Here is a 53901-nt window from a genome sequence, read left to right as displayed (position 1 = left end):
GCAACCTGCATCGTTGTGCGAAGTGATTCGCGCCGTCTCCCTCAGCCCTCATCCTGAGGAGCGCTCCGCAGGAGTGCGTCTCGAAGGGTGCTCCAGCCCGCGCCTTCTGGAACATCCTGCGAGACGCCGCTTGCGCGGCTCCTCAGGATGAGGGCTGTGGAATGGACTGCACTGAGAGTTGGTAAGGTATTCCCATGGGCAAGCCTGTCGAGCCGCCGCCGGAGGATGAATCCGAGCGCATCGATCTGAAGACCGCGCTGGAAGAGCGCTATCTCGCCTATGCGCTCTCCACCATCATGCATCGCGCCCTGCCCGATGCCCGCGACGGCCTGAAGCCGGTGCATCGTCGCATCCTGCACGCCATGCGGCTGCTCAGGCTCGACCCCGGCCAGGTCCACAAGAAATGCGCCCGTATCGTCGGCGACGTCATCGGTAAGTTCCATCCGCATGGCGACCAGTCGGTCTATGACGCACTGGTGCGTCTCGCCCAGGATTTCGCCCAGCGTTATCCGCTCGTCGATGGGCAGGGCAATTTCGGCAATATCGACGGCGATAACGCCGCCGCCTATCGCTACACCGAAGCGCGCATGACCGAGGTCGCGCGCCTTCTGCTCGACGGTATCGAGGAGGACGCGGTCGACTTCCGCGAGACTTACAACGGCGAGGACGAGGAGCCCATCGTACTCCCGGCCGCCTTCCCGAACCTGCTCGCCAATGGCTCGCAAGGCATCGCGGTCGGCATGGCGACCTCGATCCCGCCGCACAACGCCGCCGAACTCTGCGACGCCGCGCTCTATCTGATCCAGCACCCGGAAACCTCTTCCGAACAGCTGATGACCTTCGTGCAGGGGCCGGATTTTCCCACTGGCGGCATCATCGTCGAGACCCGGGCCTCGATGGCCGAGACCTACCGCACCGGGCGCGGGGCCTTCCGCACCCGGGCGCGCTGGGTCAAGGAGGATCTGGAGCGTGGCGCCTGGCAGGTCGTCGTCACCGAGATTCCCTATATGGTCCAGAAGGGCCGGTTGATCGAGAAGATCGCCGAGCTGCTCAACGACAAGAAGCTGCCTCTGGTCGCCGACCTGCGCGACGAGTCGGCCGAGGACATCCGCGTCGTCATCGAACCGCGTGCCCGCAATGTCGATCCCAATCTGATGATGGAATCGCTCTTCCGGCTCTCGGAGCTCGAGGCGCGCATCTCGATGAACATGAACGTGCTGACCGGCGGTCTGGTGCCGCGCGTGCTCGGCCTCAACGAGGCTCTGCGTGCCTGGCTCGACCATCGCCGCGAAGTGCTGCTGCGCCGCTCGCGCTTCCGGCTCGGCCAGATCGACAAGCGGCTGGAGATCCTGCGCGGCCTCTTGATCGTCTATCTCGACCTCGATCGCGTCATCAAGATCATCCGCGAGGAGGATGAGCCCAAGGTCGAGTTGATGCGTTTCTTCGAGCTGTCCGAGCTCCAGGCCAACGCGATTCTCGACACCCGGCTGCGTTCGTTGCGCAAGCTGGAGGAGATGCAGCTCAAGACCGAGCTCGACGAATTGACCAAGGAGAAGAGCCAGATCGAGGAGCTGCTGGGATCGGAGCCGATCCAGTGGAAGCTCATCCAGCACGACATCCGCGAGGTGAAGAAGCTCTTCGGCCCCGAGACCGCAATCGGAAAGCGCCGCACCTCCTTCGCCGATATGCCCGACACGACCGATGTCGACCTGACCCAGGCCATGGTCGAACGCGAGCCGGTGACGGTGGTGATCTCGAAGAAGGGCTGGATCCGGGCGCTGAAGGGCCATGTCCAGGATCAGTCGACGCTGACCTTCAAGGGCGATGACGGGCTGAAGACGGCCTTCTTCACGGAGACGACGGCCAAGCTGCTGGTGCTGGCCTCGAACGGCAAGGTCTTCACGCTGGAGGCCTCCAAGCTTCCAGGCGGGCGCGGCTTTGGCGATCCGATCCGCCTGATGATCGAGCTCGAGGAGACCGCCGAGATCGTCTCGGCCTTCCCATATCGGCCGGGGCTGAAGCTCCTGATGGTGACGACGGATGGGCGCGGCTTCGTCGCCTCGACCGACGATGTCGTGGCCAACACCCGCAAGGGTCGGCAGGTGCTGAATGTCGAGGCGCCGGTGCTTGCCCTGCTCGCCGTGCCGGCGGAGGGCGACCATGTCGCGATCATCGGCGAGAACCGCAAGCTCAACTGCTTCCCGCTTTCGGAAGTGGCCGAGATGGCACGCGGCAAGGGCGTGCGCCTGCAGCGCTACAAGGATGGCGGTGTCTCCGACGCCAAGGTCTTCAAGCTGGCGGACGGCTTGACCTGGCGCGACACTTCGGGCCGGACCTGGACGGTGGCGCAGGGCGAGCTGATGGAATGGCTCGGCCACCGCGGTGAATCCGGCCGCCTGCCGCCAAAGGGCTTCGCCAAGAACAACAAGTTCGGGGGGTAAATCCTTCTCCCCTGGCGGGAGAAGGTGGCGCGTAGCGCCGGATGAGGGGGCGTCGTGAGCTCAATCTCTGGCGCGTATAAGCCAAACCGGATAAGGCACGGCGCCCCCTCATCCGTCAGCGCTTCGCGCTGCCACCTTCTCCCGCCAGGGGAGAAGGGAAGAGAGCGTCGCGCCTGCGCGAACCTTCAGGAAAGCCCTAATTTATCAAAATGTTGAAGCCGAACGCTGATTCAAATTACAAGCGGCTTGAATCAGATCGGCAACGCCCTCAGCGAATCGCCTGCCCGACGACGCCGACTTCGAGTCCCAGCGTCAGATTATTCGTCACCGCCCATTCGGCACCGACATAGGCCTCGGGCCTGACCGCGATATCCGAGCGCGAGAACGGGGCCGACCAGGGCGAGCCTCCGAAGCGCAGCGTCTCATTGGCCGCCGACATGCCGACCTTGGTGTAGAGCAGGACGTCGGGGGTCGCGAGCACGCCAGCCTTGATCTGGAAGGCGCCGGCGAAGTCGCGGGTATAGGCGACATTGCCGAAGCTCGGCGTGCCATAGCCGCCGATCGCGGGCATGTATTGCAGCGCGCCGACGATGCCGTAGACGAAGTTGCCTTCGCGACGCATCGTCCCTGCCTCGAGCCCGAAGGTCGGGCCGGCCGAGGTGCCCAGCCGCTTCGAGCTCGTCACCTGGAAACCGCTGGAGATGCGAGCGTAATTGCCCTCCCACTTCACGCCGCCGGGCGCGAGCGTCGGCTCCGACCAGGCGAAGGAGGGCAGGGAGTCGAACGTGCTGAAGGGCAGGAAGACCTGCGCCTGGGCGCTCGCCGCGCTCAAGGCGAGCGCGCATAACGCGCCGGAGAGAAGCGAACATCTCACGTCGAAGGCATCCTCGCGACCAACCGTGCAACATCTAGCAGAAAGGGCGGCGATTGTCGCGGTTTTGTGGCGGGTCACCTGCCGGCCGCGGTTCAGGCCAGTTTCAGCCTGAGCTTGAGGAAGCGCAGCGTGCGCTCTGCCGTCGCCGAATCGAGCTTCATATAGCTCTTCAGATCGTCCTCGGCGGCCTTCCTGGCGAAGATCAGGCGCAGCGCGCGCAGAGTCAGGATCGCCTCGAAAGCGGGTGCGCCGAGATTCAGGGCGCGGCACAGCACTGCGATGCCGCTGACGTCGCGCTGCATCAGGATTCGCAGGGCTTGCTCGATGCTGATGTCGCCAACCTGCGCAAAGACCTGCGCCAGATGATAGGCGCGGTCCTCTTCGGCGAGCATGATGACGACATCGTCGAGCGTGCGTTTGTCGGCGGCGAGATCGACCAGCAGCAATTTCACTTCCAGCCGATGCTGGCGTGCTTGCCGCGCGAGCGTCACGGCCTCGTCATTGGGCTTGGACCAGAGCCCGTTCTCATCGCTGAGCTCCTCGACGATGCGCATCACGCGGCTGGCCCGGTTCGGGCTCAGATTGGAGCGCGTCGAGAGGGCGAGGCCAATTCCCGCGTCGCCGGCGCTCCGTTCGATCAGGCGTTCGAAGCCCTTGTCGGAGAGGTCGGCGCCCTCATTGCTGCTGACGGTCTCGAGCACCACCCGATCGCCGCGTTCGACCAGAATCTCGGTCACGCTCTCCGACAGCCGGCTGCGCTCGGCGATGGCGGCGAGGTGGCGCTGCGACTGGCTGACGGCGATGGCAGCGAGATCGGCGTCGGTCAGCACCGGCGAGAGCTTCAGCACGAGGCGGGCGACCTCGCTGTCGGGGTCGCCCGCCAGCGAGGTCGCGACCTCGCGCGGCAGGCTCTCCATCTCCGCAACCTGCTCGGCATAGTGCTTGCGGCCGTCGCTTTCGAGGCGGGGCAGCGTGTGCAGCGCGATCTGGCCGTAATGCTCCTTGGCGACCTCGGTCGGCTCGTCGTCGAGCAGGAACAGGTCCGTGACGGCGTTCAGCAGCTGCCGACGCGAATCCGACGACATGTCGGCCGGCATCTGGGTCAGGAAACGCAGCATCGGATCCTCGGGACGATTGACGATTTCGCAAAATGCCGCACCAGCACTTGCTTTACTCTTAAGCTGACCGCGCGTTTCGCGAGTATTGCCGTGAGATCGATAAGTTTTCCGTGTGCCGCCGAGCTCTTCTCGCGAGAATAGCGCGAGAAGAGCGATAACACAACTTTAGGTTGCTATTCTTCTCGACAGCAGGCGGTCGAGGAGCAGCATCGCGATCAGCGATGCGCCCACGAGCGGGAAGATCGCGCCGCCGACCGCCAGGATGGCGAAGACGCCGTAGAGCGTTCCCGGCCGAGCTGGCAGTGGCGGCACGCCGAGGCGCCCCGCAGGACGGCGCTTCCACCACATCACGCCGGCCGAAACCGCGAGCAGGATGATCGCGACGCAAGCCGCGAGCATGAGGAGCTGGTTCGCCAGCCCGAATTCCTGGCCCATATGGACATTGATGCCCCATTCCAATGCCTTGCCGAGGGGGCCGTAATCGGCATAGCCCATATCGATCAACGGCTCGCCGCTATACTGGTCGAGATGGACCACGCGCTGGCGCGACAGGTCGTTGGGGTAGACCGAGCCGGTATAGACGCCCTTGGGGCCGGCGGGCAGGTTCACGGCATATCCGGGTGCGAGGTGAAGCGCATCGAAGCGCGCAATGGCAGCGTCGAGCCCGATCGCCTGCCCGGGATTTGCGTTCGATTCCGGCATCTTCGCCTGTTCGAGCGACCAGGCGGTCGGGCCATGCTGATGCAGGTGATCCTCCGACATCGGCACCGCGACGCGCACGCCGGCCGGGTAGCCGAAATTGTTGCCATTGGCCCATTCATTGACTTTGGCGCCCCAGAACACCGACCAGGGCATGCCCGAGATTGCGAGGAAAACGATGAAGACCCCGGCGAAGATGCCGGTGACGGCGTGGAGATCGCGCCAGAATACGCGCTGGCGCGGCTGTCCCCGCACCGTGACCACGCCGCCGCCACCTTTGCGCGGCCACCACAGATAGATGCCGGTCGCGACCAGCAGGATCGACCAGCCGCCGACGATCTCGATCACGCCATTCGCGACCGGCCCGAAATAGGCCAGGCTGTGCAGCTGCCGCACCACCCACATCACCGTCCCCCGGTCACTGAGCATGCCGAGCACGCGGGCGTCGTATGGGTCGACATAGGCGACCTGTCGCGTACCCGTGGCATCGCGGATCGTCACTTCGGCTGAGGCGCGGTCGGTTTCAGGAGGGACATATTTCACCGCTCGCCCTGGGGCCGCTGCGAGCGCGCTGGCGACGATCTCACTCGGTTTGCGCGGCGCGTCCACGCGCCGCTCGACCTGCTTCAGATCGCGATGGATCAGCCTGTCGAGATCCTGGTGGAACAGGTAGAGCCCCCCGGTCACCGCGAGCAGGATGAGGAAGGGGAGCGTCATCAGCCCGGCATAGAAATGCCAGCGCCAGACGGCGCGATAAAAGGATGCGGCGCGGTCGGCGGCGCGCGTGGGCGCGGCCTCCGCCGTGGAAACGGTGGTCATGGAATGGATCCTGAGCTGGAGAAGAACGGGCGGGTTCAGCTCAGGATGGGTGGGGCGCGTGCGCCCAGGGGGTAGAGGAGCGCTGCGCGCAATGGCGTGCTCGGGCGGCGCTCTGCCGTTTCCGCCGCAGCGAAGCGGTTGATGCGTGCGGGCAGGGCGATGGCATCGGGCGCAGGCAGTGCGCCCGCGATCGAGGCGCAACCCATGACGCAGCAATCGGGTGTCGGAGCCGGGTTGCCCGGAATTTCTTGCGTGACCGTCGAGCCGGGCGTGCAGAGAACATGCGTCAGCGTGGTGGCGGGCGAGGCGGCAAGACCCGCCCCGATCGCATAGAGCACGCCTTGCACGATGAGCGCATAGGCCAGGACCAGCGCAACCGCGCTGCGTCCCAGCCTGATCCTGTCGATCATCGCGCCCATAGCCACCGGCTAAGGCGCGTCATCCCTTTGGTCAATCGCCAATCCGGGCAATCGCCTGTTCAGCGAGACAGGCGCTTGAACGAACCTTACGGTCGACGCGGGGCATCGGTTTGAATTTCGATCGTCTTGCTCGTCCCGTCGCCCGAGAGCTTGGCCTTCATGCGGGTGAAGCGCATGCCGCGCTCGGCCGCGGCCGAGTCGATTTGGGCGTAGTGACGCAGGTCATCCTCGATGCGCTTATTGGCGAACATCAATCGCCTCGCGCGCAGTGCCAGGATCGCCGCAAAGGCGGGATAGCCGACATCCAGTGCGCGGCAGGCCAGGGCAATGCCGTTGGTGTCCCGGCGCAACAGGGTTCTAAGCGCATGCTCGACCGCGATCTCCGCCTCCCGAGCGATGACCTGGGCGAGATGATAGGCGCGGTCTTCCTCTGCGAGCATGAGCAGCACGTCGTCCAGCAGGCGCGTCTTCGCCGCCAGATCCGTCAGGAGGCCGGTCACTTCGAGCCGCTGCTGGCGAGCCTGCTGGGCGATGGCGCCAGCCTCGTCCTTCGCATCGGCATTGCCGCCGTCTTCACTGCCGAGCTCCGCGAGAATGCGCATCACGCGCTCGGCGCGCTCCTGCGTAAGGTCCGAGCGGACCGCGACCGTCCGGTTGATCTCCGGCTCCTCGCGGCCGCGCTCCAGCAGCTGGTCGAAGCCGTTGTCGGAGAATTGCGCGCCTTCATTGCCGCCGACCGTCTTCAGCACGCCGTTGTCGCCGCGCTTTACCAGGATATCGGTCACCTTTTCGGACAGGCGCGCGCGTTCTGCTATCGCCGTAAGGTGGTCCTGCGACTGGTTCAGGGCGATGGCTGCGAGGTCGCGATCGGTCAGGACTGGTGAAAGCCGCAGGACGAGGCGCGCGACATCGCTTTCGGGGTCGCCGGCCAGGGCATTGGCGACGCTGCGCGGCAGGTTCGGTTCCGCCGCGACCTCGTCCGCATAGGTCTGGCGTGCGCGCCTGTCGATGTGCCCCAGCGAGGAGAGTGCGATCTCGCCATAATGGTACTTCGACGTCACCGTCGGGTCAGGATCGTAGAAAAACAGCTTCGTGACCAAGTGAAGCAGGCGACGGCGTGATTCCGCCGAGGTCTCGCTAGCAAGTTTGTACAAGGAGTCCAGCATGACGCCCCCAAGCCGTTACCAGAGCATGCCAAGCTTGCGCGAAGCTTGCCTCATTGTGGCTCAAGGCGCCCGCCGCGCAACAATTGCCCCATATTGGCGTGAACAAAACCTGTCGCCGCGGCGCCAGAGCGTTTTCGAGCGAAGTGGTCGCCGGTTCGCGTGAAGAAAACGCGTTAAAATAAAAGGCCGGAGCAATGTCCGATCCAGCTGGATGGGACATTGCTCCGGCGGCGAGGGATATGCGCTGTCAGCCGGCCGGCAGGCAAGACGGGCCCAATGGCTCGAAACTCTTATAGGTCAGGATGAATTCCTGATGCCCGAGTTCCTCGGATTTGGTCCGCGCGCCCTGGCCCAATGAGACCACGAGGTCGCGGATTTCCGTGCCGACCTGATCGAGCCCGGCGCGCCCCTCGAGAATGCGGCCGGCATCGACATCCATGTCGTCTTGCATGCGCCGATAGGTCTCGGGATTGGCGCAGATTTTCACGACGGGCGAAATCGCCGAGCCCACGACCGAGCCGCGCCCCGTCACGAACAGCACGCAATGCGCGCCGCAGGCGATCAGCTCCGCGATCTCGGCATTGTCGTTGATGTTGGGGAAGCCGAAACGCACCTCGCCATCGGGCACGACATCGAGCAGATACAAGCCCCCGCGCGGTGGGATGTCGCCGGGCTTGAGCAGGCCGGAAATGGCTGATGCCCCTGATTTGGCGTAGGCGCCCATCGATTTCTCCTCGATGGTCGAGAGCCCACCCTCGGCATTGCCGGCGGCGAAGGAGCCATAGCCCAGCGTGGCGTAATAGCGCGCCGCCTTGGCGACGGACTGCTCCAGGATCCGGCCGAGCTCGGGCGTGATCGCGCGCGCCGCCATGATGTGCTCGCAGCCGATCAATTCGCCGGTCTCTTCAAAAATGCAGGCAGCGCCCTCGGTGATGAGCTGATCGAAGGCACGTCCCGCCGCCGGGTTTCCGGTGATGCCGGAGGTGCCGTCGGAGCCGCCGCAGACCGTGCCGATAATGAGCTCGGAGACCGCCATCGGCACGGTGTCCTGCCGGTCGAGGACGGCGCGCTGCGTCTCGACCCAGGCGCGCCCCTCCTTGATCGAGGCGCGGGTGCCGCCGGTGCCCTGGATGATGATCGTCTTCACCGGTCGGCCCGAAGCCGCGACCACGCGCTCCAGCGCATATTTGTTGAAGCTCTCGCAGCCGAGCGAGACCATCAGCACCGCGCCGACATTGGGGTGGGTGCAGAGCCGCTCCATCATCTTTTCAGCATAGGCATTGGGATAGCAGCCGGGAAAGCCGATGACGTGGACGTCGTTCTCGCGCCAGGGCAGGGCGATCTCACGGGCGACATGGTGGGCGCATTCGACGAGATAGGCGACCGCGACGGTGTTGCGGATGCCCTTGCGCCCGTCTGAGCGCAAATAGCCGGCAAGCTCGGTCATGCGTTCATCCCCGTCTTGTGTTCGTCGTCCTTGCGCTCGTCTTCCAGATGGTAGGTCGGCGTGTAGTCGCTCTTGATGTTCTGGACATGGACATGGCAACCCGCCGCGATCGCGACCGTCGCGACGCCGATCGGCGCGCCATATTTCAGGATTTTCTCGCCAGGCGCGATCGCCCGCCGCGCGATCTTGTGGGCGAGGGGGATGTCGCGGTCGAGGGCTGCCTTGCCGGCGCCGGTCTCGACCGCCTCGCCAGCAGGCAGCCGCATCCGCGCGACGAAGACGTTGTCGCGTGGATCGAGCAGGATCAGGCGTGGATCATGCGTGCTCGCTGGAACTTGCGTGCTCATCAGAATTTGCCGAACTGCAGATAGGCCGCTTGCGGATCGGTGCCGGCCAGGATCGCGGTGCGGACCTTGTTCTCGGTCGAGATCGCGGCTTCGGACTTGTCCAGTACCTCCTCGATCACCTCGATGGGAATCCGCACCACGCCGTCGCGGTCGCCGAGGATGTAGTCGCCCGGCCGGATCCAGACGGCGCCGATCTTGATCGGCTCGTCGATCGTCTTGGGCAGCCAGAATCCGACGATGTCGCGCGGCGTATAGGCCTTGAAATAGGCCTGGAAGCCCATCTCGATCATGAATTCGGTGTCACGCGAGAGGCCGTCGATGACGCAGCCGCGCACGCCCTTGTTCTTCAGCGTCTCGGCCGAGAGCTCGCCCATCAGCGCGACTTCCTCGGTGTTGGGCTGGCAGACCCAGACATGGCCGGGCCTGGCGGCCGAAAGCAGGCCGGTCCAGCCGAGCAGGGTCTCATGCGCATCGAACGCGCCGGTCTTGCCTTCGACGGTGAAGGCGGGCCCAGCCAGCTTGGTTCCCGGCAGGAGCGGGCGCAGTTCCGGCGGCAGAGTGAAATCGGTCAGCCCCATGGCGCGCATCACGTCATGGATGATGCCGGTGTAGCAGCGCTCGAGCCGCTGGGTCAGGTCTTCGCTCATAATTCCTCCACGCTGGTCTCTGCATGCGACGAAGGCGTCGCCCGGACCGGTTGGCGTCAGAGTGCGGGCAGGGCAAGGCTGCCGCAAGCGCGTTTTTTGCGCGGCGTGAATGCGTTTCAATCGGTTTAATTAGGATGGGTCGACGCGTTCCCAGCCCAAGGGAGACAGGCGTTCCTGAGGCAGAAAGCGCGCCTTGTAGGCCATCTTGGGCGAGCCCTCGACCCAATAGCCGAGATAGACATAGGGCAGGCCGAGCTTTCGAGCCCGCTCGATATGGTCGAGCACCATGAAGGTGCCGAGCGAACGCGCCTCCAGATTGGGGTCGAACACCGAATAGACCATCGAGAGCCCGTCGCTCAGCGTGTCGGTCAGCGCCATCGCGAAGAGATCGCCCTGGCCGCGGCCGGTGAAGCCGCTATCGGGACCGCGCCGACGGTATTCGATCAGCGAGGTCTCGACATGGCTGTCCTCGACCATCATCGCGAAATCGAGCGCCGACATCGTCGCCATGCCGCCCTCGGGGTGGCGTTCGTCGAGATAGGAGCGGAACAGGGAATAGTGCTCGGAGCGCGGCTGCGGCGGCAGCACCTGGCCGACCAGGTCACTGTTGCGCGAGGCCACCTTGCGGAAGCTGCGCGACGGACGGAAGTCGTCGACGCAGACCCGCACCGAGACGCAGGCCCGGCAGGTCTCGCAGGCCGGGCGATAGGCGATGCTTTGCGAGCGCCGGAAGCCGCCCTGGCTCAGCACATCGTTGAGGTCGCGCGCACGCGCGCCCACGAGATGCGTGAACACCTTGCGCTCCTCGCGCCCCGGCAAATAGGGGCACGTGGTCGGTGATGTCAGGTAAAATTGCGGGGCATCCCGCAACGGGCGCGTCACGTCTCGAACCTTCGAACCTGCTGCTGATGACCGCGAATGCTAGATCATGTTCCTGCTCGGTGGAAATGGCAACGTCGCGTGAACGGCAATGGTCGGGCTAAGCCTTTTTGGCCAAGTCGCGGGACGCCTCGGCTCAAAGTTTGGGTGGGCCCAGATCCGGCATCTCGAGCGGCGGCGGCATCATCTGTTGGAAGCGCTGCTGGATATCGGCCTCCGAAGCGGTCGGCTGCGCGGCGATAGCCTGGCTGGATCGGCCCGGATGCGTCAGCGCGGGCCAGGCGATGACGGCCGCGACGATCAGCATCTGCGCGATCAGGAAGGGGGCGAGGCTTTTCGCTATTGCGCCGAGCGGCGCGGCGGCGCTGGCGGCGCTGCGCGTCATCATCAGCGCATAGCCGAGCGGCGGCAGCAGAAAGCTCGTCTGCAGCACGAGCAGGGTCAGCACCGCGACCCAGACGGCGTCATCGGCCCGCATCAGCATCGGCGGCATGATGATCGGAATCAGCACGAAGATGATCTCGAAGGCGTCGAGCACGAAGGCGGCGAGTGCGATGAGGCCGAGCCCGAGCAGTACGATTCCGAGCGGCCCACCCGGGGCAGCGCTCATCCAGGACGCGATCAGCTTGTCGCTGCCGAGAATGCGGAAGACGAGGGTGAAGGTCGTGGCGGCGATCAGCAGGGCCAGCAACGCGCCCGTCATTGCGATGGTGTCGTCGAGCGCGCCGCGCAGGCGCGGGCCGTCCAGCCCGCCGCCGAGCCAGCCGGCAAGGCAGAGCCCGACAGCGCCCATGGCCGCGGCCTCGACCGCGTAGAAGGCGCCGCTGGCGACACCAGCGAGCAGCGTCGCGATGAAGCAGAGCGTCGCTCCGGCGGTGATCCAGTCGCGCGGGCTCAGGCGCTCGCGCAGCGTGCTGGTGCCGCGCGTCCGCAGGCCGCGAACCGTTGCGATGACGAGGCAGGCGCCGAGGAAGAGCGCGGCCGGCAGCATGGCGCCGCGAAACACGTCCTGCGTGTTGACGATCCGCGCGATGCGGCCCGTGCTGTTCAGCGCGATGGTGTGCGCGGTCATCATCGCATCGCCGAGCAGGATGAGCACCAGCGAGGGGGGCACCAGCACACCCAGCGTGCTTGCGACCGCGATCAGCGCGATCCGGTCCGCTGGCCGGACATGGCGGCGCGTCAGCGCCGGTTCGACCGAACGGGTGAGCGCGATCGCATTCGCGCTGACCGAACCGTTCATCGGCCCCAGCACGGCGCCGAGCATGAGCGCCGCCGCCGGGGCGCCGGTGGGGCGGCCGCCCGATACGCCCAGGCCCGCGCGAAACAGCGTGTCGGCCAGGGGCAGTCGGTTGAGCAACGCACCCATCGCGGCGAAGAGCGGCAATGCCTGGAGCAGGTCGGATTCGAGCAGGCCGACGACACGGTTGGGCAGGGCAAAGAAGATGCCGGGCTCGATTGCGCCGGTCAGCATGGCCAGGGCCGCACCCAGATTGGCGACGCCGATCAGGATGCCCCAGACGGGCAGGCCGGTTGCGACGGCGCCGAGCGCGACGCCGAGCAGCATGAGCAGGCCGAGGATGGGCGTCACGGCTCTTGTGCCTTGCACGGCTCCTGCGCCCCGCAGGCCGGGGCGTCGCGGCGCAGGATGTCTGCGATGGCCTGAAGCAGGACCAGCAGGGCCAGGAGCGAGGCGCAGGCTTTGACCAGGAAATAGCCGGGATTGCTGGTGTCGGGAAAAGCTTCGAGCTGCGCCAGCGTGCTCAGGAGAGCGGAAAAGCCGGTTACCAGGAGAAAGACGGCCCAGGGCGCCAGGGCGACCAGCCCCAGCACACGGCCAAGGCATGCGCGCGTTCCCGGCGCAAAGTGATGCGCCAGCGTATCGGCGGCGAGATGCCGGCCCGCGCGCGTCGCTGCGGTCACGGCGACCGCGACATAGAGCGCAAACAGGCACTGCCCGAGATCATTGGCCTCGCGCGACCCGGCCTTCACCAGATCGCGCAGCGGCCATTGCAGGAACAGGATCGCGACCAGCGGCAGCGCCAGCCAGCGGGCCGCGTCGACGCTTGCCTGGATGAAGCGATCGATCACCGCGACGAACTGCGCCATTCCGATATGAGCCCCATGCCGAACGACGATACGAGAGCATGCCGGGGAGTGCCCGCGAAGCGATTTTGCCGCCCAGCCTGGGCCATCCACAGCGCGGATGTGCGGCATGCCGGTAGGAGGCTGCTCTGCTCGCGCCGCGGTTGCGTTGTGCCCCGCAGGGGGCCATTTTCGCGACGGGCCCGATTCAGGCCGCCCTGACCGCGAGGGGATCGCGATGACAATCGAGAAAGTCTCGCTGACCGAGGAAAAGGAAACCCTCCTCATCACGCTCTACAGCAAGGCCGGAGAGAGCCTTCTGCCGGATTCCCTGCTGCAGGACCGCTTTGCCGCCGAGGCCGTCAGCAAGATCGACTACGACTTCGCGAAGCTCAGGATCGACCGCGACCTGATGATCGGCGTGGCGATGCGCGCTCATATCCTCGACGGCTGGACCCGCGATTTCATCGCGCACCATCCCGATACGACCGTGCTGCATCTCGGTTGCGGGCTGGACAGCCGGATCTTCCGGATCGATCCGCCGCCGGGCATCGCCTGGTTCGATGTCGATTATCCCGAGGTCGTCGCATTGCGCCGGCGCCTCTATCCGAAGCGCGCAGGCTACAGTCTGATCGGCGCCTCGGTGACGGACCCGGCCTGGCTCGGCGAGGTGCCGACGGACCGCCCGGCGCTTATCCTCGCCGAAGGGCTTCTGCCCTATATCGCCGAGGATGAGGTGCCGCGTCTGCTCCGCAGGCTGACGGAGCATGTCGCGAGCGGCGAACTGGCCTTCGACGGCTATAGCTGGCTTGGCCTCTGGTTCATCGGGAACCAGCCTTCGGTCCGGGCGACCGGAGCGACGCTGCATTGGGCGCTCGACGACCCGCGCGAACTCGAGGCGCAGGTTCCGCGCCTGAAGCTGATGACCGAATTGATGGCCTATGATCCGGACGGCTACGATCCGCGGCAGCTCGCCAGGATGTCATGGCCGGCACGGCTAGCGGCAAGCGTCTTCACCGCGATTGCGCCCCTGGCGAGACTGGGTCGGCTCCTGCGCTACCGTTTCTGACGTTTGCCCACTTCGCTCGAAAACGCGCCGTCATCCCGGAGCTGCGCCGCTGACGCGGCTCGTCCAGGATGACGCTCGGTTCCATGCCAATTGTTGGATCATGCCAAAACGGCATGGTGCCCACCTCGTTCGAAAACGCTGTGCGCTCTCAGCCGCGCACCACGACCAGCCCGGTCAGCAGATCATGCCCGAAGCGTCGGTCGGCGCGCACGAAGCCGCAGCCGATATCGAGCAGCCACAGCGCGACCGTTCCGGCCGCGACATAAAACAGCAGCGCATGCACCGCGGCCGCGACCCCATCGGGCCGCCCGCCATTGGCGGTCTCGACCTTGAGGCCCGCCATGCGCATGCCCCAGGTCGCCTGGCGTGGGCCGCCAATCGTCAGCGCGGCATAGCCGAGCGCGGTCGCGACGGTCGCGATCGGGATCAGCAGCCAGGTCGCGCCGAAGGTGACGATGCCCAGGATGCCGAGCAGCACGATGATCAGCCAGCCCAGGAAGAACAGGATGATGATATCGCCGATCCAGGCGAAGAGCCGCGAGCTCAGCACGCCGCTGACGTCCTGTAACGGGCGCGGGTCGATCGGCGTGATCGGGGATTGGCCGTAGCGCGGGTCGCTCATCGAAAGGGTCGTCCTGCTCCGGGCGCGGGGGGAAACCGAAAAAAGCCGCGCCGTTCCCCACAATGTTTGATCAGCGTCCCGGTTCCGCAAGCCCGCGCGGCAAAACCCGATGCGGCGCGAAGCCGTTGGCGCGCAGCATCGCTTCGATCGCCTGCGAATGCGCGGCTCCGCGCGTCTCCACCGTGACGTCGAGGCTCACGCCCTTGGCGGGCACGTCGAGGAAGAGCCGGCCATGGCTGACCTCCAGGATATTGGCGCCCTGATCGCCGAGCAGGCTTGCGACCTTGCCGAGCAGGCCCGGCCGGTCGCTGGTGGTGAGGCGGAAGGCGACGATGCGGTCCTCGCGCTCCAATTCGCGCACCATGATCGCCGCCAGCAGGCGGGTGTCGATATTGCCGCCGCAGAGCACGAGCCCGACCTTGCGGCCGGCATAGCGCTGCGGTTCCTTCAGCATGGCGGCGAGGCCCGCCGCGCCTGCACCTTCAGCCAGCGTGTGCTGGAGGCAGGCATAGGCGTTGACGGCGCGCTCGATCAGATCCTCGCCGACCAGGACGATGTCGGAAACCAGGCTGGAGACGATCGGCAGCGTCTGCACGCCCACCGTCTTGACCGCAATGCCCTCGGCCAATGTCGCGCCGCCGATCGCCAGATCCTCGGCGTTCACGGCGTTGAAGAAGGAGGGGTAGAGCGCCGCTTCCACGCCGATCAGCTCGATCTCGGGCTTCAGCGCCTTGGCGGCCACTGCATTGCCCGCCATCAGCCCGCCGCCGCCGAGCGGGATGATCAGCACGTCGAGATCGGGGTCGTCGTCGAGCATCTCCTGGGCGATTGTGCCCTGGCCTGCCATCACCGCAGGGTCGTCATAGGGGTGGACGAAGACCAGGCCCTCGGCATTCGCCAGCTCGCGCGCCTTTTGCGCGGATTCGTAGAGCGTCTCGCCGAAGAGCACGACGCGCGCGCCATGCGAGCGTGTGTTCTCGACCTTCACCAGGGGCGTCGTCTCGGGCATCACGATCGTCGCCGGGATGCCGAAGCGGCGGGCATGATAGGCGACCGCCTGGGCGTGGTTGCCGGCCGACATGGCAATGACGCCGCGCGCCGTCTCGTCCTCATCGAGGCTGAGCAGCTTGTTGACCGCGCCGCGCTCCTTGAAGGAGGCCGTCGCCTGCATGTTCTCGTGCTTGACCAGGATGGTTGCGCCGGTGAGCTCGGAAAGGCGCGGCGCCGGCACCAGCGGCGTGCGCAGGACATGCCCTTCGATGCGCCTTGCCGCCGCCTCGATATCCTCGGGCGTGATCGCGAAGGGCTCGTTCGGCTTTGCCTGCAGGGTCATGCGCGTGCTCCGTTCAGACATGTCGTGGCGCCAGCGCGCCGTCGCCGAAAAAGCCGCCGGGACGCAGGATCAGCACGACGGCGAGCAGGGCGTAGACGGCGATGTCGCGTTGTTCGAGTGGCATGGTCGAAGACCAGACCACCTCGAAGATCGCGATGCAAATTCCGCCGACCGCCGCGCCTGCGACGGAGCCGATGCCGCCAAGGATGGCGGCGACCAACGCCTTCAGCCCCAGGGTGAAGCCGCCGGCAAAACCCATGCCGCCATAGACAGCGGTTACGGTCACGCCGGCGATGCCGCAGGCGGCGCAGGCCAGGATCAACGCCTTGTCGTGGATGGCTTGCGCATCGACGCCAAACAGCGCGGCGGTGCGGGGGTCGTCCGAGACCGCCCGCCAGGCCCGGCCATAGGCCGAGAGCCTGATCAGCAGGACGAGGCCAAGCGCGGTCGCCAGGCCGATCACGCCCAGGACGAGGCCCAGCGGCGTCATCGTGACGACGAAGCTGCCCGCTCTGGCCAGCGACCAGGGTTCGTTGAAGACCGGCGGCAGCCAGCGCAGTTCCGGCCCTTGCGCGAGCCGCAGATACTCAGACAGCGCGATGGCAAGGCCGATCGTGGCGATCAGCATCTGCTGGCCCGTGGCGCGCGCGAGCGGGCGCAGGATGAAGCGCCCCATGGCGAAGCCATGAAAGGCGCAGACGGCGATCGCGACCGCAAAGGCGATGGCGAGCCCGGAGGCCGGCGTCGACAATGACAGTGAGAGGATCAGTGCGACGCCGACTACGCTCGCCAAGGCGCCCAGCGCCGCGAATTCGCCGAAGCTCAGGATGATGCGCCCGGTCAGCCCGTAGATCAGCGCATAGGCAGAAGCGAGCAGCGTGTAGATCGCCGCCGAGGGCAGGGCGCTCAGGCCCTGCTGCAGGCCATAGGCCAAAGCGGGTGGGATCTGCGGCAGATCCTCCGTGCGCGGCGCTCCGGGGTCGATCGGCGGCTCGGCTCGGTCCTCGAGATAGAAGCGCCGCAGCAAGTAGAAGCTGGCGTCGCTCATCGGCCGGCCGTCGGAGGCGATGCCGATCAAGGCGCCGCGCTGGAGGCCGGCGCCCTCGCCGGCGAAGAGGCAGTCGATGCTGCGGCGCCGTGCGGCACCGCTCCCGGTCTGAGCCCGGTAGAGGATGCGTAGCGCGTTGGGGCGCGGGCCCGCGGCAGTACCGTCGATCGCGATCTCCGTGCCGGGCGGGTTCAGCGGCGGGATCGCCTCACGGCAGAGGCGCTGCTGGTCGGTGTCGAAGCTCTCGCTGCAGCCTGCGAGGGCCAGGGCGAGCAGAATCGGAGCGAGCAGAATCGGCAGGAGGAAAGGGCGCATGTCGCGCCACGCTAGAGCATAGGCTCGAAAAGTGGGAACCGGTTTTCGGGCCAAGCCGATGCAGAAGCAAAACCCTACAGCATCAGACGGAATACGATATTCGGTCTGACGCTGTAGGGCAGATTCGCCGATGAGCGCAGGCCCTTCCCGTCATTGCGAGCGTAGCGAAGCAATCCAGGAGGGCTCGCTCGACGCCTCCCTGGATTGCTTCGTCGCTGCGCTCCTCGCAATGACGGGGAGGGCCTGCGCCCGCTCAGACGCCGGCCTTCAGGATCTCCGCCACCCGCGGCGCGAAATAGGTCAGCACCCCGTCGGCGCCCGCGCGCTTGAAGGCCGTCAGGCTCTCCAGCATCGCCTTGTCGCCGTCGAGCCAGCCATTCAGGGAGGCGGCCATGATCATCGCGTACTCGCCCGACACCTGGTAGGCGAAGGTCGGCACGCGGAAATGGTCCTTCACCCGCGCGATGATGTCGAGATAGGGCAGACCCGGCTTGATCATCACCATATCGGCGCCTTCTTCGAGATCAAGCGCGACCTCGGCGATCGCCTCGTCGGAATTGGCCGGGTCCATCTGATAGGTGCGCTTGTCGCCGATCAGCGTGGCGTTGGTGCCGATCGCGTCGCGGAACGGCCCGTAATAGGCCGAGGCGTATTTGGCCGCATAGGCCATAATCTGCACCTCCTCATGGCCGGAGGCGTCGAGTGCGGCGCGGATCGCGGCGACGCGTCCGTCCATCATGTCGGAGGGCGCGATCACATCGGCGCCGGCATCGGCCAGGGCCAGCGCCTGCTGCGTCAGGATGTGGACGCTGGCGTCGTTCAGGATCCTCTCGCCATCCATCACGCCGTCATGGCCATGGGAAGTGTAGGGGTCGAGCGCCGCGTCGCAGATGATGCCGATCTCAGGCACCTCGGCCTTGATCGCACGCACGGCGCGGCACATCAGATTGCGCGTGTTCAGCGCCTCGGTCGCGGTCGCGTCGCGCAGGCTCTTCTCGACGAAGGGGAAGGGCGCGATCGCGGGAATGCCGAGGCTTGCCGCGTGAGCGGCCTGGCGCACCGCCTCCTCGATGTTGAGCCGGTCGACACCCGGCATCCAGGCGATCGCGCTGCGCGCCTGCGACGAATCGATCAGGAACAGCGGCCAGATCAGGTCGTTGGTGGTCAGCACGCTCTCGCGCACCAGCCGGCGCGACCAATCCGCCTTGCGATTGCGCCGCATGCGCCGCGTCAGCCCAAGCGAGTCGGCCCTTTGCGCGGACGCCTCGTCCTGCCGCGCCTGCGGGGCGGGAAACGGCTGCACAACCCGAAATGCCATGGAAACTCTCTCCGCCCCGCCGAGCGCGGGATGTTCTATTTCACCCGACTTTAGCACATCGGAACGGTTCCAAAACAGGGTGGTGGTCGCAAGACCCGGATGCGCCGGGCGCGGCTGCGCGTTGACAAGCCCGCCCGGCGCAGCCCAGAACCGCCGCGAAACGCGCAAGGGGTGCGCGCAAGGGATGACTGCCTGATGTCGCAGGACGCCGAGATCATCTGCGAGGTGCGCGGCGCGGCCGGCGTCGTCGTCCTCAATCGCCCCAAGGCGCTGAACGCGCTGAGCCTTGGCATGGTGCGCAAGCTCGCCCGTGCGCTCGATGCCTGGGAGCGCGATCCGCAGGTGACGCGCGTCGTTGTGACGAGCGTCAGCGAGAAGGCCTTTTCCGCTGGCGGCGATATCAGGCATCTGCACGACCTCGGCCGTGAAGGGCGCCATGCCGAGATGCTGACCTTCTGGCGCGAGGAGTACATCCTCAACGCCCGCATCAAGAGCTATCCGAAGCCCTATGTCTCCCTGATCGACGGCATCGTCATGGGCGGCGGTGTCGGCATCTCGCTGCATGGCAGCCACCGCATCGCCGGCGAACGCTATCTCTTCGCCATGCCGGAGGTCGGCATCGGCTTCTTCCCCGATGTCGGGGCAACCTTCGCGCTGCCGCGGCTGCCGGGCGCGAGCGGCATCTATCTGGCGTTGACGGGGGACCGTGTCGGCGCGGCCGATGCGCTGGCATTCGGCCTCGCCACCCACGCCGTGCCGAGCGCAGGGATGGCCGAACTGGCGGATGCGCTGACGAAGCCCGGCGCGCTCGATGAGATCCTCGCCGACTTCGCCGCCGATCCAGGGCCGGCCAAGCTCGCGGCTGACCGGGCGATCATCGCCGATTGCTTCGGCGCCCCGGACCTCGCCGCGATCCGCGCGAAGCTGGCTGCGGCCACTGAGGGCGGCAGCGCCTTCGCCGCCAAGGTCCAGCAGACGCTCGCCACCAAATCGCCGACCAGCATCGCGCTCGCCTTCGAGCAGATGCGGCGCGGGCCCACGCTCGATTTCGCCCAGGCGATGCAGACCGAGTTCCGCATCGTCTCGCGGATCGTGCGCGGCCATGACTTCTATGAAGGCGTGCGCGCGGTTGTGGTCGACAAGGATCATGCGCCGGTCTGGCAGCCGGCTTCGCTGGAGGCGGTCTCGCCATCTGCGATCGAGGCCTATTTCGCGCCGCTCGGCGCGGACGAACTTGTGCTGGAATCCTGAGGATGGGCCTGGGCGGCGATGGCGAGCCGATGCTAGGCGCGCAAGCGACGTCGGCGGCGGGCGTGCGCGCCCGGCCGACGCTCTGGCGCCTCGTGCTCGTCTGGCTCCTGCGCCTGCTCTCGGTGGCCTGGATGGCCAAGGGGTTGCTCGCCTGGGCCGTGATCTTCGGCGTGGGCATCGAGGAGATGCCGTTCGAGGCGAGGCTGCTCAGCTTCCAGGCGATCATCGTCTATTTCGCGGTGATCGATCTCGTTGCCGCCGTCGGCCTCTGGCTGACCAGCACATGGGGCGGCGTGCTCTGGCTGCTGGCGGCGATCAGCCAGCTCCTGCTCGGCTTCTTCTTCCCGCGGCTCTTGCCGATGACGACGCCGATGATCGGCACCTATGTCGCGCTGGTCCTGGCCTATTTCCTGGCGACCTGGCTCGCCGAGAACGAGAACTCCTGACCTCGCTTTGATCCTGCATCGGCTTGCCCCGAAAACCGGTCCCCGCCTTTCGGCCCGATGCCTCGCCAACCGATCGACTCCGTCGAGTCATGGTAACAAACGCTTTAGCTTAAGCGTTTCTGGCTTCACTTTGGATTCACCGAAACGGCTAAATCTCTGATTCATCCTGATATTTAAACTCGTTTTCATTCGCGCCGCCTATGGTGTTCTTCAGAAGCGGACCGGGAGAAAAATCTCGGCCGATAGACAACAGGCGAGATATACCATGAAAGCGAGCGTAAAGACTGCGGCTGTTGCCGTGGCCGGCGATGTTGATCTCAAGGTGAAGCCTCTCTACCTTGAGTCCCTCACCCTAGTGGAGCGGCTGCATCGCCGCCTGCTCGACGTCATCAAGGATGAGTTCGAGCGCCGCAACCGTGATGACGTCAACAGCGTCCAGGCACTGCTGCTCTACAATATCGGCGATGCCGAGCTGAGCGCCAGCGAACTCAGGACGCGCGGCTACTATCTCGGCTCGAACGTCTCCTACAACGTCAAGAAGCTGGTCGAGCTGGGCTATCTGCACCATGCCCGCTCGCGGATCGACCGGCGCTCGGTCCGGATCAGCCTCACAGAGAAGGGCACGGAAGTGCACAATCTCGTGAAGGGCGTCTATGACAAGCATGTGCAGACGGTCGAGCAGATCGGCGGCATCGCCTCGGACGACTTCGAGCGCATGAACAACGCGCTGCTCCGGCTGGAGCGCTTCTGGACCGACCAGATCCGCTACAAGCTCTGAAAAACGCGGCCAACCGGCCCTTCATGGGCCGTTTCCGCGCCTGATCGCTCCGGCCTCCATCGTGCCGGAGCCGCCCCAGCGCAGGCCGATCTGTTGCGCGGGGGACACGGCGCTCGATCCTCTTCGCCGAATACTGGTCATGCATGGCGCTGAATGGGACCATGCCCTAAAAATGCCTCGCTCATCACAAGACGTTAACTGTGGTAAGAGAGCGTAGTTCATAGAACCGGCGCTCGCCAATGGCGGGCGGCTTCTGTGCTGCGCTTGCGCTTCTGTCCAGCGTTGGTCCGGGCCGTGATGAGGATGAGGGATACGATGTCGAATTTGAGCCTGACCCGCCGCGAGACCGTGCTCGCGTTGCTTTCGGGCGCTGCGACGACCGCAGCCTTGCCAGCCTTCGCCCAGCAGGCGGAATGGCGTCAGAGCTATGATTCCGGAGCGCGCAACGCGGTTGCGCGCTCGCATACTCCGATGCTTTCGCCGGAATCGCTGCAGGCGACTGAAGCTGCGATCGTCGCCTATCGCGATCTCGCGTCCCGCGGCGGCTGGCCGATGCTCCAGCTCGGCGACAAGATGAGCGTCGGCTCGAGCGGTCCCGGTGTCGTCGCGCTGCGGCAGCGCCTGGTGATCACCGGCGATCTCGACGCCAATGCCGGCACCAGCAACGTCTATGACTCCTATGTCGAGGCCGGCGTAAGCAACTTCCAGGCTCGGGTCGGCCTGTCCACCACCGGCGCCATCAACCGCGCCACGGTGACCGCGCTCAACGTGCCGATCGACCGGCGCATCCGCCAGCTCGAGACCAATGTGGTCAGGCTGCGCACCTGGTCGGGCAATCTCGGCAACCGCTATGTCGTGGCCAATATCCCGGCCGCGCTGGTCGAGACGGTCGAGAACGGCGTTGTTGCGACCCGCCATGCCGCCGGCGTCGGCAAGATCGACCGGCAGTCGCCGCTGCTGCAGACCAAGATCCCCGAGATCAACTTCAACCCGACCTGGACCGTGCCGGCTTCGATCATCCGCAAGGATCTGATCCCGAAGATGCGCAAGGAGCCGGGCTATCTGGCCGAAAACAAGATCCGCATCATCGGCCCCAATGGCGAGATCCAGCCCTCGCAGGTCAACTGGAACTCCGACGAGGCGACGCGCTACACCTTCCGGCAGGACCCCGGCGGCGACTTCAATTCGCTCGGTGTCGTCCGCATCAATATTCCAAGCCCCTACGGCGTCTATATGCATGACACGCCGGCGAAGGGCATCTTCGGCGACGATTTCCGCTTCGTCTCATCCGGCTGCATGCGCGTCCAGAACGTGCGCGACTATGTCGCCTGGCTGCTCAAGGATACCCCCGGCTGGGATCGCGCCAAGATCGACGCCACGATCGCATCGGGCGAGCGCATCAATGCCCGCATCAGCAATCCGGTGCCGTGCTACTGGGTCTATGTCACCGCCTGGGCGACGCCCGATGGCGGCGTGCAGTTCCGCGACGACATCTACAACAAGGACGGCCTCGGACCGGCCCCGGTGGCGCAGCTTCGCGGCGACCAGGATATCTGAGGCAGCATATCTGAGGTCACAGCGCCTGAGAGATCGCCTTTCTTCCCGATCTGAAAAGCCCCGGACCGAACAGTCCGGGGCTTTTTTTGTCTGTCATTCCGGGGTCGCTGCTGTGTGTGGAGCATCGGAATAACGACGTGTTCCGTGCGTGATCTTAGCGCCCTCTGGAAACTCCAGCCCTCATCCTGAGGAGGCCCGAAAGGGCCGTCTCGAAGGATGCTCCAGATGGTTCGGGAGCCTCCTGGAGCATCCTTCGAGACGCCATTCCCAAGGGAATGGTCCTCAGGATGAGGGCTGAGTGAATCTCAAACGATCGTTTGGCTGGCTGCCTTCCGCCGCCCCGCCAGCTTGAGAATGACGGCCCCCGCCAGCGCCGAGATGACCGATCCGAGCAGCACGCCAATCTTGGTGGCGTCGCCGAGACCGGGGTTGCCGGGGAAGGCCAGCGCCCCGATGAACAGGCTCATGGTGAAGCCGATGCCGCAGAGCAGGGCTACGCCGTAGAGCTGCGCGAAATTCGCCTTGGCCGGCAGCGCCCCGAGCCCGGTCTTCACCGCGGCCCAGGCGAAGCCGAAGACGCCGATCTGCTTGCCGAGGAACAGGCCGAGAGCGATGCCCAGCGGCACCGGGGCCAGCGCGCTCGCTGGCGTCATTCCGGTGAAAGAGACACCGGCATTGGCGAAACCGAAGATCGGCACGATCAGATAGGACACCCAAGGGTGCAGGCCGTGCTCGAGCATGTGCAGTGGCGAATGCTCGGGCTCGTCGCTGTCGGAGCCGTCGCCGATCGGGATGGTGAGCGCCAGGGCGACGCCGGCCAACGTGGCGTGGATGCCCGATTTCAGCACGAAGAACCAGAGCAGGGTGCCGATGGCAAGATAGACCGGCAGGCGCGTCACGTTCAGGCGGTTGAGGACGATGAGCCCGGCGATGCACAGAGCCGCCAGCCCCAGCATCGGCAGCGACAGGTCGCTGGTGTAGAACAGCGCGATGATCGCGACCGCGCCGAGATCGTCGAGGATCGCCAGCGCCGTCAGGAAGACCTTGAGCGAGACCGGCACGCGCGGGCCGAGCAAGGCCAGGACGCCGAGCGCAAAGGCGATGTCGGTCGCGGCGGGAATGGCCCAGCCGCGCATCGCGACCGCATCGCCGCGGGTCAAGGCGAGATAGATCAGCGCCGGGACGACCATGCCGCCCAGCGCTGCGATGCCGGGCAGGGCCCTGCGCGACCAGGAGGAGAGCTGCCCCTCCAGGAACTCGCGCTTGATCTCCAGCCCGACGAGCAGGAAGAACACGGCCATCAGCGCGTCATTGACCCAGTGCAGCACGCTCAGGCCCCCGACATAGGCGGAGAGCACACCGAAATAAGCCGGCGCGGCCGGGGAGTTCGCGACGACGAGGGCAAGCGCCGCCACCCCCATTAGGAGGACACCGCCTGCCGCTTCGCTGGCGAGAAAGGCGCTCAGCGGGGAGCGCCGGGCGGGCGCGGAAGAGCTGTGGGCTGTATCCGGGGTCACGGTCGGGCGGCTCGCATCTAAGAGTGAGAGCAGGATCAATGCGAAAAACCGGTCCCCGCTTCTTCGCATCCTGCTCTGGGCTCGAGTCATCTCCTTTCTGAAGGGAGCGCGCGCGCATGTCACCCCGTAGCGCAGTCGGATCGTGCTTCCGCGACGGCACAGGCTCGGCGGGGGCCGGCCGGTCCTCGACCGCGCTCCTCATGGCAATGATGATCGCGGCGAGACCGACATCCGCTGCGATGTGAGAGCAGACCGCAGGCGCAGCCAGCTCAGCCCTCCTGCCGCTCCGGCCGTGATCGCCATTGCCAGGAGGAGCGAGGCGGCGCCGTGGAACAGCCCGTCAAAGCCGTAGCGTGCGATCAGCGGTGTGCTCAGGAGCGGCGAGCAGAACTGGCCGATGAAGACGGAGGCGGTCAGCAGCCCGCCTGCCAGCCCTCTGCGCCGGAGCGGCGCGAGACCCAGCGCCAGCGCGATGAAGCCAGGCGAAACCAGAGCGTAGCCTGTGCCGATCGCCGCGGTTGCCGCGAAGGTGGAGGCCGTCGTGGCGAAGGGGAGCAGCAGGAAGCCGAGCGCCATCGCGGCGTAGCCGATGGCGAAAATGCCGACATGGCCGATCATGCGCTGGATCCGCGGGTAGAGCAGCGCAAAACTGCCGCCCGACAGCATCAGGACGCCCAGCGCCGCGCCGGTCATGGCGGCGCTGTTATAGCCTCGCTCCTCCAGGAAGAACGACAATTGGGTCGGCATGACGAAGAAGATCATGTTGGTCAGCGCCTGCAGGAGAACCAGCAGGGCGAGGCGCGCGCGCCAGGGCGGATGTCCCGCGGCGCTGTCCGCCGGCTTGGCACTGGGGGATTGCGCCGATCGGGGCGGGTCGATGATCGCGATCCACATCAGCGGCAGGAAGGCGGCGGCGAGGCCATAGATGGCGAAAGGCAGGCGTGGCGACAGCGTTGCGACCCAGCCTGCAAGCGAGATGAAGATAAGGCCGCCGAAATTGCGCGCCGAAATCTGCAGGCCCGTCAGGGCGTTGCGGTCCTTTCCAGTGAAGTAGTCCCCGACCAGGGCGGTTTGCGCGGTCATGATCAGAGCGACGGCGATGCCGAGCACGAGGCGGCTGGTGAAGATCGTTAGGAGATCGGGCAGGACCAGGCCGGCGCATCCGGCGATCACGAACAGGATCGTGCCGGAGAGCAGCATCGCGCGCCGCCCGAGCCGGTCGGCCACCAGCCCGGCAAGCGGTGCGCAAAGGGCGACGCTGAGCGCCGGCGCCGGCACCAGCAGCCGCGTCAGCATCGCGGCGTTCGGATCGCCCGAGAATAGCCGCTCGAGCCCGGGCAGGGCCGGGCTGATCGTGGCATTGGCCATCGTGGTGAGCGATGCCGCCATCAGCAGCGCAACGGTGCGCCGGTCCCGCCAGATCGGGTTCGACGGCGTGGCACGACAATCTTGCGCGGCACGAAGATCTTGCATGGCTTTTTCCTCTTGCTGAAATCCTGCGTTCGGGAGAGCCTACAAGTTCAAGTCAACTTGAGGTCAAGCATGCCGATTCTGGATATCGGGGAGGTGGCCCAACGCTCCGGCGTGCCGGCCTCGACGCTGCGCTATTACGAGGAGATCGGCTTGATCGGTTCGCTCGGACGGCGCGGATTGCGCCGGCAATTCGATGCCGACGTGTTGCTGAGGCTGTCGCTCATCGGCCTCGGCAAGGCGGCGGGCTTCTCGCTGGTCGAGATCGCGGGCATGTTCGGACAGAATGGCCGGCCCGATCTGCCCCGAGCCCGGTTTCATGCAAAAGCAGACGAATTGCAGCGCCAGATCGTCGATCTCGGCGCTCTGCGCGACATGCTGCGCCATATCGCCGATTGCCCGGCGCCGACGCATCTGGAATGCCCGACCTTCCGTGGGCTCCTGAAATCGGCCTCACGGGGGACGCTCGTCTATCACCCTTCCCTTGGGGAGCCGGGGAAAGGGCTGAAGCCGGCGCGGCGGCGCTGACTCCCCGGGGCGCAGCGATTGGCCATCATGTTAGCCGCACCATCTATCGCTTGGACAGATTTCCACCCCATGATACGGGACGCGGCAACGGGACCGGGCCGTGCGCGGCCACCTTTTACAGCAGGAGCCGGATATGACCGAAGCCGCGAGCGACAAGCATTTCTCGAACTCCTTCTTCGCTGCCTCGCTTGCCGATAGCGACCCCGAGATCGCCCGCGCCATCGAGCTCGAGCTCGGTCGCCAGCGCGACGAGATCGAGCTGATCGCCTCGGAGAACATCGTCTCGCGCGCCGTGCTGGAGGCGCAGGGCTCGGTGATGACCAACAAATATGCCGAGGGCTATGTCGGTCGGCGCTATTATGGCGGCTGCCAGTTCGTCGACATCGCCGAGAAGCTCGCGATCGAGCGCGCCTGCCGGCTGTTCGATTGCGGGTTCGCCAATGTCCAGCCCAACTCCGGCAGCCAGGCCAACCAGGCCGTGTTCATGGCGCTGATGCAGCCCGGCGACACCTTCATGGGCCTCGACCTCGCCGCCGGCGGCCACCTCACTCATGGCGCCCCGGTCAACCAGTCCGGCAAGTGGTTCAAGGTCGTGCCCTATGGCGTCTGCGTCGTCGACCAGACCATCGATTACGATGCGATGGAGCGCCTCGCCGTCGAGAACAAGCCGAAGCTGATCGTCGCCGGCGGCTCGGCCTATGCCCGGCACTGGGATTTTGCCCGCTTCCGTGAGATCGCCGACAAGGTCGGCGCCTATTTCATGGTCGATATCGCGCATTTCGCCGGGCTGGTCGCGGGTGGCGCGCATCCCTCGCCATTCCCGCACGCCCATGTCGTCACCACCACCACGCACAAGACCCTGCGCGGCCCGCGCGGCGGCATGGTGCTGACCAATGACGAGGCGATCGCCAAGAAGATCAACTCGGCCGTCTTCCCCGGCATCCAGGGCGGACCCTTGATGCATGTCATCGCCGCCAAGGCGGTCTCCTTCCAGGAGGCGCTGCAGCCCGAGTTCAAGATCTATGCCCGCGCCGTGGTCGAGAACGCCAAGGCGATGGCGGAGACGCTGAAGAGCAAGGGCTTCGACCTCGTCACCGGCGGCACGGACAACCATCTGATGCTGGTCGATCTGCGCTCCAAGAAGGTCACCGGCAAGGCGGCCGAGGCCGCTCTCGGCCGTGCCCACATCACCTGCAACAAGAACGGCATCCCCTTCGATCCGGAGAAGCCGATGGTGACCTCGGGCATTCGCCTGGGCACGCCGGCCGCAACCTCGCGCGGCTTCGGCGTCGCCGAGTTCAAGAAGGTCGGCGAGCTGATCGCCGAGGTTCTGGATGGACTTGCGGCGAATGGCGAGGCCGGCAACGGCGCGGTCGAAGAGGCTGTCAAGGCCAAGGCGCACGAGCTCACGGCGCGCTTCCCGATCTACTGAAGATAGCGTCTCGTCGGGCGGCTTGATCCGACTGCCCTACGGGGTTACATACATGTCGGCAAGGAGGCCGATATGAGCCGTCAGAGCGTGACGATGCGCGAGCTTCAGAAGATGTCGGCAGGGGCTATTCAGGCCTTGCCGCATCCCGTTTCGATCAAGAGTGGCTCGGCTACGGTCGGGCTTCTAGTGCCGGTCAGAAAGCCGGATACGACACGGATCGCCGCTGCGTTGAAGCGCAGCGACGATTATCATGCAGCGCTTTCTCCCGAGACAAGGCTGCGGCTCGAGCGCTTTCTCGGCGAACGTGACGATTGATGCGACCTCGTGGGCCTTCGGAAACGCTCGTCGTTGACGCGAACATCATCTTGAGCGCGGTGCTGGGCTTCCGGTCGCGACCGTTGCTGGAGCATATCAGTGCCAAGCGTGCACTGATCATCTCCTCGGAGGCTTCGTTGGAAGTCAGGCATGTGCTGTCACGCCTCGACCCGGATGCCTCCGTCTTGATCGAGATCGCGGATGAGGTTCTCGAAGCAATCGAGGTGGTCGAGACGGTTCGCTATGGCGATAGTTTGGCACCGGCCGAGCAGAGCCTTCGACACGCCGTCGCCTCGCGCAACGGCAGCGTCAACGATGCCCATGTCCTTGCGCTGGCTTGGACTTACGACGCTGACATCTGGTCGCATGACCGCGATTTCGCCGGTACGGGTTGGCCGTCATGGTCGAGTGCCAATCTCGCCGTAGCCCTGAGCGAAGAGGCGACCGCCTCCGACGCCCGACCGATCTGAAAGCACGCCATGCGCTGTCCCTATTGCGGCTCTCTCGACACGCAGGTGAAGGACTCCCGTCCAACCGACGATCACGCCTCGATTCGTCGTCGTCGCGTCTGCCCCGATTGCGGCGGGCGCTTCACCACCTTCGAACGCGTGCAATTGCGCGAGCTCGTCGTGGTCAAGCGTTCGGGCCGGCGCACTGCCTTCGACCGCGACAAATTGCAGACCTCGATCGAGGTCGCGCTACGCAAGCGCCCGGTCGCACCGGAACGGATCGAGCGCATGGTCAACGGCATCGTGCGCCAGCTCGAAAGCTCCGGCGAGGGCGAGATCCCGAGCTCGACCGTCGGCGAGCTGGTGATGGAAGGGCTGAAATCGCTCGACGACGTCGCCTATGTCCGCTTCGCCTCGGTCTACCGCAATTTCCGCGAAGCCCGCGATTTCGAGGAGATCCTGGGTCAGCTCAGCGCCGATGACGAGGACGGCGCGAGCGCGCCGCCGCCTGCCCGCAACGATGACTGAGCAGGCTGCGATCGACCGCGCCTTCATGCGTCAGGCGCTGGATTTCGGCGCGCGCGGGCAAGGCACGACATCAACCAATCCTTGCGTCGGCGCCATCGTCACGCAGGATACCGCGGATGGTCCCGTGATCGTGGCCCGCGGCCACACCCAGCCCGGTGGCCGGCCGCATGGCGAGGCGAATGCCTTCGACCGCGCCGGGCCGAACGCCGCGGCGGGCGGCACGCTCTATGTCACGCTCGAGCCCTGTTCGCATCGCACCATCCGTGCCGCGACGCCTTGCGTCGAGCGCTCGATCCTGGCCGGCGTGAAGCGTGTCGTGGCGGCCATGGCCGATCCCAATCCGCGGTTTCGCGGGCTCGGCTTCGCATTGCTGCGGACTGCGGGCATCAGCGTCACCACGGGCGTGCTGGAGGCGCAGGCTCAACGGACCCATCGCGGCTACGTGCTGCGGGTGACGCAAGGACGCCCCATGGTGACGTTCAAGGTCGCCCGTACCAGGGATGGCTATGCTGGCGGGGCGGCGGGCACGCGCATCGCCGTATCCTGTCCTGCGGCGTCGGCCTGGGTCCATCTCCAGCGGGCGCATTACGATGCGATCATGCTCGGCATCGGCTCAGTGCTCGTCGACGATCCGCTGCTGACCGTGCGCCTGCCCGGCATGGCCGGACGTTCGCCGATCAGGGTTGTGCTGGATTCGCAGCTTCGGCTGCCGCTGTCGTCCCAACTCGTTATGACGGCGGGCGAAGTGCCGGTCTGGGTCGTGGCGACGGAGGCCGCTCCCATTGAGCGTGAGCGGGCGCTGGTCGCGGCCGGCGTCGAGGTCATGCGCGTCTCGGCCGGTGCCGACGGCCATCTCGACCTGGCTGAGATGCTCCAATTGCTGGGAACGCGCGGTATCAACCGTGTCTTTTCCGAGGGGGGGCCGACCATCGGCGAAAAACTCGCCCTTGCCGGTTTCGCCGATGAGGTCATTGTCTCGACATCACCGAAATCGCTGGGCCACCCCGGCATCGTTGCCGTGCGTCCGGGCCTTGCGGCGATGCTGGCTGATCCCGATCTCTACCGCCTTGCCGATAGCGGCCTGATCGGCCACGACCATTTCGAGAATTTTGTGAGGACAGCCTGATGTTCACCGGCATCGTCACCGCCATCGGCACCGTCGTGGAAGCTGAGGCCAAGGGCCCCAGCCTGAAGCGGCTTGCCATCGCCAGCCCCTATGATGCCGCCGGCATCGAGATCGGTGCTTCGATCGCCTGCGCTGGCGTCTGCCTGACGGTCACGGGCCTGCGGCCGCGCAGCGACGGCGAAGCCGGCTGCATCTTCCAGGTCGAGGCGGCGGCGGAGACGCTCTCCAAGACGCTGGTCGGCGACTGGAAGCCCGGCACGCGGATCAATCTCGAACGCTCGCTCAAGGTCGGCGACGAGCTCGGCGGCCACCTCGTCACTGGCCATGTCGATGGCGTCGCCACGATCCTGCAGATCGACCCGATCGAAGCCAACCCCAACGAACAATGGGGCGCGACGGCGCGTTTCCATATCCGCGCGCCGCAAGGACTCGCCCCCTTCATCGCCACCAAGGGCTCGATCTGCCTCGACGGCACCTCGCTCACCGTCAACAGCGTCGAGGATGATGTCTTCACCGTGCTGCTGATTCCGCACTCCTTCAGCGTCACCACCTGGGGGCAGCGAAAGGCGGGCGATCCGATCCATCTCGAGGTCGATCTGATGGCGCGCTATGCCGCGCGGCTTGCAGAGGCGCGCCCGCAGGGCTAAGAGCCGGTCTCAACACAGCCCTCATCCTGAGGAGCCGCGCAGCGGCGTCTCGAAGGATGCTCCAGAGCGCACTGGACCATCCTTTGAGACGCCATTTCTGACGAAACGGCTCCTCAGGTTGAGGGCTGTGAGTGCTTTGGGCTTTCGTGCCAGGCGCTCTTCGCCTTCAAGAGGATAAAGAACCATGGCCGGACCCCGGCAAATCTCGGCCGACAAGGCCGCAACTCCTGCCGTCTCGCTGGACGGCGCGCGCGTGCTCGTGATCGAGGCGCGCTTCTACGACAAGCTCGCCGACGAATTGCTCGAAGGCGCCCTTGCCGTGCTCGACAAGGCCGATTGCCGCGTCGATGTTGTCACCGTGCCGGGCGCGCTCGAAATTCCGTCCGCCATCATCATCGGCCTGCGCGCTGCTGATGAGGCCGTCGATCCCTATGAGGCGGTCGTGGCGCTGGGCACCGTCATTCGCGGCGAGACCGGCCATTATGACATCGTCGCGGGCGAAAGCTCGCGCGCCTTGATGGACATCTCCGTGGCCTTCGCTCTGCCGCTCGGCAACGGCATCCTGACCGTCGAGAACGAGGCGCAGGCCTGGGCGCGCGCCAATCGCTCCGAAATGGACAAGGGCGGCGGCGCGGCTGAAGCGGCGCTCGCTGTGTTGCGCTACAAGCGCTCCCTGGCGGAGCAATCCAAATGAGCCGTGCCGAGATGCGACGAGGCGCGCGGCTTTCCGTCGTGCAGGCGCTCTACGAGATGGAGATCGGCGGGCGCGGCGTGATCGAGGCCATGGCCGAGTTCGAGGCCTTCTGGATCGGCAAGGAGGTCGAGGAGATCGAATTGCCCAAGGCCGAGCTCGCCTTCTTCCGCGATCTGCTCGGCGGCGTGGTCCGCGAGCAGCGCCTGGTCGATCGCTCGGTCGACGAGGTGCTTGCTACCGGCTGGCCGCTCAAGCGCGTCGAGGCGGTGGTGCGCGCCGTGCTGCGCGCCGGCGCCTATGAGCTCGCCTTCCGCAAGGATGTGCCGGCGCGCGCCGTGATCTCGGAATATGTCGCCGTCGCGCGCGCCTTCTATGAGGGCGAGGAGATCGGCATGATCAACGCCGTGCTCGACAAGATGGCGCGCGACTTCCGCGCCGACGAATTCGACGCGGCGACGGCCTGAGCCCGTCATGGCCGGCGCTCCCGAACGCCCCGGCGAATTCGAGTTGATCGCCCGCTATTTCGCCCCCATCGCGGGAGCGGGCGGGCTCGGTCTCGTCGATGATGCCGGATTGCTCAGGCCGGCACGCGGCTATGAGACGGTGGTGACGACCGACGCGCTGGTCGCCGGCGTGCATTTCTTCGCCGATGATCCCGCGGCCTCGATCGCGCGCAAGGCACTCGCCGTGAATCTCTCCGATCTCGCAGCCAAGGGCGCCAAGCCCGAAGGCTTCGTGCTGAGCCTGGCTTTGCCGCATGGCTGGACCGAAGCCTGGCTGGCGGACTTCGCGCAGGGGCTCGCACAGATCGCGGGAGAGGGGGCTTGCCCCCTTATCGGCGGGGACACCGTCTCGACGCCTGGGCCCTTGATCCTCTCGATCACCGCCTTCGGCAGCGTTCCGGCCGGCCGGATGGTGCCGCGCTCAGGTGCCAGGCCTGGCGACGTCATCCTGGTTTCCGGCACGATCGGTGACGGGGCGCTCGGGCTTCAGGCGCATGGACCGGGCAAGCCGGCTTGGGTCGCCCGCCTCGGCGAGGAGCATCGCCTTTTCCTCGCCGACCGCTATCTGCATCCGCAACCGCGGCTGGCGTTGGCCGCTGCGCTGCAGCTCCATGCTTCGGCGGCGATGGATGTGTCCGATGGGCTCGTTGGCGACCTCGCCAAGCTGCTCAAAGTCTCGAAAGCAGGCGCCGAGATCGATCTCGACACGGTCCCGCTCTCAGTTGCGGCCCGCGCCGCGATCATGGCCGATCCCGCTCTGGCGGAACTGGCGTGGACGGGCGGAGACGATTACGAAATTCTCTGCACTGCATCTGAAAGAGAATATCTTTCCCTGATCGTTGCGGCGGAGGCTGCGGGCGTCGCGCTCGTCGCGATCGGCCGGGTGACGGACGAAGGCGCGGTGAATTATCGCGAAAAGGGCAGGGCGCGGAGCTTCGCGCAGGGCTCCTTCGCTCATTTTTGAAGGCGATCGTCGCAAGCGTCGCCTCGGTTAGGGCGGCGCATCGATGAACCAGCACGTTCCCCTTGGCGACGGCGATGCTCTCGCCAAGCGAAACACCCTCGTGCTTGCCTGCGCGCAGGCGCTCGGTGGCGCCAATCCGGCGATCGTGATCTCGCTGGGCGGCATCGTCGGGGCAAGCCTCGTCGCCGACAAGACCTTCGCCACCGTGCCGGTCAGCCTGCTGCAACTCGGCATCGCCACCGGCGTCATTCCAGCCGCCATGCTGATGCGCCGGCTCGGCCGGCGCGGCGGCTATCTCATCGGCACGCTGATCGGCGCGGCGGGCGGAAGCCTTGCAGCTGCGGGGGCGACCGAGCGCCTGTTCTGGCTGTTCTGCCTCGGGACCTTCACCTGCGGTCTCTACGGCTCCTTCGTCCAGAGCTACCGCTTCGCCGCCGCCGACACGGCAAGCGAGAGCTTCAAGCCGCGCGCAATCTCCTGGGTGATGGTCGGCGGCATCGCGGCGGGCGTCATCGGCCCGCAATCAGTCTATTGGACGCGCGACCTGACGCCATCAGCGCCTTTCGCAGCAAGCTTCCTGGCGCAAGGCTGTCTGGCGCTGCTCGCCATGCTGGTGGTGATGCGGCTGCGCGCGCCGCCGGTCGCTGCCGCCGCCAAGACCGGAGGCCGACCGCTCGGTGAGATCATGCGCCAGCCGCGCTTCATCGCCTCGGTCACGGCCGCGCTGGTCGCCTACGGCCTGATGAGCTTCGTCATGACGGCGGCGCCGCTCGCCATGGTCGCCTGCGGCCACTCGGTCGGTGATGCCGCGCTCGGCATCCAGTGGCATGTGCTCTCGATGTTCGGGCCGAGCTTCTTCACCGGCAGGCTGATCGCCCGTTTCGGCAAGGAAAAGATCACGGCGATCGGGCTCCTGCTGACGGCGCTGGCCGCGATCGTCGGCCTGACCGGCCTGAGCGTCGCGCATTTCTGGGGCGCGCTGATCCTGCTCGGCCTCGGCTGGAATTTCGGCTTCATCGGCGCGACTGCGCTGGTCACCGACTGCTACCGGCCGGAGGAACGGGTGAAGGTCCAGGCTGCCAACGACTTCCTGGTCTTCGGCTCGGTCGCGATCGCCTCCTTCTCGTCGGGCGGCCTGCTCAATGCCGGCGGTTGGGACAGCGTCAACTGGCTCGTCTTCCCGCCCGTCGCGGTTGCGCTGGTGCTGGTCGCCTGGCAGGGCTTGTCGCGGCGGGCCGTGCCGGCCTGAGCCTTGCGGGGCTGAATCTTGCCGGCTTGAATCTTGCCGCGACGCGACGGTTGTCGATCTGGAGAAGAATGATGCGTCCCCACCAGTTTCCCATCGCCGCCGGGCATATTCCTCCCGGTGCGATCGGTCATAATCGCGGCGTGGTCCGCTCGAACTATGCCTTCATGCCGCCCGAGGGCGTGCTGGTCAGCCGCCTGCCGCAATTCGAGCGCACCATCGGCCGCATTCTGACCGCCCCCGTCATGGGCGCGCGCTTCGCGCAATATGTGCTGGAGATCGAGCCCGGCGGCGGCACGCGCCAGCCCTTCCGCGAGGATGGCATCCAGCATTTCTACTATGTCTTGTCCGGGCAGGTACGGTTTGCGGTCGAGAGCGGCCCCGCCCAAGCGCTGACACCAGGCGGCTTCGCCTATGTCCCGGCCGGAGTTGCCTTCTCCCTGCGCAATGACGGGCCTGAGCCGGCGCGGGTGCTGGCCTTGCGCAAGCGCTATGAAGCGATCGACCTGCCGGCGCCGGAGCCGATCATCTCGCATCGCGACGCCGTGCCGGTCACCAACCATACCGGGCTCGAGGGGCGCGGCTTCCAGTTCCTGCTGCCTTATGGCGACATGCGCTTCGACTTCGAGATGAACCTGATGTGGTTCAAGCCGGGCACATGCTTCCCCGATGTCGAAACCCATGTGATGGAGCACGGGCTCTACATGCTGGAGGGGCAGGGCTCTATTTCCTCGGCACGGAGTGGCACGAGATCTGGGCGCAGGATTTCATCTGGATGGGCGGTTACTGCCCGCAGCAATTCTACCCGGCCGGCTTCGGCGACGCCTGCTATCTGCTCTACAAGAACGTCAATCGCGACGTCGCGCTTTGAGGGGAAGGCCATCTGAGTGCGGCCGTTCCCTATCATTGCTTCGCCAAGGTTGAACCTGACCCAAAGTCCTATCGCCGTGTTTGCGATTCTGTTCGAAACTTGGCACAAATTCGGCTGACACTGACGAGGCGCATGCGGGCGCGATTTTCTCGGGCCCGCATTTTCATGAGTCAGGCGTCCAAGAACGTTAAGGGGAGCGCAAAGCCTCTCCGCGGGTCGAGAAGCTCAAGGTCAGGAAACCAATGTCAGCTCTGCTTACAATCATAGTCTTAAGTGCGCTGTCGATCGCATATGGCGTCTGGGCCTATGGCGACGTGATGAAACGCGATGCCGGCAACCAGCGCATGCAGGAGATTTCCGCTGCGGTGGCCGAGGGTGCGCAGGCCTATCTCAAGCGCCAATACATGACGATCGCGCTCGTCGGCGTCGTGCTCTTCGCGGCGCTGGCCTATCTGCTCGGACAATGGGTCGCGATCGGCTTCCTGATCGGCGCGGTGCTTTCGGGCCTCGCCGGCTTCATCGGCATGAACGTCTCCGTCCGGGCCAATGTCCGCACGGCGCAGGCGGCGATGCAGTCGCTGGGCGACGGCCTCGACGTTGCCTTCAAGGCGGGCGCCGTCACCGGCATGCTGGTGGCGGGCCTCGCGCTGCTCGGCGTCGCGGTCTATTACGGCGTCCTGACCTCGTTCCTCGGCTTCACCCCATCGAGCCGCACCGTCATCGACTCGCTCGTCGCGCTCGGCTTCGGCGCCTCGCTGATCTCGATCTTCGCCCGCCTCGGCGGCGGCATCTTCACCAAGGGCGCCGATGTCGGCGCCGACCTCGTCGGCAAGGTCGAGGCCGGAATCCCCGAGGATGATCCGCGCAACCCCGCCACCATTGCCGACAATGTCGGCGACAATGTCGGCGACTGCGCCGGCATGGCGGCAGACCTGTTCGAGACCTATGCGGTGACGCTGGTCGCCACCATGGTTCTCTCCGCCATCTTCTTCGCCGGCCAGGCGACGCTCGGCACCATGATGCTCTATCCGATGGCGATCGGCGCATCCTGCATCGTCACCTCGATCATCGGCACCTTCTTCGTCAAGCTCGGCGCCAACCAGTCGATCATGGGCGCGCTCTACAAGGGCTTCATCGCGGCTGGTGTCCTCTCCGTCGGCGCGATTGCGGCGGTCAACTACCTGATGTTCGGCGGCTTCTCGGCCTCGTTCACCACGGTGCAGGGCGTCACCTTCACCTCGGGCGGCCTCTTCGGCTGCGCGCTGGTCGGCCTGGCGGTGACGCTGCTCATCGTCGTCATCACCGAATACTACACCGGCACCGGCAAGCGCCCGGTCGTCTCGATCGCACAGGCCTCGGTCACCGGCCACGGCACCAACGTCATCCAGGGCCTTGCGGTCTCCTTGGAATCGACCGCGCTGCCGACCATCGTGATCATCGCCGGCATCATCGTCTCCTATGGTTTGGCCGGCTTGTTCGGCATCGCCATCGCCACCACGGCGATGCTGGCCCTGGCGGGCGTGGTCGTGGCGCTCGACGCCTTCGGCCCGGTCACCGACAATGCCGGCGGCATCGCCGAAATGGCGGGCCTGCCCAAGGAGGTGCGCCACTCCACTGACGCGCTCGACGCTGTCGGCAACACCACCAAGGCGATCACCAAGGGCTATGCGATCGGCTCCGCCGGCCTCGGCGCCCTGGTGCTGTTTGCCGCCTACACCTCCGACCTCAACTTCTTCATCGGCGAGGCCAACAAGGCGGGCTCGACGACGTTCCAGTACTTCAAGGGCGTCACCGTCGATTTCTCGCTGTCGAACCCCTATGTCGTCGTCGGCCTGCTGCTTGGCGGCCTGATCCCCTTCCTCTTCGGCGGCATGGCCATGACCGCGGTCGGCCGCGCTGCCGGCTCGGTGGTGGAGGAGGTCAGGCGTCAGTTCAAGGAGAAGCCCGGCATCATGGACGGCACCGAGCGGCCAGATTATGCGCGGGCCGTCGACCTGCTGACCAAGGCCGCGATCAGGGAGATGATCCTGCCCTCGCTGCTGCCGGTGCTGGCACCGATCGTGACCTTCTTCGCGATCAACGCCATTGCCGGAAAGAACCAGGCCTTTGCCGCCGTCGGCGCCATGCTGATGGGCGTCATCGTCACCGGTATTTTTGTGGCCATCTCGATGACCTCGGGCGGCGGCGCCTGGGACAACGCCAAGAAGTCCTTCGAGGATGGCTTCGTCGACAAGGACGGCGTGCGCCACATGAAGGGTTCCGAGGCGCACAAGGCTTCGGTGACCGGCGACACCGTCGGCGACCCCTACAAGGACACGGCGGGCCCCGCCGTGAACCCGGCGATCAAGATCACCAACATCATCGCATTGCTGCTGCTGGCGATCCTGGCGCATTCCTGAGCGGTTGCATGTTGCGCAATGAGATGGACCCCGCGGAGCGATCCGCGGGGTTTTTCATTGTTCGACTGGTCTCAAGGAGAGGAGGCTTGCACGGGCCCGGAGGCAATAATAGATATGGATACGGGTCGGCATCGGAGGATTTCATGGCCGTCAGTGCGGAACTGGGACAGCGCCTAGAGGGTATCGTCGAGACGCTCGTCGCCTCGGGGCGGTACAACTCGAAGAGCGAAGTGCTGCGGGAAGGTGTTCGCCTCGTCGAGGAGCGCGAGAAGCGCCTGATGGCGCTCGATCTGGCGCTCGAAGCCGGCTTGGTTGAGGCGGATGCCGGCCATCTGATCGCGGGCGGCGATGTCTTTGCCGAGTTGCGCGACCGCTACAGCGACGAGAGCGGCAAACCCGAGTGAAGCTTGCGTTCACGCCGACGGCGCGCCGGGACCTTCAGGAGATCGGCGACTACATTGCTCGCGACAGTCGGCGAGAAGCGTTGCGCTTTGTGACAGAGCTTGGGCAATTTTGCGCAAAGCTGGTGTCGCAACCCGAGCGATATCCGCTCTTGCCGCGCCATACCGCCCGCAGCATTCGGCGTGCGCCTCATCGGGATTATCTGATCTTCTATCGGATTGGAGAGACGCATATCGAAATCCTGCGCGTGTTCCATGCCGCTCGGGACCCCGAAAGGATCGATGAGAGCCTTTAGGCAATTTGCGCGCGATAGAAATATATTCGATATATCAAACGCTTGAAATAAAATGCCGAATCAAGATCTCGCCTGCTTGAATCAACCTGCGAAGCTACGGTCCTAACCGTAGCGTTCCTGCAAGTTCTGGGATGTCGCTCGTGACATGGTCCCTCCAACCAAGGAGAGAGCCAATGACGATACGAGCACTGACGACGCAAGCGCTGCCCACCCCTGCTGCCGAGGCGAATCGCGCCACCGAGCTCGCTTTGCTGCTGGTTCTCGCCACGCTCTGGGGCGGCTCCTACAGCTTCATCAAGATCGGCGTGGAGACGATCCCGCCCCTGACCTTGATCGCTGCACGTACGCTGATCGCCGGTGCGATCCTGCTCGCCATCATCCGCTGGCGGGGTGTGAAGCTGCCGCGCGACGTCGCGAGCTGGCGGCGTTTCCTGGTGCAGGCCGGCCTCAACAGCGTCGTGCCCTTCACGCTGATCGCCTGGGCCGAGCGCAGCGTCGATGCCGGCCTCGCCTCGATCCTGAACGGAACCACGCCCGTCTTCGTTTTCCTGATCGGGCTGGCGCTGGCGCCGAGCAAGCGTCCCGATGCGCGCAAGGCGCTGGGCGTGCTGGCCGGCGTGGCCGGGATCAGCCTAATCGTCGGCGTCCAGGCCTTTGCCGGGCTGGGCAGCGCCGTCGTGCCGCAATTGGCGATCGTGCTGGCGACCGTGTGTTACGCCTGCGCTGCGCTGTTTGGCCGGAATTTCGGCGGCATGGACCCGCTCCTGCCGGCGGCCGGCTCGATGCTGATGGGCGCTGCCGTGCTGCTGCCCTTCGCGCTTGTCGTCGACCGGCCCTGGACGCTGGCGCCCTCTCAGGCCTCGCTCATGGCGCTGCTCGCGCTTGCAGTGTTCTCGACGGCGCTCGCTTTCGCGATCTATTTCCGCCTGATCCGTACGCTCGGCGCGGTCGGGACCACGGCCGTGTCCTATCTGCGCGTACCGATCGGGGTCGCCATCGGCATCCTGTTCCTCGGCGAGAGCCTGAGCCCGACGGCCTGGGCGGGGCTCGCTTTGGTCGTGCTCGGCGTTGCCGCGATGACGCTGCCCGAGCGAAAGCCGGCGGTTAGCATCTGAGCACGGCGAGCCCGCTCTCAAAGAAAAACCCGCGGCGAGGGCCGCGGGTTTTGTGTTTCGTCGGGCCGTTTGGACGCTCACGCACCGAATGGCGTGAACTTGGTGACGCCCTTGAAGAGGTTGCGCAGGAAGCTCTGCTCCTCGCCCCCGGTCGGGGTGGTGCGGCTGATAAAGTCGAAGGGCACGCCGTCCTGCAGGCCGTAATTGGCGATGCGCTCGACCTTGAAGGCCTTGTTGAAATAGATCACCAGCACCTTCTGGTCGATCACGCTCAGATCCTGGAATTGGAAGCGCCGGCGCACCGTCTGGCTGATGTAGTAGAAGGTCCGGTTGCCGACCGTGGAGGTCGTCGACGGCGTGCCGAGCGTCGTCAGCACTGCCTGCACGTCCATGCCCGGTTTGATCTGGGCGATGAGCGCGTCATCCATGACGAAGCCGCGCGTGTATTCCTCATTGATGCCCGCAGAGGTCGGGAGCATGAAGCCGCCGGCATCCGGGCCGCAGCCCGCCAATGCCAGGGACGATGTCGCAAGGATGCCGAGCAGGGTCGCGCGGCGATTGGTGAGGGTCATTGGGACTCAAATCCAGGCCGTGGCGTCAAGGGCGAAAGGCCCAAGCCGCTTGTCAAATGGGTAAGGCTTGGCGTAACGCCCGAGCATGGCTTTGGCAAGGCAAGGACCCGCTTGGGACCTTCGCAAGGAGATGGCTGCGTAATGTTCGGCCTATTCGGCAAGCGTGAAGCCCGGCTCGCACCGGTGAACGCCTTGTTCGCGCGCGTCGCGGAGGCGTCGCGGCGGCCGGCTTTCTATATCGAAGGCGGCATTCCCGACACATTCGAGGGGCGCTTCGAATCGCTGACGCTGCACACCTTCCTGGTGCTGCGCCGCTTGCGCGAATTGCCGGCGCCGGCGGCCGAGCTGGCGCAGGATTTCGTCGATGCCTGCTTTGCCTATCTCGAACTCGGTTTCCGCAATGGCGGCATCAGCGATATCGCGGTGCCCAAGCGGATGAAGAAGATCGCCCAGAGCTTCTTCGGCCGGATCAATGCCTACGAGGCTGCGCTTGTCTCGGCAGAGCCGGAGGCGCTGACCGAGGCGCTGCGCCGCAATGCGAGCCCGGGCGAGGGTGCCGCTATTCTGGCGGACTATATGAGGCAGGCGCAGGCAGGGCTGGCGGCCCGCACGCTTGAAGCGATCCTGAACGAGCCCGAGCTATTCCCGGCCCTGGCGCAGCTGGAGCGCAGCCATGTCGCCTGAGCCGGAGAAGATTTTGCCCCTGAGCCATCCCATCCGTGTCGAGGGCATCAAGTTGCGCCCCGGCAACGTCTCCGTCTCCGCTCCGGCAGAGGCGCTGCCTCGCATCGCCGCCGAACTCGGCCTGGCTTCGCTGGAGGCGCTGGAGGCGCATTACACGCTTTCGCGCAATGGCGAGAAGGTCAAGCTCGAGGGGGCGATCCAGGCGAAGGCGCACCAGATCTGCGTGGTTACGCTCGAGCCCTTCCCGGTCGAGATCAAGGTTCCGATGAAGCTCGATTTCGCCCCCCAGGACGAGGCGCGGATCGCGGCAAGGCGCGGCGATGCCGGCGATGAAGACGCTATCGACATCGAGGTCAGGCTGAACGAGGCCGACCCGCCGGAGCCCATCGTCGATGGCGTCATCGATCTGGGCGCGGTCACTCTGGAATTCCTGGCGCTGGCGCTCGATCCCTATCCGCGCAAGCCCGGCGTGAGTTTCGATGCGGCGCCGGCCGAGCCTGGCATCGAATCGCCTTTTGCGGTGCTGGCCAAGCTGAAACGCGAACAATGAAGCGGGCAGGGGCCTTCGCGGCGGCTTGCAGCGGCGGCTCAAGTCGCTATTGTCCGGCCCGCAACGCGCTGCCTCCAGAAGAAGGGCGGCCGCTCCCAGGATCCACCATCACCTCATGACACGTCCGGTTACAATCGCGCTCGATGCGATGGGCGGAGACCACGGCCCATCCGTGGTCATTCCCGGCGCTGCCCTGACGCTGGAGCGGCGTCCCGATGCGCGCTTCGTGATCTTCGGCGACCAGGCGCAGGTCATGCCCTTGCTCGATGCGCATCCCAAGCTCAAGGCGGTCACCACCTTCCACCACACCGATGTGTCGGTGAAGATGGACGACAAGCCGAGCCAGGCGCTGCGCTATGGCCGTTACAAATCCTCGATGTGGCGTGCCATCGACGCGACCAAGATCGGCGAGGCCGATGTCACCATCTCGGCCGGCAACACCGGCGCGCTGATGGCGATGTCGAAATTCTGCCTGAAGTCGATGCCGCAGGTGGACCGCCCGGCGATCGCATGCCTGTGGCCGACTGTGCGCGGTGAGAGCATCGTGCTCGATGTCGGCGCCACGATCGGCGCCGATGCCCGCCACCTCGTCGATCTCGCGGTGATGGGCGCGGCCATGGCCCGCGTCGTCTTCGATATCGACCGGCCTACGGTCGGCCTGCTCAATGTCGGCGTCGAGGAGATCAAGGGCGTCGAGGCGGTGAAGGAGGCCGGCCGCATCCTGCGCGAGAGCAACCTGCCGCATCTGGCCTATCACGGCTTCGTCGAGGGCGACGACCTCGGCAAGGGTACGGTCGATGTCGTGGTCACCGAGGGCTTCACCGGCAACATCGCCTTGAAGACGGCCGAGGGCACCGCGCGCCAGATCGGCTCCTATCTGCGCGCGGCGATGAGCCATTCGCTGATGGCCAAGATCGGCTATCTCTTCGCGCGCAGCGCCTTCGCCGCACTGCGGGACAAGATGGATCCGCGCAAGGTCAATGGCGGCGTCTTCCTCGGGCTCGAGGGCATCGTCATCAAGAGCCATGGCGGCACCGACGCCATCGGCTTCGCCAGCGCGGCCGAACTGGGCTATGAAATGGCTCGCGAGAACCTGATGGCCAAGGTCCGCGAGATGGTGGCCGCGACTGCGCGGCCGGAGGCGGCGGCGCAGCAGGCCGCCACCGCCGAATAGGGAACAGCTTTCTTGTCCATTCTGCGCTCCATTCTGTGCGGCTGCGGCTCCTATCTGCCGGAACGCATCGTCACCAACGCCGAGCTGGCACAGCGCGTCGACACGACCGATGAGTGGATCGTGCAGCGCACCGGCATCCGCCAGCGCCATGTCGCGGCCGATGACGAGGCGACCTCGGCGCTGGCCCTGAAGGCGGCGCAGGCCGCGCTCGCCGACGCCGGCATGGACGCCTCCGAGATCGATCTGATCATCGTCGCGACCGCGACGCCCGATCACACCTTTCCCGCGACCGCGACACAGGTCCAGGCCGCGCTCGGCATCAATGGCGGCGTCGCCTTCGATCTTCAGGCCGTCTGCTCGGGCTTCGTCTTCGCGCTCGCGACGGCCGACAAGTTCCTGACCACGGGCGCCGCCAAGGCTGCGCTCGTCATCGGAGCGGAGACCTTCTCGCGCATTCTCGACTGGGAGGACCGCACCACCTGCGTCCTCTTCGGCGACGGCGCCGGCGCGGTCGTGCTGAAGGCTGGCCCCGGCGAGGGCACGCTCGCCGATCGCGGCGTGCTGACGACCCATATCCGCTCGGATGGTCGCTACAAGGACAAGCTCTATGTCGATGGTGGCGCCGGTTCGACCAAGACCGTCGGCTTCCTGCGCATGGAGGGCAAGGAGGTCTTCCGCCACGCCGTCGTCAATCTGGCGGAGACGGTCCGGCACACCTTCGAGGAGACCGGGCTGACTGGCGCCGATATCGACTGGTTCGTGCCGCATCAGGCCAATCGTCGCATCATCGACGCCACCGCCCACAAGCTCGGCATCGGCCATGAGCGTGTCGTCGTCACCGTAGACCGGCATGGCAACACCTCGGCGGCCTCAATTCCGCTGGCGCTTGCCGAGGCGCATCACGATGGCCGCATCAAGCGCGGACAGCTCGTCCTGATCGAGGCGATGGGCGGCGGTTTCACCTGGGGGTCGGCCTTGATCCGGTGGTGAAGCACGGCGCAGGAAAGCCGTCGGATTATGACGGTTCTGCTTGTTTTTTCTAGCAAATTCCCAAGATTTGGGTGAGTTGGCGGGTGTTCTAGGATTGACCGGCGCAGCCGGGACGCCTAGCGTCCGTCGTCCATATTGGCGAAGGGCAGGCGGCAAGCCCGCTGGCCGACATAACGCCTTGGAGGATATGAATGGCGGGGCAAACGGTTACTCGCGCCGATCTGTGCGAGGCTGTCTATCAGAAGATCGGTCTGTCGCGGACGGAGTCGTCGAAGCTCGTCGAGGCGGTGCTGGACGAAATCTGTGACGCGGTCGCGCGCGGTGAGAATGTCAAGTTATCCTCGTTTGGATCCTTCGTCGTGCGAGACAAGGGCGAGCGAATCGGGCGTAATCCGAAGACGGGAGTCGAAGTCCCGATCGAGCCGCGTCGCGTCATGGTGTTCAAGCCTTCGAATGTGATGAAGGCGCGCATAAACGGACAGTTGGGTGAGGGCGAAGACGAGTGAGCCTGGAGTTCCACACCGGCGATGAGGCCGAAATGGACACCAAGAGCGCAGATGCCTTCCGGACGATCAGCGAGGTCGCAGAAGACCTCGATATTCCTCAACATGTGCTGCGTTTCTGGGAAACGCGCTTCACGCAGATCAAGCCGCTCAAGCGCGGCGGCGGGCGGCGTTATTATCGCCCCGACGACGTCGCGCTGCTGAAGGGCATTCGCCGCCTGCTCTACGGCGAGGGCTACACCATCAAGGGGCTGCAGCGCATCCTCAAGGAGCAGGGGCCGCGCCATGTCCAGGCGATCGGCCGCGGCGCACCGGTCGGCCCGCCGGGGCCGGAGCGGGCATCCGCGCCAGCGACAGGGATGCAGGGCGATGCCGGGGCGGTTCATGCCATGGCCGCCTACCCGCAGGAGGGCGAGCCGCATCAGGAGTTCGCGCCGCAGCATTCGCGACCGGTTCCACCGGAAGGCCTCGACGATCTCACGGTGCTGTCGGCGGTCTTGACAGAGCTCGGCGAGTGCCAACGCATCTTGCGCAGCGTCCTGGCGCCTCAGCCTGTCCCCGACGGCGCCTGAGGCGGCCAGAGCGGTTTCCGATCAATTGGATCGTCCAACCGCTCCAGCTCTCATGATTTGATAGAGCACGCGCCGATCAGGTGACCGGCGGCTCCTCCTTCGGGCGCGGCCTGTCGACTTCGCGGCGATGTGAGGCGGCGCCGCGTCGCCTGTCGGAGCGACCCGTGGCGCCGGATTTGCGCAATGGCACCAATGTGGCGAGGACCGGGCTGGGATAGTGTTCCAGCGTCGAGCCCGTGGCCGCATCGACGCCCATTCCGACGAGCCCGCCGATCAGAACGTTTCCGGCAAAACCGGCTGCGCCGGCTCCCGCGATGCGGGTTGCAACCGGGATCTGCATATCTTCATAACCGGGCTTGCTGAAGCTGACGGTGAACTCGGCTTTGCGGCTGACCTCCCAGGTGCAGGGTGTCGCCGGGCAGGCATGTCCGAGCGATGTCCTGGCCTCGGCTTCGGGTGGTGTGCTGTTGACGGTGATTTGGTCGGTCGTGCCGCGCGTTACGGTGGCGCAACCACCCAGGGCGCCCGCGATCGCGGCCACCACGAAAATTCGGAAATCCAATGTCTTAGCCCCCAAGCCAGTAATGTGGGCTGGCCTAACGTCATTGCCGTCCGGCGGCAACCTCAACGTGTAAGGAAGCTGTGTTTTATCGCGCATAAGGCCATGTTGCGGCGTCGGCTTGATATTCCGAAGCCGCGTTATAGATCGGTGCCGAGGACGACCTCGGCGAAAGCCTCTCCCATCATCAGGCGTGGACGACCTCGCCCCTTCTGCAAAGGAGCGCCGTTGTGGCTTGGCTCTATCTTTTCGTCGCGGGCCTGTTCGAAGTCGGCTGGGCGATTGGTCTCAAATACACGCAAGGCTTCACGCGGCTGGTTCCCAGCGTGCTGACGCTCGCCAGCATGGTGGTGAGCCTGGGCCTGCTCGGGCTTGCGCTGAAAAGCCTGCCGCTCGGCACGGCCTATGCGATCTGGACCGGCGTCGGCACGATCGGCACTGCCGTGCTCGGCATCGTCCTTCTGGGCGAGCCGGCGGGCGCGTTGCGCCTCGCCTGCATCGGCTTGATCGTCGCGGGCATTGTCGGCCTGAAGCTCGTCTCCTGAGCGGGCGCGGCCCGGGCCGGCGAGCGCACAGGCGTTGATGGCAGCATCAGCGCCTGTGGAACGATCAACGCCTGTGGAAGGCCTGGGGCCAATAGCCGCCGCGTTCAAGCGCGACGATCAGCACGATGATGAGGAGCGTCACGGCCAAGGTCACGAGCTTGGCGTTCCAGGGCGTGCCGCGGCCGATCAGCCAGATCAAGGTCATGCCGATCAGGAGAGGGATGATCATGTCCATGGCGGGATCATAGCCCGGCAGGCGCGCCCATGCACCATGCGACAGATATCATTTCGCTTGGAACAGTCGCCGTTCGGGCACGTTCCAAGACTGGGGAAGCGCATCGCCGCCCGGCGATGCCGGCCTGTCACAGCAACATCCCGCGACAGGAGAGTTCAATGGGCTTGTTTTCCAAGGATATCAAAACGATGGACGATCTTTTCGTCCACCAGCTTCAAGACATCTACTATGCCGAGAAGACGATCTACAAATCCCTGCCGAAGATGATCGCGAAGGCGACTGATCCGGCACTCAAGCTGAGCCTGGAGACCCATCGCAGGGAAACCGAGGGGCATGTCGCGCGGCTGGAGCAGGTCTTCAAGCAGCACGTCGCGGAGGCCAAGGCCGTCAACTGTCCCGCCATCGACGGCATCATCGAGGAAGCCGACGATCTCACCGGCGATGTCGAGAACGGGCCGGTACTCGACGCCGCGATCATCGCGGCCGCCCAGGCCGTGGAACACTACGAGATCACCCGCTACGGCACGCTGACGGCATGGGCGAAGCAGCTCGGTCGCCTGGATTGCGCGGCTTTGCTGCAGCAGAACCTCGATGAGGAATTCGCCGCCGACGGCAAGCTCTCCATGCTTGCCGAGGGTGGTGTGAATCGCAAGGCCGCGGCCTGATCACGGTGCCGGCTCATCGGCCATCCGGACGCCCGCGACGGGAGGCCGTCGCGGGCGTTATTCGTTCGATTCAGCGTCCGCCTCAACCTCGCCCAGCTTCAGCCCTGCCGAGGCGAGATCGCCTTGTCGCCCTCGATCAGCGGTTTCATCCGGCTAAGCTCGCCGGCGATGAAGTCCATGAACAGCCTGACCCTGGGCGAATGCCTGAGGTCGGGATGGGTCAGGAGCCAGAGATCGGCGGCAAAGCCTGGGTCGGGCGCCGCCAGCCGTGTCAGCCCTGGTCTCGTATCGGCGATGAAGCAGGGCACGAAGCCGATGCCGATGCCCGCCTCGACCGCCTCCGCCAGGCCCAGAACGGTGTTGACCTTGTAGACGATGCGCTCCGGCGCGACATGCTGGTTCAGATAGCGCACCGCCTTCAACGCCGTGAACTGGTCGCCGAGCGAGACCCAGTTGCGGGCCCACAGGCTCTCGATTGCGATATCGGCAGCCTCCGGGAAATCGGCGATGCGGCCATAAAGCGCCCACGCGATGCGGGCGGCGCGGCGGCCGACGAGGGTCTCGGGCGGGTTGTCGGTCGCACGGATCGCCACATCCGCGTCGCGCTTGGACAGGTTCAGCGCCTGGTTGCCAAGCAGGATGTCGAGCCGGATATCGGGGCACTGCGCGAGAAAGGCAGCGAAGACCGGCGTCAGCAGATCGACCAGCAGCGTGTCGTTGGTGGTGACGCGCAATTCGCCGGCGGGCTTGATCTCCTGCCCGGCGAGCCGGCGGGCAAAGGCGGTGATATCCTCGTCGACACGCTCGGCGAGCGTCGCCATCTCGTCCCCGGCGGGCGTCGCGACATAACCGCTGCGATGGCGCTCGAACAGCTTGAGACCGAGTGCTTCCTCGATCTGGCCAAGCCGGCGGAACACCGTTGAGTGGTTCAATCCGAGCACTGTGGCGGCGGCCGGTAGCGCGCGCGTATCCGCGATCGCCTTGATCAATCGAAAGTCGTCCCAGGCCAGAGTCTTCGCGGGCGTGTTCTTCGAGATCGTGTTCTTGGCGGTCGTGTTCATGCGCGCACTCTCCGCTATGGCTTCGCCGCCATCAAGGCGACGGGGCCAAGATGACGGTGAAGGAGCATGGGGTGGAAGCCTTGAACGTGGCTCAGGCCGTGGCGGTCGCGCCGTTCCAGCTCAGTCGAGCGGGCTTCAGGGCCAGCGCGCCATCGCCGATCAGGCCATGGGCCAGCGCGGCCAGCGCCAGGAAAGCGGGATATTCCCAGCCGCCATTGGGGGCGTTGAAGACCCAGCCATTGGGGGCATGCACCATCAGGGCGCCGAGCAGGACCGGCAGCAGCAGGATCGAGACATAGCGGCCATAGAAGCCGGTCAGGATGGCGAGGCCGCCGAGAAGCTCGGCCAGCATGATCGGCCAGGCGAGGAAGCCGGGCAGGCCGACTTGGCCGAGGAAGCCGGCGAAGCCTGCAGGGGTGAAGATCACGAGCTTGAGATAGGCGTGGGCAATGAACATCAGGCCGAGCGCGACGCGCAGGCCGAGAGCGCCATAGGGAGCGAAGCGGTTGTCGATCATGGGGGCAATCTCCGATGGGGCCGGGCTGGCCTCTGCCCAAAAGATCGATCTGACCGATGCGCAATGCAAATTGTGAGATACCAAGATCGACATTGCGACAGCGCAATGTATCCCCTCTGGCGCTTTGAGCGAGCCCGACCAATCTTTGCAGCCAACGGAGCAACCGCTCCTCGGCCCGGTTTGGGAGGAATTGTCATCATGCAGATCAACGGCATCCACCACGTCACCGCGATTTCCGGCCCGGCGCGCCGCAATCTCGACTTTTATGGTCGGGTGCTCGGCCTGCGTCTGGTCAAGAAGACTGTCAATTTCGACGATCCCGGCACCTATCATCTCTATTACGGCAATGTCGCCGGGGCGCCCGGCACGATCCTGACCTTCTTCCCCTGGGAGCATGCCGCACCCGGCCGGCTCGGCGTCGGCGAGACGCAGGAGACCGTGTTCCGGGTTCCCGAAGGCGCGATCGGCTATTGGGCGCATCGCTTCATCGAGCACGGTGTGCCCCATGATGTGCCGGTGAAGCGCTTCGGCGAGAGCGTGCTGGCCTTCCGCGATCCCGACGGGATGCGGCTGGCGCTGGTCGGTCTGCCGGGTATCGAGCGTGAGGCGGCCTGGGGCGGCGGCGATGTTCCAGCCGAACATGCGATCCGCGGTTTCCATAGCGTCAGCCTGCTGCTCGAAGGCGCCGAGCCCACCGCCGCGATCCTGAGCGACGTGCTCGGGTTCAAGGAGATCGGGCGCGAGGACACGCTGATCCGCTACCGGGCCGAGGGTGCGGCCATTGGTACTGCAGGACTTGGCACCATCGTCGATCTGCGGGTCGCCGGCGGTTTCTTGCCGGCCCGGCAGGGCGCAGGCTCGGTCCACCATGTCGCCTTCCGCGCCGCAGACGATGCCGCGCAGGAGGAAATGGTGCGCCGCCTCGCGGAAAACCATGGCATCCGCGCCACCGAGCAGAGGGACCGGAACTATTTCCGCTCCGTCTATTTCCGCGAGCCCGGTCGCGTTCTCTTCGAGATCGCGACCGATGCTCCGGGCTTTGCCGTCGACGAGCCGGAGGCGACGCTCGGCCAGGCGCTGAAGCTCCCTGCCGGGCTCGAGGCGCAGCGGGCGCGCATCGAGGCGCTGCTGCCGGAACTCGGCTGAGATCATGCCGCCCTGCCTGGCTTTCGAGCCGGGCAGGCAACTCGGCTGAGATCATGCCGTCCTGCCTGGCTTTCGAGCCGGGCAGGGCGGGCCATGCCGCTCGAGCCACGTCGCCTATGAACAGGAGAACCATGATGGACGCTATCGCGACCACGGATTTCATTCACGTCTTCGAACCGGGCGCTGACGCATCGCGCCCGCCGCTGCTGCTGCTTCATGGCACAGGCGGCAATGAACGCGACCTGCTACCGCTCGGGCGCATGGTCGCGCCCGGCGTGAGCCTGCTCTCGCCGCGCGGCAAGGTTCTGGAAGCGGCGATGCCGCGCTTCTTCCGGCGCCTGGCGGAGGGCGTCTTCGACGAGGCCGACCTCGTCGCGCGCACGCATGAGCTGGCGGATTTCGTCGCGGAATCCCGCAAGCGCTACGATCTGCCGGCGCCGATCGCGCTCGGCTTCTCCAATGGCGCCAATATCGCGGCCAGCCTGTTGCTGCTGCGCCCGGAGGTTCTGGCCGGAGCTGCGCTGGTGCGCGCGATGTCGCCCTTCAAGCTGCCGCCCAAGGCCGATCTCGCCGGCAAACGGGTTCTGATCCTGTCGGGTGCGCTCGATCCGATCATTCCAGCGCAGGATGCGGAGCGCCTGGCGCAAACCTTGTCCGCAGGCGGAGCGCTGGTCGACCAACGCATCCTGCCGACGGGCCATGGCCTGTCGCAAGGCGATGTCGGCCTGCTGCGCGGCTGGCTGGATCAGGCCTGAGACTCAAGCCTGATCCAAAGTTTCCGCTTACGCCTCGGCGGTGGCTTTGCGCTTGGTGGGCTTGGCCTTCACGACGGGAGGAGCCGGCGGCTCGGCCGCCTGCTTCGCCAGCCTGAGGGCGCGCAGCGCCTCGATCTTCTTGCGGGAGGCGGCTTCCTCGGCCGCGATCCGCCCGCTTGATTTCTGCTTTTCGCGCGGCGCTTCCTGAACGCTGTGCACGTCGTGCCAGGCGCGTGGTCCGCGATCTTCCCGTGGTCCGCGATCTTCCCCTGCCATTGCTTCTTCCCCTATGTCACGCCACGTCCGTCACAATGCAGCCTACGCGTGAAATGGGGCGGATACGAGCCGGGATTATCCGCCTGCCCGGCCAAGGCGCCGGGCGACAAGCCGCCGGGCGATCAATCGAGCAATGGCAGGATGATGATCGTGGCGAAGACGATCACGACAAGCGCCCGCAGCAGGATGGCGCGCTGACTCGAGACCTGATTTTCCACCGAACGCGAGAAAGCATGCATGAGTACATCACCAGCGACGCGACAGAGCTGACGCTGGGGTAGAGCTGGGGCGATTGCAAGGAAGATTAGCCGGGCTTGTGGATAACTTGCCGGCCGGGGCTGCCGGGCAAGCAGATTTGCCACTGGAGGCCGCTGAAAGGGGGCCAAAGCTGGTGGGTGCGCCTCGGGTCGCGGGAGGCGGATTATGCATGATAGCGCCGGATATCTCGGGTTGAAGGCTCGGGGTTTGTCTATCCCGCGAGCATTTGCTCAAGAGGTACCGTGAAATATGCATTTAGTTTAACCAATCACGCCGAGACGGCTGGCGCTGGCTGATCAAGTTCGGTATGAGTGATTACCTCACCTGTTCAAGCAGGTTCTAGGTGAAGCGTTCCATAATCAAGCAACCTCGGTGTCCGTTCAATGCAGTTGCGTGCTCGGTCTCAGTTGATTGGCATGGTTGTGGCCTTGTCTGCACTCACGACGTCGCAGGCGCAGGCCGGCTTGCTGGAAATGCTGTTCGGCGGCCCGGCTCCGCAGCGGCAAGAGATTGCGCCGCTGGAAATGACGATCCGGCCGACGAAGAAGGCGAAACCGAAGGTCCCGCGCGTCTCGATGGACGACGACGGCGACTCCAAGCGGTTTCTGCAGGTCTCGATCGACCCCGTCAGCAATCCCGACTGGTATCTCACCGACCCGACCTTGCGCCGTGGTGACATCGTCGTTCTATCGAACAAGGTGCTGGTCTATGCCGGCGGCAGGAGCACGCGGCGATTGGCGGATTTCGACGATCTGCAGGGAACGCGATTGGTCTCGAGCCGGGATCGCGAACGCATCAAGCTCCTGACCGAGTTCTCCGGCAGGGCGATGCCGAAATTCAAGATCGTGCCCGAATTCGCCAGCTCGCCAGCCTCCTTGAGCGCTCAGGCCGAGCGCAAGGTCAACGTCATTATGCCGTAGGGCGACCGGCTGCGTTTGATCGTTTTCCGGTACCTTCTGAACCACCGCATCATTCCCGGGCTACGCCCTCGGGTCGGACCTTTGGTCGGCCCAAGGATAAACTCCGCGTAGCGCCCGGCCCCATGAACACTGCGTCATCCGTCATGGTCGGGCTTGTCCCGGCCATCCACGTCTTCGCCCGTCGAGGCCTGTGTTCAAGACATGGATGCTCGTCACGAAGGCGAGCATGACGAACTGAAGCAGTGTCGTGTTCATGGGGGCAGGCTCAACTCTGCGGCGCGCCCCGCATTGACGTCGCGTTTCAGAGCCAGGATGAGCGAACCGGGGTAGCAGAAGCGCCTAGCGCAATCCTGCCGGTCTCTGTCGCTAGGCTCGGAGATTGACCGCCGAGGAGGCGCGCAGACCTGCGCGCGCAAGGCGGTGCGCGGCCGAGCCATCATCGACAGTAGAGTAAAATGGTCGGAGCGAGAGGATTCGAACCTCCGACCCCTTGTCCCCCAGACAAGTGCGCTAACCGGGCTGCGCTACGCTCCGACGGCTCGGCTTATAGTAGCGGGTTCTCGCGGATGCAATGCGCTTCGACACATTGTCGGTGACTCCGTGAAAGGAGCATTCGAACGCCCCGAAGCGGCACATGGCGGGCTGGGTGCCGTTAACCCTCGATTAAGGCTTTGGTTGCGGGCCGGGGCCTGTTTCCGCATCGTATTTGTGGGACGGGGGTCCTTCAGGCGGAGATGACGATGTCACTGGCGACAGCCACAGTGGAGCGGAGCAAGCTCTCCGTGCCGGCCCCTGCGAAGCCGCTGGGCTCGATCGAGACCTTCTTCCGCGATCTCGGCCCGGACTGGCATTCGCAATGGGCCTGGGACCATTACGAATCGACGATTCTCGATCTTTCCCGTCAGTTCGGCCTGCGCCGCGTCTGCGAGATCGGCGGCGGGCGCGATCCGCTGTTCTCGACCGCCCAGGCGGCGCGCCACGGCATCGACCTCATCGTCAACGACATCGATGCGGGTGAGTTGGCGCTGACGCCGGCCGGTCTCAGGACGGCGCGCTTCGACATCGCTGGCGATCTCTCCGAGCCGGATGTCATGCGCGGCGGCTATGACCTCATGGTCTCGCGCATGGTCTTCGAGCATGTCCATGACGTCGAGCGCGCCTGGACCAACATCCATGACCTGCTGGCGCCGGGCGGCGTCGCGCTCGCCTTCTTCCCGACGCTGTGGGCGCCGGTCTTCGCGATCAACCACATCCTGCCCGAGAAGCTCTCACGCGCGATCGTGCATGCGCTCTATCCGGCGCGGCGCGATGGCGGCGGCGATCCGAAATTCCCGGCCTTCTACGACTGGTGCCGCGGCAGCAAGCGTCAGCTTGGGCCGATGCTGAACCGCGCCGGCTTCAACGATGTCCATATCCAACGCTTCTGGGGGCACGGCTATTTCGACCGCATGCCCGGGCTGAAGCAGGCCGACCATATCTTCAACGCGCTGGCGGCGAAGACCGGTTGGGATTTCGTGACGACCTACGCCTATGTCGTGGTGCGCAAGGACCGGGGCTGAGCGGCTGGCCGCACTGAGGCGACAATGCGCGCATGATCCGCGTCAGGGTAGCGCCGGTGCCTGGCTCGGGACATGCCGGGGCGGAGCGGATGGCACCCTTCTGCGGGCTTGTAGCCGACGCAGCAGGGGCCGTTCGATCCAGCGATAGACCAGGACAGATCCAAAGGTTGCAACCAGAGCCGCGACAGCGACATAGGCCGCCAGCGGCAGCGCGTCGCCAACCAGGCTGATCCAGAGATTGCGGAAGGGCCGCAGGATGAAGGGGTGCGCGAGGTAGAGGCTGTAGGAGGCGTCCCCGAGCGCCACGAGTCCCATCGTTATGCGTGACGATGTCGATTCCAAGTGGAGGAGAGCCGCGGCGGCGACGATGAGGAGGGCGGGAACACCCCATCTCAGCGCGTCCGGAAGCAAGACTTGGCCATCGAAACCCGGGATCCTGAGCATCCCGGCAAAGCCGAGCGCCCCCAGCGCGATCGCCACTGGCGCCGTCAGGCGCGCGCCCTTGAGATAGGCGACTGCGAGCAGGCAGCCAAAGAGGAACTCCAGGATGATCGACTGGGTCCAGAAGGCGAGCTGCACCTGCTCTGGCCGGAAGACCATTCCGACGATGGCGAGCGCGACAAGGACGAGCGCCAGCGCCGTGATCCCCTTTCGGAAAGGCAAAGCGAGCGCCGCAGCGAAGAGAACGTAGAAGAACATCTCCAGGTTCAGCGTCCAGCCGAGCGCCATGACGGGGCGGATTTCGCCCGGGATGCGCAAGCTGGGGATGAACAGATAGGACGCCAGAACGTGCTGCCAGTCGCCGATCGGCACGTTGAGCAGGCGCGGGGCGAGGAGGGCGCCGATCAGCAAGGCCGTCGTCAGCAGCCAGTAGAGCGGCACGATCCTGGTGAGACGGCGGGCCAGAAAGATTCGCCAGGCTCCGGGCCGGCCGAAGAGGTCGACCGAGGTGTAGACCATGATGAAGCCCGATATCACGAAGAAGATGTCGACGCCGAAACCCCAGTTCACGAACGAAAGATCGATGGCGGGCCGGCCGATTACGGCGGAAATGGCTTCCGTTTCATGCACGGAATGGCCGACGACGACGAGAAAGGCCGCTATGGCCCGCAGCACCTGGATATTGAGGTTGTGCTTTGAAATGGCCATGCGCTCGCCCACGGATTCAGGCCGTGACAGAT

59 protein-coding genes and 1 tRNA gene (1 of these 60 cut by a window edge) are annotated in these 53901 nt (G+C 65.7%); 34 read left to right on the top strand and 26 right to left on the bottom strand.

The genetic code is table 11. From position 1 onward, the window contains the following. Window positions 1–194 precede the first annotated feature (194 nt). Window positions 195–2441: a DNA topoisomerase IV subunit A gene (gene parC / locus J2Y55_RS09640; protein ID WP_310151348.1), complete on the top strand. Its 2247-nt coding sequence runs from the start codon at window positions 195–197 to the stop codon at window positions 2439–2441. A gap of 268 nt (window positions 2442–2709) precedes the next feature. Here parC and J2Y55_RS09635 read toward each other — a convergent pair whose 3' ends face one another. The 11 genes from J2Y55_RS09635 to J2Y55_RS09585 all read right to left on the bottom strand — a co-directional run bounded on the left by J2Y55_RS09635 (window position 2710) and on the right by J2Y55_RS09585 (window position 12965). Continuing rightward, window positions 2710–3315 carry an outer membrane protein gene (locus tag J2Y55_RS09635; protein ID WP_310151345.1) on the bottom strand — a complete coding sequence of 202 codons (606 nt, stop codon included), beginning with the start codon at window positions 3313–3315 and terminating at the stop codon, window positions 2710–2712. A 92-nt stretch (window positions 3316–3407) separates the two neighbouring features. Further along, window positions 3408–4433, bottom strand: coding sequence for a DUF2336 domain-containing protein (locus J2Y55_RS09630; RefSeq protein WP_310151342.1), 1026 nt, complete (start codon window positions 4431–4433; stop codon window positions 3408–3410). A 165-nt stretch (window positions 4434–4598) separates the two neighbouring features. Continuing rightward, a complete protein-coding gene (locus J2Y55_RS09625; protein WP_310151339.1) occupies window positions 4599–5951 on the bottom strand; it encodes a PepSY-associated TM helix domain-containing protein in 1353 nt (450 codons plus the stop codon). Between the two features lie 35 nt (window positions 5952–5986). Next, window positions 5987–6361: a hypothetical protein gene (locus J2Y55_RS09620; protein ID WP_310151336.1), complete on the bottom strand. Its 375-nt coding sequence runs from the start codon at window positions 6359–6361 to the stop codon at window positions 5987–5989. A 95-nt stretch (window positions 6362–6456) separates the two neighbouring features. Continuing rightward, window positions 6457–7431, bottom strand: a complete 975-nt coding sequence (locus J2Y55_RS09615) for a DUF2336 domain-containing protein (RefSeq protein ID WP_310151333.1) — start codon at window positions 7429–7431, stop codon at window positions 6457–6459. Window positions 7432–7783: 352 nt separating this feature from the next. Continuing rightward, entirely contained in the window at window positions 7784–8983 is a 1200-nt protein-coding gene (locus J2Y55_RS09610) for a UxaA family hydrolase (RefSeq protein ID WP_310151330.1), read from the bottom strand. Beyond that, window positions 8980–9330 carry a UxaA family hydrolase gene (locus J2Y55_RS09605; protein ID WP_310151327.1) on the bottom strand — a complete coding sequence of 117 codons (351 nt, stop codon included), beginning with the start codon at window positions 9328–9330 and terminating at the stop codon, window positions 8980–8982. Before J2Y55_RS09605 ends, J2Y55_RS09610 begins: the two co-directional genes overlap by 4 nt. Next, window positions 9330–9977, bottom strand: a complete 648-nt coding sequence (locus J2Y55_RS09600) for an RraA family protein (protein ID WP_310151324.1) — start codon at window positions 9975–9977, stop codon at window positions 9330–9332. The genes J2Y55_RS09605 and J2Y55_RS09600 overlap by 1 nt, the downstream gene beginning before the upstream one ends. 129 nt (window positions 9978–10106) lie before the next feature. Then, complete coding sequence (locus tag J2Y55_RS09595; RefSeq protein WP_310151320.1) at window positions 10107–10859, bottom strand: arginyltransferase; 753 nt, start codon at window positions 10857–10859, stop codon at window positions 10107–10109. Between the two features lie 133 nt (window positions 10860–10992). After that, window positions 10993–12447 (bottom strand): TRAP transporter large permease subunit, encoded by a 1455-nt coding sequence (locus J2Y55_RS09590; protein ID WP_310151317.1) that lies wholly within the window; start codon window positions 12445–12447, stop codon window positions 10993–10995. Continuing rightward, window positions 12444–12965, bottom strand: a complete 522-nt coding sequence (locus J2Y55_RS09585; RefSeq protein ID WP_310151314.1) for a TRAP transporter small permease subunit — start codon at window positions 12963–12965, stop codon at window positions 12444–12446. The genes J2Y55_RS09590 and J2Y55_RS09585 overlap by 4 nt, the downstream gene beginning before the upstream one ends. A 214-nt stretch (window positions 12966–13179) precedes the next feature. Between J2Y55_RS09585 and J2Y55_RS09580 the strand changes: the two genes are divergently transcribed. Continuing rightward, window positions 13180–14010 (top strand): class I SAM-dependent methyltransferase, encoded by an 831-nt coding sequence (locus J2Y55_RS09580; protein ID WP_310151311.1) that lies wholly within the window; start codon window positions 13180–13182, stop codon window positions 14008–14010. Window positions 14011–14158: 148 nt separating this feature from the next. Here J2Y55_RS09580 and J2Y55_RS09575 read toward each other — a convergent pair whose 3' ends face one another. The 4 genes from J2Y55_RS09575 to hemB form a co-directional block, all read right to left on the bottom strand. Then, window positions 14159–14632 (bottom strand): RDD family protein, encoded by a 474-nt coding sequence (locus tag J2Y55_RS09575; protein WP_310151308.1) that lies wholly within the window; start codon window positions 14630–14632, stop codon window positions 14159–14161. Between the two features lie 70 nt (window positions 14633–14702). Beyond that, entirely contained in the window at window positions 14703–15965 is a 1263-nt protein-coding gene (locus tag J2Y55_RS09570; RefSeq protein WP_310151305.1) for a threonine ammonia-lyase, read from the bottom strand. Window positions 15966–15978: 13 nt separating this feature from the next. Beyond that, entirely contained in the window at window positions 15979–17328 is a 1350-nt protein-coding gene (locus J2Y55_RS09565; protein WP_310151300.1) for a branched-chain amino acid ABC transporter permease, read from the bottom strand. Between the two features lie 253 nt (window positions 17329–17581). Continuing rightward, window positions 17582–18646: a porphobilinogen synthase gene (gene hemB / locus J2Y55_RS09560; protein WP_404978870.1), complete on the bottom strand. Its 1065-nt coding sequence runs from the start codon at window positions 18644–18646 to the stop codon at window positions 17582–17584. Window positions 18647–18841: 195 nt separating this feature from the next. Here hemB and J2Y55_RS09555 point away from each other — a divergent pair, with 195 nt between their 5' ends. From J2Y55_RS09555 to J2Y55_RS09540, 4 genes are all read left to right on the top strand, one after another. Next, entirely contained in the window at window positions 18842–19897 is a 1056-nt protein-coding gene (locus J2Y55_RS09555; protein ID WP_310151298.1) for an enoyl-CoA hydratase/isomerase family protein, read from the top strand. Window positions 19898–19899: 2 nt separating this feature from the next. After that, the gene (locus J2Y55_RS09550; RefSeq protein ID WP_310151295.1) at window positions 19900–20343 is read left to right on the top strand and encodes a DUF6163 family protein; all 444 of its coding nucleotides are present in this window, start codon (window positions 19900–19902) and stop codon (window positions 20341–20343) included. Between the two features lie 265 nt (window positions 20344–20608). Then, the gene (ldtR, locus tag J2Y55_RS09545) at window positions 20609–21121 is read left to right on the top strand and encodes a transcriptional regulator LdtR (protein WP_310151290.1); all 513 of its coding nucleotides are present in this window, start codon (window positions 20609–20611) and stop codon (window positions 21119–21121) included. 315 nt (window positions 21122–21436) lie between these two features. Further along, window positions 21437–22678 carry a L,D-transpeptidase family protein gene (locus J2Y55_RS09540; RefSeq protein ID WP_310151287.1) on the top strand — a complete coding sequence of 414 codons (1242 nt, stop codon included), beginning with the start codon at window positions 21437–21439 and terminating at the stop codon, window positions 22676–22678. A 305-nt stretch (window positions 22679–22983) separates the two neighbouring features. Here the strand turns inward: J2Y55_RS09540 and nhaA are convergent, their stop codons facing one another. Next, complete coding sequence (gene nhaA, locus J2Y55_RS09535) at window positions 22984–24195, bottom strand: Na+/H+ antiporter NhaA (RefSeq protein ID WP_310151284.1); 1212 nt, start codon at window positions 24193–24195, stop codon at window positions 22984–22986. A 198-nt stretch (window positions 24196–24393) separates the two neighbouring features. Further along, the gene (locus J2Y55_RS09530) at window positions 24394–25668 is read right to left on the bottom strand and encodes an MFS transporter (protein WP_310151280.1); all 1275 of its coding nucleotides are present in this window, start codon (window positions 25666–25668) and stop codon (window positions 24394–24396) included. Window positions 25669–25737: 69 nt separating this feature from the next. On the opposite strand from J2Y55_RS09530, the gene J2Y55_RS09525 reads away from it, so the two are divergent. From J2Y55_RS09525 to J2Y55_RS09450, 16 genes are all read left to right on the top strand, one after another. Continuing rightward, a complete protein-coding gene (locus J2Y55_RS09525) occupies window positions 25738–26193 on the top strand; it encodes a helix-turn-helix domain-containing protein (protein ID WP_310151277.1) in 456 nt (151 codons plus the stop codon). A gap of 133 nt (window positions 26194–26326) precedes the next feature. Next, window positions 26327–27625 (top strand): serine hydroxymethyltransferase, encoded by a 1299-nt coding sequence (gene glyA / locus J2Y55_RS09520; protein WP_310151274.1) that lies wholly within the window; start codon window positions 26327–26329, stop codon window positions 27623–27625. Window positions 27626–27718: 93 nt separating this feature from the next. Further along, a complete protein-coding gene (locus J2Y55_RS09515) occupies window positions 27719–27940 on the top strand; it encodes a hypothetical protein (protein ID WP_310151271.1) in 222 nt (73 codons plus the stop codon). Beyond that, on the top strand, window positions 27940–28410 hold the full coding sequence (locus J2Y55_RS09510; RefSeq protein ID WP_310151267.1) for a PIN domain-containing protein: 471 nt from the start codon (window positions 27940–27942) through the stop codon (window positions 28408–28410). Before J2Y55_RS09515 ends, J2Y55_RS09510 begins: the two co-directional genes overlap by 1 nt. 9 nt (window positions 28411–28419) lie before the next feature. Next, a complete protein-coding gene (nrdR, locus tag J2Y55_RS09505; protein ID WP_069691116.1) occupies window positions 28420–28917 on the top strand; it encodes a transcriptional regulator NrdR in 498 nt (165 codons plus the stop codon). After that, window positions 28910–30043 carry a bifunctional diaminohydroxyphosphoribosylaminopyrimidine deaminase/5-amino-6-(5-phosphoribosylamino)uracil reductase RibD gene (gene ribD, locus J2Y55_RS09500; RefSeq protein WP_310151262.1) on the top strand — a complete coding sequence of 378 codons (1134 nt, stop codon included), beginning with the start codon at window positions 28910–28912 and terminating at the stop codon, window positions 30041–30043. Before nrdR ends, ribD begins: the two co-directional genes overlap by 8 nt. Further along, window positions 30043–30690, top strand: coding sequence for a riboflavin synthase (locus J2Y55_RS09495; protein ID WP_310151259.1), 648 nt, complete (start codon window positions 30043–30045; stop codon window positions 30688–30690). The genes ribD and J2Y55_RS09495 overlap by 1 nt, the downstream gene beginning before the upstream one ends. Before the next feature lie 184 nt (window positions 30691–30874). Then, window positions 30875–31384 carry a 6,7-dimethyl-8-ribityllumazine synthase gene (gene ribH, locus J2Y55_RS09490; RefSeq protein WP_092164617.1) on the top strand — a complete coding sequence of 170 codons (510 nt, stop codon included), beginning with the start codon at window positions 30875–30877 and terminating at the stop codon, window positions 31382–31384. Beyond that, window positions 31381–31848, top strand: a complete 468-nt coding sequence (nusB, locus tag J2Y55_RS09485) for a transcription antitermination factor NusB (protein WP_310151256.1) — start codon at window positions 31381–31383, stop codon at window positions 31846–31848. The genes ribH and nusB overlap by 4 nt, the downstream gene beginning before the upstream one ends. Window positions 31849–31855: 7 nt before the next feature. Continuing rightward, window positions 31856–32851, top strand: a complete 996-nt coding sequence (gene thiL, locus J2Y55_RS09480) for a thiamine-phosphate kinase (RefSeq protein WP_310151253.1) — start codon at window positions 31856–31858, stop codon at window positions 32849–32851. Window positions 32852–32894: 43 nt separating this feature from the next. After that, a complete protein-coding gene (locus J2Y55_RS09475) occupies window positions 32895–34100 on the top strand; it encodes an MFS transporter (RefSeq protein ID WP_310151250.1) in 1206 nt (401 codons plus the stop codon). A gap of 71 nt (window positions 34101–34171) precedes the next feature. Beyond that, entirely contained in the window at window positions 34172–34984 is an 813-nt protein-coding gene (gene allE / locus J2Y55_RS09470) for a (S)-ureidoglycine aminohydrolase (RefSeq protein WP_310151248.1), read from the top strand. A 226-nt stretch (window positions 34985–35210) separates the two neighbouring features. After that, entirely contained in the window at window positions 35211–37367 is a 2157-nt protein-coding gene (locus J2Y55_RS09465) for a sodium-translocating pyrophosphatase (protein ID WP_310151246.1), read from the top strand. Window positions 37368–37510: 143 nt separating this feature from the next. Continuing rightward, window positions 37511–37771 carry a type II toxin-antitoxin system ParD family antitoxin gene (locus J2Y55_RS09460; protein ID WP_310151244.1) on the top strand — a complete coding sequence of 87 codons (261 nt, stop codon included), beginning with the start codon at window positions 37511–37513 and terminating at the stop codon, window positions 37769–37771. Further along, window positions 37768–38064, top strand: coding sequence for a type II toxin-antitoxin system RelE/ParE family toxin (locus tag J2Y55_RS09455; RefSeq protein ID WP_310151241.1), 297 nt, complete (start codon window positions 37768–37770; stop codon window positions 38062–38064). Before J2Y55_RS09460 ends, J2Y55_RS09455 begins: the two co-directional genes overlap by 4 nt. Before the next feature lie 173 nt (window positions 38065–38237). After that, window positions 38238–39179 (top strand): DMT family transporter, encoded by a 942-nt coding sequence (locus J2Y55_RS09450; RefSeq protein WP_310151238.1) that lies wholly within the window; start codon window positions 38238–38240, stop codon window positions 39177–39179. Between the two features lie 77 nt (window positions 39180–39256). Here the strand turns inward: J2Y55_RS09450 and J2Y55_RS09445 are convergent, their stop codons facing one another. Continuing rightward, window positions 39257–39751 carry an outer membrane protein assembly factor BamE gene (locus tag J2Y55_RS09445; RefSeq protein ID WP_310151236.1) on the bottom strand — a complete coding sequence of 165 codons (495 nt, stop codon included), beginning with the start codon at window positions 39749–39751 and terminating at the stop codon, window positions 39257–39259. Window positions 39752–39892: 141 nt separating this feature from the next. On the opposite strand from J2Y55_RS09445, the gene J2Y55_RS09440 reads away from it, so the two are divergent. From J2Y55_RS09440 to J2Y55_RS09415, 6 genes are all read left to right on the top strand, one after another. Beyond that, window positions 39893–40435 carry a ubiquinol-cytochrome C chaperone family protein gene (locus J2Y55_RS09440; protein WP_310151234.1) on the top strand — a complete coding sequence of 181 codons (543 nt, stop codon included), beginning with the start codon at window positions 39893–39895 and terminating at the stop codon, window positions 40433–40435. Next, window positions 40425–40985, top strand: coding sequence for a YceD family protein (locus J2Y55_RS09435; RefSeq protein WP_310151232.1), 561 nt, complete (start codon window positions 40425–40427; stop codon window positions 40983–40985). Before J2Y55_RS09440 ends, J2Y55_RS09435 begins: the two co-directional genes overlap by 11 nt. A 115-nt stretch (window positions 40986–41100) precedes the next feature. Beyond that, entirely contained in the window at window positions 41101–42159 is a 1059-nt protein-coding gene (gene plsX / locus J2Y55_RS09430) for a phosphate acyltransferase PlsX (protein WP_310151229.1), read from the top strand. A gap of 12 nt (window positions 42160–42171) precedes the next feature. Further along, window positions 42172–43149, top strand: coding sequence for a beta-ketoacyl-ACP synthase III (locus tag J2Y55_RS09425; RefSeq protein ID WP_310151224.1), 978 nt, complete (start codon window positions 42172–42174; stop codon window positions 43147–43149). A gap of 191 nt (window positions 43150–43340) precedes the next feature. Next, complete coding sequence (locus tag J2Y55_RS09420) at window positions 43341–43655, top strand: integration host factor subunit alpha (protein WP_069691132.1); 315 nt, start codon at window positions 43341–43343, stop codon at window positions 43653–43655. A gap of 32 nt (window positions 43656–43687) precedes the next feature. Next, window positions 43688–44224 carry a MerR family transcriptional regulator gene (locus J2Y55_RS09415; RefSeq protein WP_310152013.1) on the top strand — a complete coding sequence of 179 codons (537 nt, stop codon included), beginning with the start codon at window positions 43688–43690 and terminating at the stop codon, window positions 44222–44224. A 76-nt stretch (window positions 44225–44300) separates the two neighbouring features. Here J2Y55_RS09415 and J2Y55_RS09410 read toward each other — a convergent pair whose 3' ends face one another. Continuing rightward, on the bottom strand, window positions 44301–44786 hold the full coding sequence (locus tag J2Y55_RS09410; RefSeq protein ID WP_310151217.1) for a translation initiation factor 2: 486 nt from the start codon (window positions 44784–44786) through the stop codon (window positions 44301–44303). A gap of 227 nt (window positions 44787–45013) precedes the next feature. On the opposite strand from J2Y55_RS09410, the gene sugE reads away from it, so the two are divergent. After that, the gene (sugE, locus tag J2Y55_RS09405) at window positions 45014–45328 is read left to right on the top strand and encodes a quaternary ammonium compound efflux SMR transporter SugE (RefSeq protein ID WP_310151213.1); all 315 of its coding nucleotides are present in this window, start codon (window positions 45014–45016) and stop codon (window positions 45326–45328) included. A 64-nt stretch (window positions 45329–45392) separates the two neighbouring features. On the opposite strand, the gene J2Y55_RS09400 is transcribed toward sugE, so the two are convergent. Next, window positions 45393–45563: a hypothetical protein gene (locus tag J2Y55_RS09400; RefSeq protein WP_175525386.1), complete on the bottom strand. Its 171-nt coding sequence runs from the start codon at window positions 45561–45563 to the stop codon at window positions 45393–45395. A gap of 158 nt (window positions 45564–45721) precedes the next feature. Here J2Y55_RS09400 and J2Y55_RS09395 point away from each other — a divergent pair, with 158 nt between their 5' ends. Continuing rightward, window positions 45722–46228, top strand: coding sequence for a YciE/YciF ferroxidase family protein (locus J2Y55_RS09395; protein ID WP_310151205.1), 507 nt, complete (start codon window positions 45722–45724; stop codon window positions 46226–46228). Between the two features lie 98 nt (window positions 46229–46326). Here J2Y55_RS09395 and J2Y55_RS09390 read toward each other — a convergent pair whose 3' ends face one another. Together J2Y55_RS09390 and J2Y55_RS09385 are read right to left on the bottom strand one after the other, a co-directional pair. Further along, entirely contained in the window at window positions 46327–47289 is a 963-nt protein-coding gene (locus J2Y55_RS09390; RefSeq protein ID WP_310151202.1) for a LysR family transcriptional regulator, read from the bottom strand. A 91-nt stretch (window positions 47290–47380) separates the two neighbouring features. Further along, complete coding sequence (locus J2Y55_RS09385) at window positions 47381–47806, bottom strand: DoxX family protein (protein WP_310151200.1); 426 nt, start codon at window positions 47804–47806, stop codon at window positions 47381–47383. Between the two features lie 198 nt (window positions 47807–48004). On the opposite strand from J2Y55_RS09385, the gene J2Y55_RS09380 reads away from it, so the two are divergent. Both J2Y55_RS09380 and J2Y55_RS09375 read left to right on the top strand, forming a co-directional pair. Next, window positions 48005–48952 carry a ring-cleaving dioxygenase gene (locus tag J2Y55_RS09380; RefSeq protein ID WP_310151197.1) on the top strand — a complete coding sequence of 316 codons (948 nt, stop codon included), beginning with the start codon at window positions 48005–48007 and terminating at the stop codon, window positions 48950–48952. Window positions 48953–49086: 134 nt separating this feature from the next. Beyond that, window positions 49087–49707 (top strand): alpha/beta hydrolase, encoded by a 621-nt coding sequence (locus J2Y55_RS09375; RefSeq protein WP_310151194.1) that lies wholly within the window; start codon window positions 49087–49089, stop codon window positions 49705–49707. Window positions 49708–49734: 27 nt separating this feature from the next. On the opposite strand, the gene J2Y55_RS09370 is transcribed toward J2Y55_RS09375, so the two are convergent. Continuing rightward, complete coding sequence (locus tag J2Y55_RS09370) at window positions 49735–49983, bottom strand: hypothetical protein (RefSeq protein ID WP_310151193.1); 249 nt, start codon at window positions 49981–49983, stop codon at window positions 49735–49737. A gap of 686 nt (window positions 49984–50669) precedes the next feature. Here J2Y55_RS09370 and J2Y55_RS09365 point away from each other — a divergent pair. After that, window positions 50670–51161 carry a hypothetical protein gene (locus J2Y55_RS09365; protein ID WP_310151192.1) on the top strand — a complete coding sequence of 164 codons (492 nt, stop codon included), beginning with the start codon at window positions 50670–50672 and terminating at the stop codon, window positions 51159–51161. Between the two features lie 456 nt (window positions 51162–51617). Here the strand turns inward: J2Y55_RS09365 and J2Y55_RS09360 are convergent. Then, a tRNA-Pro gene (locus J2Y55_RS09360) sits at window positions 51618–51695 on the bottom strand. Between the two features lie 206 nt (window positions 51696–51901). On the opposite strand from J2Y55_RS09360, the gene J2Y55_RS09355 reads away from it, so the two are divergent. Further along, window positions 51902–52720: a class I SAM-dependent methyltransferase gene (locus J2Y55_RS09355; protein WP_310151189.1), complete on the top strand. Its 819-nt coding sequence runs from the start codon at window positions 51902–51904 to the stop codon at window positions 52718–52720. 42 nt (window positions 52721–52762) lie between these two features. On the opposite strand, the gene J2Y55_RS09350 is transcribed toward J2Y55_RS09355, so the two are convergent. Then, entirely contained in the window at window positions 52763–53869 is a 1107-nt protein-coding gene (locus J2Y55_RS09350; protein WP_310151187.1) for an acyltransferase family protein, read from the bottom strand. 16 nt (window positions 53870–53885) lie between these two features. Beyond that, on the bottom strand, window positions 53886–53901 hold the final stretch of the coding sequence (locus J2Y55_RS09345; RefSeq protein WP_310151184.1) for an O-antigen ligase family protein. It continues 1223 nt past the right edge of the window; only the last 16 of its 1239 coding nucleotides appear in the window; the start codon falls outside the window, past its right edge — the gene reads right to left on this strand; the stop codon is at window positions 53886–53888.

The organism is Allobosea sp. BE125 (assembly GCF_031456075.1).
Lineage (GTDB): Bacteria > Pseudomonadota > Alphaproteobacteria > Rhizobiales > Beijerinckiaceae > Allobosea.
This window is presented reverse-complemented; position numbering and strand designations above follow the sequence as displayed.

Bases quoted from the DNA above. Each gene is read 5' to 3' on its own strand.
- parC (WP_310151348.1), top strand. From the start codon at position 195: ATGGGCAAGCCTGTCGAGCCGCCGCCGGAGGATGAATCCGAGCGCATC.
- J2Y55_RS09630 (WP_310151342.1), bottom strand. From the start codon at position 4,433: ATGCTGCGTTTCCTGACCCAGATGCCGGCCGACATGTCGTCGGATTCG.
- J2Y55_RS09625 (WP_310151339.1), bottom strand. From the start codon at position 5,951: ATGACCACCGTTTCCACGGCGGAGGCCGCGCCCACGCGCGCCGCCGAC.
- J2Y55_RS09620 (WP_310151336.1), bottom strand. From the start codon at position 6,361: ATGATCGACAGGATCAGGCTGGGACGCAGCGCGGTTGCGCTGGTCCTG.
- J2Y55_RS09610 (WP_310151330.1), bottom strand. From the start codon at position 8,983: ATGACCGAGCTTGCCGGCTATTTGCGCTCAGACGGGCGCAAGGGCATC.
- J2Y55_RS09605 (WP_310151327.1), bottom strand. From the start codon at position 9,330: ATGAGCACGCAAGTTCCAGCGAGCACGCATGATCCACGCCTGATCCTG.
- J2Y55_RS09600 (WP_310151324.1), bottom strand. From the start codon at position 9,977: ATGAGCGAAGACCTGACCCAGCGGCTCGAGCGCTGCTACACCGGCATC.
- J2Y55_RS09585 (WP_310151314.1), bottom strand. From the start codon at position 12,965: ATGGCGCAGTTCGTCGCGGTGATCGATCGCTTCATCCAGGCAAGCGTC.
- J2Y55_RS09580 (WP_310151311.1), top strand. From the start codon at position 13,180: ATGACAATCGAGAAAGTCTCGCTGACCGAGGAAAAGGAAACCCTCCTC.
- J2Y55_RS09575 (WP_310151308.1), bottom strand. From the start codon at position 14,632: ATGAGCGACCCGCGCTACGGCCAATCCCCGATCACGCCGATCGACCCG.
- J2Y55_RS09570 (WP_310151305.1), bottom strand. From the start codon at position 15,965: ATGACCCTGCAGGCAAAGCCGAACGAGCCCTTCGCGATCACGCCCGAG.
- J2Y55_RS09565 (WP_310151300.1), bottom strand. From the start codon at position 17,328: ATGCGCCCTTTCCTCCTGCCGATTCTGCTCGCTCCGATTCTGCTCGCC.
- hemB (WP_404978870.1), bottom strand. From the start codon at position 18,646: ATGGCATTTCGGGTTGTGCAGCCGTTTCCCGCCCCGCAGGCGCGGCAG.
- J2Y55_RS09555 (WP_310151298.1), top strand. From the start codon at position 18,842: ATGTCGCAGGACGCCGAGATCATCTGCGAGGTGCGCGGCGCGGCCGGC.
- J2Y55_RS09550 (WP_310151295.1), top strand. From the start codon at position 19,900: ATGGGCCTGGGCGGCGATGGCGAGCCGATGCTAGGCGCGCAAGCGACG.
- ldtR (WP_310151290.1), top strand. From the start codon at position 20,609: ATGAAAGCGAGCGTAAAGACTGCGGCTGTTGCCGTGGCCGGCGATGTT.
- J2Y55_RS09540 (WP_310151287.1), top strand. From the start codon at position 21,437: ATGTCGAATTTGAGCCTGACCCGCCGCGAGACCGTGCTCGCGTTGCTT.
- J2Y55_RS09530 (WP_310151280.1), bottom strand. From the start codon at position 25,668: ATGCAAGATCTTCGTGCCGCGCAAGATTGTCGTGCCACGCCGTCGAAC.
- J2Y55_RS09525 (WP_310151277.1), top strand. From the start codon at position 25,738: ATGCCGATTCTGGATATCGGGGAGGTGGCCCAACGCTCCGGCGTGCCG.
- glyA (WP_310151274.1), top strand. From the start codon at position 26,327: ATGACCGAAGCCGCGAGCGACAAGCATTTCTCGAACTCCTTCTTCGCT.
- J2Y55_RS09515 (WP_310151271.1), top strand. From the start codon at position 27,719: ATGCGCGAGCTTCAGAAGATGTCGGCAGGGGCTATTCAGGCCTTGCCG.
- J2Y55_RS09510 (WP_310151267.1), top strand. From the start codon at position 27,940: ATGCGACCTCGTGGGCCTTCGGAAACGCTCGTCGTTGACGCGAACATC.
- nrdR (WP_069691116.1), top strand. From the start codon at position 28,420: ATGCGCTGTCCCTATTGCGGCTCTCTCGACACGCAGGTGAAGGACTCC.
- ribD (WP_310151262.1), top strand. From the start codon at position 28,910: ATGACTGAGCAGGCTGCGATCGACCGCGCCTTCATGCGTCAGGCGCTG.
- J2Y55_RS09495 (WP_310151259.1), top strand. From the start codon at position 30,043: ATGTTCACCGGCATCGTCACCGCCATCGGCACCGTCGTGGAAGCTGAG.
- ribH (WP_092164617.1), top strand. From the start codon at position 30,875: ATGGCCGGACCCCGGCAAATCTCGGCCGACAAGGCCGCAACTCCTGCC.
- nusB (WP_310151256.1), top strand. From the start codon at position 31,381: ATGAGCCGTGCCGAGATGCGACGAGGCGCGCGGCTTTCCGTCGTGCAG.
- thiL (WP_310151253.1), top strand. From the start codon at position 31,856: ATGGCCGGCGCTCCCGAACGCCCCGGCGAATTCGAGTTGATCGCCCGC.
- J2Y55_RS09475 (WP_310151250.1), top strand. From the start codon at position 32,895: ATGAACCAGCACGTTCCCCTTGGCGACGGCGATGCTCTCGCCAAGCGA.
- allE (WP_310151248.1), top strand. From the start codon at position 34,172: ATGCGTCCCCACCAGTTTCCCATCGCCGCCGGGCATATTCCTCCCGGT.
- J2Y55_RS09465 (WP_310151246.1), top strand. From the start codon at position 35,211: ATGTCAGCTCTGCTTACAATCATAGTCTTAAGTGCGCTGTCGATCGCA.
- J2Y55_RS09460 (WP_310151244.1), top strand. From the start codon at position 37,511: ATGGCCGTCAGTGCGGAACTGGGACAGCGCCTAGAGGGTATCGTCGAG.
- J2Y55_RS09450 (WP_310151238.1), top strand. From the start codon at position 38,238: ATGACGATACGAGCACTGACGACGCAAGCGCTGCCCACCCCTGCTGCC.
- J2Y55_RS09445 (WP_310151236.1), bottom strand. From the start codon at position 39,751: ATGACCCTCACCAATCGCCGCGCGACCCTGCTCGGCATCCTTGCGACA.
- J2Y55_RS09440 (WP_310151234.1), top strand. From the start codon at position 39,893: ATGTTCGGCCTATTCGGCAAGCGTGAAGCCCGGCTCGCACCGGTGAAC.
- J2Y55_RS09435 (WP_310151232.1), top strand. From the start codon at position 40,425: ATGTCGCCTGAGCCGGAGAAGATTTTGCCCCTGAGCCATCCCATCCGT.
- plsX (WP_310151229.1), top strand. From the start codon at position 41,101: ATGACACGTCCGGTTACAATCGCGCTCGATGCGATGGGCGGAGACCAC.
- J2Y55_RS09420 (WP_069691132.1), top strand. From the start codon at position 43,341: ATGGCGGGGCAAACGGTTACTCGCGCCGATCTGTGCGAGGCTGTCTAT.
- J2Y55_RS09415 (WP_310152013.1), top strand. From the start codon at position 43,688: ATGGACACCAAGAGCGCAGATGCCTTCCGGACGATCAGCGAGGTCGCA.
- J2Y55_RS09400 (WP_175525386.1), bottom strand. From the start codon at position 45,563: ATGGACATGATCATCCCTCTCCTGATCGGCATGACCTTGATCTGGCTG.
- J2Y55_RS09395 (WP_310151205.1), top strand. From the start codon at position 45,722: ATGGGCTTGTTTTCCAAGGATATCAAAACGATGGACGATCTTTTCGTC.
- J2Y55_RS09390 (WP_310151202.1), bottom strand. From the start codon at position 47,289: ATGAACACGACCGCCAAGAACACGATCTCGAAGAACACGCCCGCGAAG.
- J2Y55_RS09385 (WP_310151200.1), bottom strand. From the start codon at position 47,806: ATGATCGACAACCGCTTCGCTCCCTATGGCGCTCTCGGCCTGCGCGTC.
- J2Y55_RS09380 (WP_310151197.1), top strand. From the start codon at position 48,005: ATGCAGATCAACGGCATCCACCACGTCACCGCGATTTCCGGCCCGGCG.
- J2Y55_RS09375 (WP_310151194.1), top strand. From the start codon at position 49,087: ATGGACGCTATCGCGACCACGGATTTCATTCACGTCTTCGAACCGGGC.
- J2Y55_RS09370 (WP_310151193.1), bottom strand. From the start codon at position 49,983: ATGGCAGGGGAAGATCGCGGACCACGGGAAGATCGCGGACCACGCGCC.
- J2Y55_RS09355 (WP_310151189.1), top strand. From the start codon at position 51,902: ATGTCACTGGCGACAGCCACAGTGGAGCGGAGCAAGCTCTCCGTGCCG.
- J2Y55_RS09350 (WP_310151187.1), bottom strand. From the start codon at position 53,869: ATGGCCATTTCAAAGCACAACCTCAATATCCAGGTGCTGCGGGCCATA.